We start from the raw sequence: 43,750 nt of genomic DNA, 5'->3' as shown, positions 1-43,750 counted from the left end.
CCGAGTGGCCAAAGGGATCAGACTGTAAATCTGACGGCTCAGCCTTCGAAGGTTCGAATCCTTCCCCCTCCACCACTTATTTTTACAGTTAGTCTGGGTAGCCTGAACCTAGGAAGCGAGTTTCGCGGGCATCGTATAATGGCTATTACCTCAGCCTTCCAAGCTGATGATGCGGGTTCGATTCCCGCTGCCCGCTCCAAATCAGTGCTGATATAGCTCAGTTGGTAGAGCGCACCCTTGGTAAGGGTGAGGTCGGCAGTTCAAATCTGCCTATCAGCACCACTCCTTTCGTTCATAAATCCCATACTTATTGTATACTTGGAAATTGCTTGGCCGATTTATGGTTAGGCGATTTTTTGTACTATAGAAAGGTGGAAAAAACCACCAACTTTAATCGGACCGAGGCAATACCATGTCTAAAGAAAAGTTTGAACGCTCCAAGCCGCACGTTAACGTTGGTACCATTGGCCACGTTGACCACGGTAAAACCACTCTAACTGCTGCTATCACCAACGTACTGGCTAAAGTATACGGTGGTGAGGCGAAAGACTTTGCAGCCATCGATAACGCTCCAGAAGAGCGTGAGCGTGGTATTACCATCTCAACTTCTCACGTAGAGTATGACACTCCAACTCGTCACTACGCTCACGTAGACTGCCCAGGTCACGCTGACTACGTTAAGAACATGATTACTGGTGCTGCTCAAATGGACGGCGCTATCTTGGTTGTAGCTTCAACTGATGGCCCAATGCCACAGACTCGTGAGCACATCCTACTTTCTCGTCAGGTTGGCGTACCTTACATCATCGTATTCATGAACAAGTGTGACATGGTTGATGATGAAGAGCTGCTTGAGCTGGTAGAAATGGAAGTTCGTGAACTTCTTTCTGAGTACGAATTCCCAGGTGACGACCTGCCAGTAATTCAGGGTTCAGCTCTGAAAGCATTGGAAGGCGAGAAAGAGTGGGAAGACAAGATTGTTGAGCTAGCGGAAGCTTTGGATACTTACATCCCAGAGCCAGAGCGTGACATCGACCGTGACTTCATCCTACCAATCGAAGACGTATTCTCAATCCAAGGCCGTGGTACTGTAGTAACCGGTCGTGTTGAGCGCGGTATCATCCGTGTAGGCGACGAAGTAGAAATCGTAGGTATCAAAGAGACCACTACTACTACTTGTACTGGTGTTGAGATGTTCCGTAAGCTTCTAGACGAAGGTCGCGCTGGTGAGAACTGTGGTGTTCTTCTGCGTGGTACTAAGCGTGAAGAAGTTCAGCGTGGTCAAGTACTGGCTAAGCCTGGTTCAATCACTCCTCACACCAAGTTCGAGTCAGAAGTCTACGTTCTGTCGAAAGACGAAGGTGGCCGTCACACTCCATTCTTCAAAGGTTACCGTCCACAGTTCTACTTCCGTACCACTGACGTAACCGGCACCATCGAGCTGCCAGAAGGCGTTGAAATGGTAATGCCTGGTGACAACATCAAGATGGTTGTAGAGCTGATTGCTCCAATCGCGATGGACGAAGGTCTGCGCTTCGCAATCCGTGAAGGTGGCCGTACAGTAGGCGCTGGTGTAGTAGCGACTATCGTAGAATAATTTAAACCTTCCGGTTTAAGTTAGAAAAGCCCGCTTAACGCGGGCTTTTTTGTGCCTGATTGTTAGCGACAGTGGTGCCAAGTCACAGTTTCATCAAACAACATTAGAAGGCTATGAAATTCTTGACGCCAGTCAAAATATTGACCGTTGAAAATGGGTAAAAAGGGCGTAAACTCCAAGATAAAAACAAGTAAAACAAAATCGACTTAGATGATTTGCGAGGGAATGGCTATGTCAGTTAGAGGAATGTGTTGCGCGCTTTTGGTGTCAGCCATGCCAATGACAAGTCTTGCGGCTATTTTTGGCCCAGATGCTCGAACCGAAGCGCTAGCTGGTGCCGGCGTTACTGCGACTCATGCGGCAGCGGCTTTCTACAATCCTGCACTCACTGCGATCAGCGACGACAGTGTGTCTTTGATGGTTCCAGCCATCGCATTATCCGCTCAAGACAAGAACAACTTTGTCGACAGCTTGGACAACTTCCAACGGCTCAATGACCAGTTGCAACAAGATCCGCTCAATCCGAACCTCATTTTAGAATGGCAAGCGGCTTTGCTTGGGCTCGACGGCAACCAGGTTTCGGCCGACGGCAATATCGGCGCTGCATTGTTGGTTCCCAACCAATACCTCAACGTCACCTTGAGCGCCGGAGTCAGTGCAGAAGCGCTGGCCATTGGCGAAGTCGACGAGCGCGATTTTGAAGGCATCCCAGATCCGAGCATGCTCAACTCCAACGCTCAAGGGCTAGGGGTAGCACTGACAGAAGTCGGTGTGTCATTGGCTCGCGAGGTGCGTTATGCCAATGGTGATCGCTTGCTGCTAGGAGTGACGCCTAAGTACCTGCGTATCGACACCTATGCCTACGCGGCGACTGTCGACAACTTCAACAGTGACGATTGGCGCGATTCCCGTTTTCGTACCAACAAAGGTGGGTTCAACCTGGATGCCGGAGTCGCTTATCAATGGCGTTCTGGTTTGCGCGTGGGTTTAAGCGGCCGCAATTTGCTGGACCAAAGCCTAAAAACCTCAGGTGAGGCCATCATGCCCCTGACCTATCAAAATTCAGGGCTTTGGGCTTTAGGCGCTCAATACGAAAACGATTGGATGACGCTGGCAGTAGAAAGTGAGCTCAACGCCACAAAACGATTCAAAGAGTTCAACGACAGTTCACAGTTTATCAAGGGAGCTTTCGCCGCCAAGCTTAGCGATTGGTTCGAATGGCGCTTAGGCTATAAACGCGACCTCAAAGACAGCGTTCGCGATCTATGGAGCACAGGCTTTGGTATCGATTTTGCCTCCTGCGTACTGCTCGACGTCTTTGCGGGTTACGGTGAAAACAAAAACTACGCACTTGGTGGAAACTTTAAGTTCCGCTTCTAACCAAACGATCGACTTCAAAAGGCGGTGTTTCGACACCGCTTTTTTGTACTTAACGGGCTTTTCGGGCTATTCGTGGCGGATTAACCCTTTATACTGTGTAAAGTGAGGTATTTGGGTAACAGCTTCGTGTTGCCTAAGTGGCTTTAAAAGCATACAATCTATGGCCAATTTTTTTGCCTTGGATCTGATCCGGGGTGTAGTAACTTAGTTTGCGGAATATTTGATGACAACGAACACCGAAAATCAGGGCGGCAATTCCCTGGATCTAGTGAAGTGGGGCCTAGTGGTAATCCTGCTGGCCGCAGCCGTAGTAGGAAACTCAATGTACCAAGACGTTTCTGTACTATATCGTGCGATCGGTATTGTTGTGGCGTTCGCGATAGCCGCGTTTGTAGCCCTACAGACTCAAAAAGGTCAAACCGCTTGGGCGTTTGCCAAAGAGTCTCGTCTAGAAATTCGTAAGGTAGTTTGGCCAACGCGCCAGGAAGCCTTAAATACTACCTTTATCGTACTGGCAGCTACTGGCGTTTTGGCGCTAATCCTTTGGGGCCTAGACGCGATTCTGGTACGTATTGTTAACTTCATTACTGGTGTATAGGACTGATCAATGAGCGAAACTGCTGAAGCGAAAAAACGTTGGTACGTGGTACAAGCCTTCTCAGGCTATGAAGCCCGTGTTGCCAAGTCGCTTAAAGAGCACATCAAGATGCACGAAATGGAAGACCATTTTGGTGAAGTTCTAGTACCTACCGAAGAAGTGGTAGAAATGCGCGGCGGCCAACGCCGCAAGAGTGAGCGCAAATTCTTCCCAGGCTATGTGTTGGTCCAAATGGACATGAACGACGCTAGCTGGCACTTGGTTCGCAACATCCCTCGCGTAATGGGCTTCATTGGCGGTACCTCTGACCGTCCAGCGCCAATTAGCGATCGCGAAGCCGATGCTATTTTGCAACGTCTACAAGACAATGTTGAGTCGCCAACGCCGCGCACTATGTTTGAGCCCGGTGAAGTGGTTCGCGTTACCGAAGGTCCGTTTGCCGACTTTAACGGTACCGTGGAAGAAGTGGATTACGAAAAGAACCGCGTAAAAGTGTCGGTTATGATTTTCGGCCGTTCGACTCCTGTAGACCTAGAGTTTGCGCAAATCGAAAAGAGCTAGTAAGTCTTTATCGAAGCGACAAAAAGCGGCTTAAGGGCCGCTTTTTTTGTGGCCGTTCGGTGGCAAAGGGTCGCTGATTAAAAAAGATTCAAAAATACTTTGGAATCGAACCTCAGATTCCGTATAATTCGCTGCCCTTACTTTTTGGTAAGGCTTTTTTGTTACCGGGGAGCCGTCGAATTGCTCAAGCAAATCACGGTGTTTGAACCCAAATGAGGAATTGAAAATGGCTAAGAAAGTCCAAGCTTATATCAAGCTTCAAGTAGCAGCTGGCGCTGCTAACCCGTCGCCACCAGTTGGTCCAGCTCTGGGTCAGCACGGTGTGAACATCATGGAATTCTGTAAAGCATTCAACGCTCGTACTGACAAGTTCGACAAAGGTATGCCGATTCCAGTTGTAATTACTGTTTACAACGACCGTTCTTTCACCTTCGAAACCAAAACTCCACCTGCGTCTTTCCTATTGTTGAAAGCTGCTGGTCTTAAGTCAGGTTCTGGCCGTCCTAACACTGAAAAGGTTGGTACTGTTAAATCTGCACAAGTACGCGAAATCGCTGAAACCAAAGCCCAAGACATGACTGGCGCTGACGTTGAAGCAATGATGAGTTCTATCGAAGGTACTGCCCGTTCTATGGGCCTGGTAGTAGAGGACTAAGACGATGGCAAAGCTTTCTAAGCGCATGCGCGTAATCCGCGAAAAAGTAGAAGTCACCAAAGAGTACGAAATTAACGAAGCTATCGCTCTGATCAAAGAGCTAGCCACCGCTAAGTTCGTTGAAAGTGTTGACGCGGCCGTAAACTTGGGCGTAGACCCACGTAAATCGGACCAAAACGTACGTGGCGCCACCGTACTGCCTCACGGCACCGGTCGTGACGTTCGTGTAGCTGTGTTCACCCAAGGCGCCAACGCTGACGCCGCCAAAGAAGCTGGTGCTGATTTGGTAGGTATGGAAGACCTGGCTGAGCAAGTTAAGAAAGGCGAAATGAACTTCGACGTAGTAGTTGCTTCTCCAGACGCTATGCGTGTGGTCGGTCAACTGGGTCAAATCTTGGGCCCACGCGGCCTGATGCCTAACCCTAAAACCGGTACTGTAACTCCAAACGTTGCCGAAGCCGTTAAGAACGCCAAAGCCGGTCAGGTTCGTTACCGCAACGACAAGAACGGTATCATTCACACTACCATTGGTAAGGTGAACTTTGAGCCACAGCAAATTCAAGAAAACTTGGAAGCTTTGTTGGTTGCACTTAAGAAGGCCAAGCCGTCTTCTGCTAAAGGTGTATACATCAAGAAAGTAAGCATCAGCACCACTATGGGCGCAGGTGTTTCGCTTGACCAAGCTAGCTTGAACACTACTGGCACAAACTAAATTTACAAGGTCAGTCGATTACTTTATAATCGGCCGCCTTTGTGGGTTGGAGTTGGCAGTTTAGGCTGACCAACTCCCGTCCAAGACCGTAGGTGTGGAGCGGATTTCCGCAAAACTTAATTTCCTACGTAGACGGTGTGAGACCCCCCTAGTATGAATTGAATTTTTGTACTGGACTCTTCACCGTAAATGGCCAAATCGCTTTTGATTTGGCGTGGTAAATTCCGGGGTTACCCCGGGTAGAATCCAGGAGATTATCCAATGGCATTAAACCTTCAAGACAAGAAAGCAATTGTTGCTGAAGTCAACGAAGCTGCCAAAGGTGCCCTGTCTGCAGTTGTAGCCGACTCACGCGGTGTAACTGTGGGTGACATGACTGGCCTACGTAAGCAAGCTCGTGAAGCTGGCGTTTACGTTCGCGTAGTTCGTAACACCCTGTTGCGTCGTGCTGTTGAAGGCACTGACTATGAGTGTCTGCTTGAGACATTCACTGGTCCAACTTTGATTGCATTCTCTAACGAGCACCCAGGTGCTGCTGCGCGTCTTTTCAAAGACTTCGCAAAGACCCAAGAGAACTTCGAAGTTAAAGCTGCAGCCTTTGAAGGCGCTGTCGCTGACGTAGAACTATTGGCGAAACTACCAACTTACGACGAAGCTATTGCACAGTTGATGATGACTATGAAAGAAGCTTCTGCCGGCAAGCTGGTACGTACTATCGCAGCTATTCGCGATGCCAAAGAAGCCGCTTAATTTCCGGCTGGCATTCGCAAATTAAACAGAATTTAGACTTTAGAGAGAATTGTTATGTCTATCACTAACGAGCAAATCCTAGACGCAGTTGCAGAAATGTCTGTAATGCAAGTTGTTGAACTGATCGAAGCTATGGAAGAGAAGTTCGGTGTTTCTGCTGCTGCTGCAGTAGTTGCCGGTGGCGCAGGCGAAGCTGCCGCTGCTGAAGAGAAAACCGAATTTGACGTGATCCTAGCTGCTGCTGGCGGTAACAAAGTTGCTGCTATTAAGGCCGTTCGTGGCGCTACCGGTCTTGGCTTGAAAGAAGCTAAAGGTATGGTAGAATCAGCTCCAGTTGCTGTTAAAGAAGGTATTTCTAAAGAAGAAGCCGAAGAGTTGAAGAAGACTCTAGAAGAAGCCGGCGCTTCTGTTGAAATCAAGTAATCTGTCTATCGACAGTTTACGCGCCTAAGCAATTAGGCAAGCCTGATGGTTTTTTAACCATCAGGCTTTTTGCGCTGTAAGCGTTGGCGATTTTTTGCACCGTATTCGCCAAACGCATCGCGGTCCCTCGCAGAGATTATTGGCTAGGGTCTTGCTCAAACGGTGACGGATAAGCAGGCTGTTCATGAAGAACAGTTTGGGTCAGTTATCAGCCAGCTAGAGGAAACCCATGGTTTACTCCTATTCTGAAAAGAAGCGTATTCGTAAGGACTTTGGTAAGCGTCCACAAGTATTGGATATCCCTTACCTACTGTCTATTCAGCTGGATTCATTCAGCAAATTTATCGACCAAGACCCCACTGGCGAGCGTGGCTTTGAAGCCGCTTTTCGCAGTGTATTCCCCATCAAGAGCTTTTCTGGAAACTCGGAGCTACAGTACGTTAGCTACCGTCTAGGCGAGCCGGTATTTGACGTTAAAGAATGTCAAATCCGTGGTGTGACTTATTCAAAACCGTTACGCGTGAAACTGCGCTTGGTGCTCTACGATAGAGACGCACCAGCGGGTACCGTAAAAGACGTAAAAGAACAAGAAGTCTACATGGGTGATATCCCATTGATGACTGAAAACGGTACTTTTGTAATCAATGGTACTGAGCGTGTGATCGTATCTCAGTTGCACCGTAGCCCTGGTGTATTCTTCGATCACGACCGTGGTAAAACTCACTCGTCAGGTAAAGTGTTGTACAACGCTCGAGTGATCCCTTACCGCGGCTCTTGGTTGGACTTCGAGTTCGACCCGAAAGATAGCCTATTTGTGCGTATTGACCGTCGCCGTAAACTACCAGCGACTATCATCCTGCGCGCCCTTGAGTACAGTACTCAAGAGATTCTGGACACCTTCTTCGAACGCACTAACTTCAAGATCAAGAAAGATAAGTTGGTGATGGAGCTGATTCCAGAGCGTTTGCGCGGTGAAACTGCCAGCTTTGACATCATCGACAAGAACGGTGATGTATTGGTTGAGACCGGTCGTCGCATTACTGCCCGTCACATTCGTACCCTAGATAAGCAAGGCATGACCGAGCTTGAAGTACCACTAGAGTACGTGACCGAAAAACGCGCTGCTGAAGACTACATCGACAAAGAGTCTGGTGAAGTTATCGTTGCGGCCAACTCTGAACTGACTTTGGAAAGCATTGCCGCTCTGTCGCAAGCCAAAATCAAAGCGTTCAGCACCCTGTTTATCAATGATCTAGACCACGGTGCCTATATTTCAGACACCCTGAATATCGATAGCACCACCAACCGCCTAGAAGCTCTGGTAGAAATCTACCGTATGATGCGTCCTGGTGAGCCGCCAACAAAAGATGCGGCTGAAGCCTTGTTCGACAACCTGTTCTTCTCTGACGAGCGTTACGACCTATCGACCGTTGGTCGCATGAAGTTCAACCGCCGTCTGGGCATGGGTGAAGACACTGGCGCTGGTACCCTGAGCAAAGAAGACATCGTTGCTGTGATGAAGAAAATCATCGACATTCGCAACGGTCTAGACGAAGTGGACGACATCGACCACTTGGGTAACCGCCGTATTCGTTCAGTTGGTGAAATGGCCGAGAACCAATTCCGCGTAGGTTTGGTTCGCGTAGAACGCGCTGTGCGCGAGCGTTTGAGCCTTGGTGATCTTGACGCGCTAATGCCGCAAGACCTAATCAACGCCAAGCCAATCTCAGCTGCGGTTAAAGAGTTCTTTGGTTCAAGCCAACTGTCTCAGTTCATGGACCAAAACAACCCACTATCAGAAGTGACTCACAAGCGTCGTATTTCGGCTCTTGGTCCTGGTGGTTTGACTCGTGAGCGCGCTGGCTTTGAGGTTCGTGACGTTCACCCAACTCACTACGGTCGTCTGTGTCCAATTGAGACCCCTGAAGGTCCAAACATTGGTCTGATCAACTCGTTATCAAGCTACTCTCGTACTAACGAGTTTGGTTTCCTAGAAACCCCTTATCGCCGCGTTAAAGACGGCGTGATTACCGACGAAGTTGATTACCTATCAGCTATCGAAGAAGGTAACCACATCGTTGCTAACGCCAACGCCAACGTTGATGCGAAAGGTCACCTAGTAGACGAACTGATTCCTTGTCGCCACAAAGGTGAATCTACCTTTATGTCTGCCGACAAGATCGATTATATGGACGTATCTCCACAGCAAATTATTTCTGTGGCGGCGTCTTTGATTCCGTTCCTAGAGCACGACGATGCTAACCGTGCATTGATGGGCTCGAACATGCAACGTCAGGCTGTTCCGACTCTGCGCGCTGACAAGCCGCTAGTTGGTACTGGTATCGAGCGTGCTGTAGCGGTTGACTCTGGTGTAACTGTGGTAGCTAAGCGTGGCGGTTCTATCGACTACGTTGATGCTGGCCGCATCGTGGTTAAGGTTAACGAAGAAGAGTTGGTTCCAGGCGAAGCCGGTATCGACATCTACAACCTGACCAAGTACACCCGCTCTAACCAGAACACCTGCATTAACCAACGTCCTTGCTGTAGCGTTGGCGACCCAGTGGTTCGCGGTGACGTACTGGCTGACGGTCCTTCGACCGATTTGGGTGATTTGGCGCTGGGTCAAAACATGCGCATCGCCTTCATGCCTTGGAACGGTTACAACTTTGAGGATTCGATCCTAATTTCTGAGCGCGTTGCGCAAGAAGATCGTTTCACCACCATTCACATCCAAGAGCTTTCTTGTATCGCTCGTGACACCAAGTTGGGTCCAGAGGAAATCTCTGCTGACATTCCAAACGTTGGTGAGTCTGCGCTTTCTAAGCTGGATGAGTCTGGCATCGTATACATCGGCGCTGAAGTAAAAGGCGGCGACATTCTGGTAGGTAAGGTAACTCCAAAAGGCGAAACCCAGCTGACTCCAGAAGAGAAGCTGTTGCGTGCCATCTTCGGTGAAAAAGCCTCTGACGTTAAAGACAGCTCGCTGCGCGTACCTAACTCTGTAACTGGTACCGTAATCGATGTTCAAGTATTTACCCGTGACGGTGTAGAAAAAGACAAGCGTGCTATCGAAATCGAAGAGATGCACCTGGCCGAAGCCAAGAAGGATTTGACCGAAGAATTCCAGATTCTGGAAGACGGCATCCTAAGCCGTGCTCGCTCGCTACTAGTAGCGTCAGGCATGGATGACGCGGCAATCGATGCGATTCCACGTCAGAAGTGGCTTGAGCAGAGCTTGAGCGATGAAGATCAGCAGTCGCAACTCGAGCAACTGGCTGAGCAGAACATCGAGCTGAAAGCTGAATTCGACAAGAAGTTCGACATCAAGCGTCGCAAGATCACTCAAGGCGACGACCTGAACCCAGGCGTACTGAAGATCGTTAAGGTTTACCTAGCGGTTAAGCGTCGTCTGCAACCTGGTGACAAGATGGCGGGTCGTCACGGTAACAAAGGTGTAATTTCTACCATTGTTCCTGTGGAAGACATGCCTTACGACGAGAAGGGTAACCCAGTTGACATCGTGCTCAACCCATTGGGTGTACCATCGCGTATGAACATCGGTCAGGTTCTTGAGGTTCACCTGGGTGCTGCTGCTAAGGGCATCGGTGACAAGATCAGCGCCATGCTAGAAGAGCAGCGCGAGTTGGCAGAATTGCGCAGCTACATCAAGCAGGTGTACGAGCTGGGTGATGACTGTCAGCAAGTGGTCGACATCGACACCTTCTCTGATGACGAGCTAATTCGTCTGGCCAAGAACTTGCGTGGCGGTATTCCAACTGCAACGCCTGCGTTCGATGGTGCCAAAGAGTCTGAGATCAAGGACATGCTTGCACTAGCCGACCTGCCGACTTCTGGTCAGCTGGTTCTGTGCGACGGTCGTACCGGTCGTGAGTTTGAGCGTCCTGTAACCGTGGGTTACATGTACATGCTGAAACTGAACCACTTGGTTGATGACAAGATGCACGCGCGTTCTACCGGTTCTTACAGCTTGGTTACTCAGCAGCCGCTGGGTGGTAAAGCACAGTTCGGTGGTCAGCGTTTCGGTGAGATGGAAGTATGGGCACTTGAAGCTTACGGTGCTGCTTACACCTTGCAAGAGATGTTGACTGTTAAGTCGGACGATGTGAACGGTCGTACTCAGATGTACAAGAACATCGTTGATGGCAACCACCAGATGCAACCTGGTATGCCAGAATCCTTCAATGTATTGCTGAAAGAAATTCGCTCGTTGGGTATCCACATCGAGCTGGATCAGGAATAAGCCGAAGGCATTCGTATCAGGTAGGGTAGCCCGGCGGGGTCGGGCTACCGTGTTTAACTCCTCTAGGAGAAAAACGTGAAAGACTTACTTAAGTTTTTAAAACAGCAAAACAAGACTGAAGAGTTTGAGGGAATCAAGATTGGTCTGGCGTCTCCAGATCTAATCCGCTCTTGGTCATTCGGTGAAGTTAAAAAGCCGGAAACCATTAACTACCGTACCTTTAAGCCAGAGCGCGACGGCCTTTTCTGTGCCCGTATCTTTGGCCCTGTAAAGGATTACGAGTGTTTGTGTGGTAAGTACAAGCGCCTTAAGCACCGCGGTGTAATCTGTGAGAAGTGTGGCGTTGAAGTGACTCAAACCAAAGTGCGTCGTGAGCGCATGGGTCACATTGAACTGGCAAGCCCAGTTGCCCACATCTGGTTCTTGAAGTCATTGCCATCTCGCATCGGTTTGATGCTAGACATGACTCTGCGCGACATCGAGCGCGTACTCTACTTCGAATCATTCGTTGTAATCGAGCCGGGCATGACCAGCCTAGAGCGCGGTCAAATGCTGACCGAAGAAATGTACTTGGATGCACTTGAAGAGTACGGCGACGAGTTCGAAGCCAAGATGGGTGCCGAAGCGGTTCTAGAATTGCTGCGCGGTATCGACTTGGAAAAAGAAGTTGAAATCATGCGCGAAGAGTTGCCAAGCATCAACTCGGAAACCAAGCGCAAGAAAGTGACCAAGCGTCTTAAGCTGATGGAATCTTTCTACCAGTCTGGCAACAAGCCAGAGTGGATGATCCTACAAGTATTGCCAGTATTGCCGCCGGATTTGCGTCCTTTGGTACCGCTGGACGGTGGTCGCTTCGCGACTTCAGATCTAAACGACCTTTACCGTCGTGTGATCAACCGTAACAACCGTTTGAAGCGTCTTCTAGACCTAGCGGCTCCAGACATCATCGTGCGCAACGAAAAGCGTATGTTGCAAGAGTCTGTTGATGCCCTGCTAGACAACGGTCGTCGTGGCCGTGCGATTACCGGTTCTAACAAGCGCCCTCTGAAATCTTTGGCCGATATGATCAAAGGTAAGCAAGGTCGTTTCCGTCAGAACTTGCTTGGTAAGCGTGTTGACTACTCAGGCCGTTCGGTAATTACCGTAGGTCCTACCCTGCGTCTGCACCAGTGTGGTCTTCCTAAGAAGATGGCACTTGAGCTATTCAAGCCATTCATCTACGGCAAGCTAGAAGGTCGTGGTCTTGCCACTACCATTAAAGCCGCCAAGAAGATGGTTGAGCGCGAAGTGGGTGAAGTATGGGACGTGCTAGACGAAGTAATTCGCGAGCACCCAGTACTACTTAACCGTGCACCGACTCTTCACCGTTTGGGTATCCAGGCATTTGAGCCAGTACTAATTGAAGGTAAAGCGATTCAACTGCACCCACTAGTGTGTGCGGCGTACAACGCTGACTTTGACGGTGACCAAATGGCTGTGCACGTTCCGCTGACGCTAGAAGCTCAGTTGGAAGCCCGTGCTCTGATGATGTCGACCAACAACATTCTGTCGCCAGCGAACGGTGAGCCAATCATCGTACCTTCTCAAGACGTTGTGTTGGGTCTGTACTACATCACTCGTGACCGCGTAAACGGTCGTGGTGAAGCTATGGTATTTGAGTCGGTTGCCGAAGCTGAAAAAGCCTACCGCACCGAAGTGGCCGAACTACACGCTCGCGTTAAAGTTCGTATCACTGAGTACCAAGTACTAGACAACGGCGAAAAAGAAGCGGTTACCCGCATCGTCGACACCACCATTGGTCGTGCCATCCTTTCGCAAATTATGCCTAAGGGTCTGTCGTTTGACTTGGTTAACCAAGCCATGGGTAAGAAGCAAATTTCTAAGCTTCTGAACACCTGTTACCGTCAATTGGGTCTTAAGCCGACTGTTATCTTCGCTGACCAACTGATGTACACAGGTTTCCACTACGCCACCATTTCTGGTGCGTCTGTGGGTATCAACGACATGGTTATCCCGGAAGAGAAGAAAGACATCATTGCTGACGCGGAAGCGGAAGTTAAAGAGATTTCTGATCAGTTCCAGTCAGGTCTTGTTACCGCCGGTGAGCGTTACAACAAGGTTATTGATATCTGGGCCAGCGCCAACGAAAAAGTGGCCAAGGCTATGATGGACAACTTGTCGACTGAAACCGTGGTTAACCGCGACGGTGAAGACGAAGATCAAGACTCGTTCAACAGCATCTTTATGATGGCGGACTCGGGCGCTCGTGGTAGTGCTGCACAGATTCGTCAGTTGGCCGGTATGCGTGGTCTGATGGCTAAGCCAGATGGCTCGATCATCGAAACCCCAATTGTGGCTAACTTCCGTGAAGGTTTGAACGTAAACCAGTACTTTATCTCGACTCACGGTGCTCGTAAGGGTCTAGCCGATACCGCATTGAAAACCGCGAACTCGGGTTACCTAACCCGTCGTTTGGTTGACGTTGCGCAAGATTTGGTCGTTATCGAAGAAGACTGTGGTACTCACAAAGGTCTAGTAATGAAGCCGCTGATTGAAGGTGGTGACGTTGTTGAGCCGTTGCGTGAGCGCGTATTGGGCCGTGTTGTTGCCGAAGACGTGTACCAGCCTGGTACTACCGACGTTCTGATTCCACGTAACACTCTTCTTGACGAAGCTTGGTGTGACCGCATCGACGAAAACTCAGTTGATGAAGTTATCGTTCGCTCGGTTATTAGCTGTGACACCGACTTTGGTGTTTGTGCCAAGTGTTACGGTCGTGACCTGGCTCGTGGCCACATTGCCAACATGGGTGAGTCCATTGGTGTTATCGCCGCTCAGTCGATTGGTGAGCCGGGTACCCAGCTGACCATGCGTACCTTCCACATTGGTGGTGCGGCATCTCGAGCGTCTGCGGAAAACAATGTTCAAGTTAAGAACACCGGTAGCCTGAAACTGCACAATGCTAAGCACGTGACCAACAGTGAAGGTAAGCTAGTTATCGTATCGCGCTCTTCTGAGCTGGCGATCATCGATGAGCTAGGCCGTGAGAAAGAGCGCTACAAAGTACCTTACGGTACCGTGCTTGAAGTACTAGAAGGCGGCGACGTTGACGCTGGCCAAATCATCGCGAACTGGGATCCGCACACGCACCCAATCGTGACTGAGGTAGCTGGTACCATTAAGTTCGTTGACCTGATTGAAGGTGTGACCATGACTCGTCAAACCGACGAGCTAACCGGTCTGTCTTCTATCGTGATCCTAGACCCATCACAGCGTCCAACCGCGGGTAAAGAAATGCGCCCAATGGTTAAGCTGATTGATGCTAAAGGTGAAGACGTAATGATCGCTGGTACCGAAGTACCTGCACAGTACTTCTTGCCTGGTAATGCGATTGTGACCATCGAAGATGGCGCCAGCATTAACGTTGGTGACGCTCTGGCACGTATTCCGCAAGAGTCTTCGAAGACTCGCGATATTACCGGTGGTCTGCCACGCGTAGCCGACTTGTTCGAAGCGCGTAAGCCAAAAGAGCCTGCGATTCTGGCCGAAGTGTCAGGTACTATCTCGTTTGGTAAAGAGACTAAAGGTAAGCGTCGTCTGGTTATCACCCCAGCCACTGACGAGGGCACAGGTAAGCCGTACGAGGAAATGATTCCTAAGTGGCGTAACCTAAACGTGTTCGAAGGTGAGCGCGTTGAGAAAGGTGAAGTTATCGCCGATGGTCCAGAGGCTCCGCACGACATTCTGCGTCTGCGCGGCATCCACCACGTGGCTAACTACATCGTTAACGAAGTGCAAGACGTTTATCGTCTGCAGGGTGTAAAGATTAACGACAAGCACATTGAAGTTATCATTCGTCAGATGCTGCGTAAATGCATCATCACTAAGGCCCACGACAGTGAGTTCTTGGAAGGCGAACAAGCGGAAGTGTCACGCGTTAAGATTGCTAACCGCAAGCGCGAAGCCGAAGGTAAGCCGCTTATCGAGTTCGAACGCGAACTGATGGGTATTACTAAAGCCTCGCTAGCGACCGAATCGTTCATCTCAGCGGCCTCGTTCCAGGAGACCACTCGCGTACTAACCGAAGCAGCGGTTGCTGGTAAGGTTGATAATCTGCGTGGTCTAAAAGAGAACGTTATCGTTGGTCGTCTGATTCCTGCCGGTACCGGTTTCGCCTATCATCAAAACCGCTCAAATGCGGAAGTGGTAGAAGAAGAAGTGGTAACTGGTGTGAGCGCATCAGAAGCTGAGCAGAACCTAGCGGACCTGCTAAACGCGACAAGCGACGTGATCAAAGGCGAATAAGCCTAGCGAATCACGACAAAGGGCGCCGATTGGCGCCCTTTTTGTTTTTATGTGGCGATCTTTGCCGATCCGAACTGGCTATTTCTTGACACCTTGACCAAGTGTCCCTAAAATTTCCGCTCCCCGTTTTAGGGGAAGATTTTTCACACCTTATATTTAATTAGTTTTTGACTAATTTGGAGCTGTTTAATGGCAACTGTAAACCAGTTGGTACGCAAAGCGCGTAAGCCAAAGGTCGACAAGACCAACGTGCCTGCGCTAGAAGCGTGCCCACAAAAGCGTGGCGTATGTACTCGTGTATACACCACCACCCCGAAAAAACCTAACTCTGCACTACGTAAAGTAGCGCGTGTTCGTCTAACCAACGGTTTCGAAGTTACTTCGTACATCGGTGGTGAAGGTCACAACCTTCAAGAGCACAGCGTGATTCTGATCCGTGGCGGTCGTGTAAAAGACTTGCCAGGTGTTCGCTATCACACTGTTCGCGGTGCTTTAGACTGTGCTGGCGTAAACGATCGTCGCCAGGGCCGTTCTAAGTACGGTGCTAAGAGACCTAAGTCTTAACGTTCTCCGTTAAGTAAGGCCAAACTTTTTATTTTGTGATTACCAAGGTTTTGGAAATCCCTGAAGATTAAACGGAGCATGTAATGCCAAGACGTCGCGTAGTAGGTCAACGTAAAATCCTACCAGATCCTAAGTTCAATAGTGAGTTGCTAGCCAAGTTCATCAACGTACTGATGCTTGACGGCAAGAAATCTGTTGCTGAAAAAATCGTATATGATGCGTTAGACGCTGCCACTGCCAAGAACGGCAATGAGCCAGTAAGCATCTTTGAAGCTGCCCTGGAAAACGTACGCCCACAGGTCGAGGTTAAGTCTCGTCGTGTTGGTGGTTCTACTTACCAGGTACCAGTAGAAGTTCGTCCAGTTCGTCGTAACACTCTAGCCATGCGTTGGTTAGTTGAAGCGGCTCGTAAGCGTGGTGAAAAATCTATGGCCTACCGTCTAGCAGGTGAAATGCTAGATGCGGCTGAAAACAAAGGTACAGCTGTTAAGAAACGTGAAGACGTTCACCGTATGGCTGAAGCAAACAAAGCGTTTGCTCATTACCGTTGGTAAAAAGGTTGGCGCGGACCTAGTCCGCGCCTTTCTTTGCTTTTACAAGTCTCATAGCCGCCCGGCAAGAGGATAACAATAGTGGCTCGTACAACTCCCCTTGAGCGTTACCGTAACATTGGTATTGTCGCTCACGTTGACGCCGGTAAGACAACTACTTCCGAGCGAGTCCTGTTTTACACTGGTCTATCTCATAAAATTGGTGAAGTGCACGATGGTGCCGCCACCATGGACTGGATGGAGCAGGAGCAAGAACGCGGCATTACCATTACGTCTGCTGCGACTACCACCTTCTGGCGTGGTATGGATGCTCAATTCGATGAGCACCGAATCAATATTATTGACACCCCCGGACACGTTGACTTCACCATCGAAGTAGAGCGCTCGTTGCGCGTACTTGACGGTGCAGTAGTGGTGTTCTGTGGTGCGTCTGGCGTTGAGCCTCAGTCTGAGACTGTTTGGCGTCAAGCGGACAAATACAGCGTTCCCCGCATGGTTTTCGTCAACAAGATGGACCGTGCCGGCGCTGACTTTTTGCGAGTGGTTGATCAAATCAACAACCGCCTGGGTGCCACCTGTGTGCCGATTCAGCTAAACATTGGTGCTGAAGACGAGTTCACCGGCGTTATCGATCTAATCAAGATGAAAGCCATCAATTGGAACGAAGCCGATAAAGGTACCACCTTTACCTACGAAGACATTCCTGCTGAGCTGCAAGAGTTGGCGGAAGAATGGCACATGAACCTAGTTGAATCAGCAGCGGAAGCTTCTGATGAACTGATGGAAAAGTACCTAGAAGAAGGCGAGCTCTCCGAGGCTGAAATCAAAGCCGCGCTGCGCCAACGCACCTTGAACAACGAAATTGTACTGGCCACCTGTGGCTCAGCATTCAAAAACAAGGGTGTGCAAGCGGTACTGGATGCAGTCGTTGACTACCTGCCTGCACCAAACCAGGTTCAAGCCATTAAGGGTGAAGACGAAGACGGTAACGAAGTCTCTCGTCCAGCTTCTGACGACGAGCCGTTTGCGGCATTGGCGTTCAAGATTGCTACCGACCCATTTGTAGGTACTCTGACCTTCATGCGAGTTTACTCAGGTGTTATCGAAACCGGTGCACACGTATACAACTCAGTGAAGCAGAAGAAAGAACGCTTTGGCCGTATGGTTCAGATGCACTCTAACGATCGCAAAGAGATCAAAGAAGTACGTGCTGGCGATATTGCCGCTGCCATTGGCCTTAAGGACGTCACCACTGGTGACACACTATGCGATATTGACCACAAAGTGGTTCTTGAGCGCATGGAGTTCCCAGAGCCAGTGATTCAAATCGCGGTTGAGCCGAGATCTAAGGCTGACCAAGAGAAAATGGGTATTGCGCTGAGTAAACTGGCTGCAGAAGACCCATCGTTCCGAGTGGAAACCGACGAAGAGTCAGGTCAAACCCTGATTTCTGGTATGGGTGAATTGCACTTGGACATCATTATCGACCGTATGCGTCGAGAATTCGCCGTTGAGTGTAACGTTGGTAAGCCTCAAGTGGCCTACCGCGAAACCATTCGTGGCAGCGTGGAAACCGAAGGCAAGTTCGTTCGTCAATCTGGCGGTCGCGGTCAGTACGGTCATGTATGGCTGAAGATCGAACCATTACCAGAAGATTCAGAAGAGAACTTTGTATTCGTGAATGAGATTGTTGGTGGTGTGGTTCCTCGTGAATACATTCCAGCGGTCGAAAAGGGTGTTGAAGAGCAAATGGATCAAGGTGTACTCGCCGGCTATCCGATGCTGAAGGTCAAAGTGACCTTATTCGACGGCTCGTTCCACGACGTAGATTCGAACGAAATGGCGTTTAAAATCGCTGGTTCGATGGGCTTTAGAAAGGGCGCGCTGGAAGCGAACCCTGTCTTGTTAGAGCCAATGATGAAGGTAGAAGTCACCACCCCAGAGGATTACATGGGCGACGTAGTGGGTGACCTAAACCGGCGCCGTGGACTGATTGACGGTATGGAAGATGGGGTTGCGGGGATTAAGATCGTGCGCGCTCAGGTTCCGCTGTCAGAGATGTTTGGCTATGCTACTGACTTGCGCAGCGCAACTCAGGGTCGTGCTTCATACTCAATGGAGTTCTTGAAGTACAACGAAGCACCGCAAAACGTTGCTCAGTCTATTATTGAAGCGTATTAGTTTTAAGTGAAAGCTTGCCCGTTGTCGAAGCACGGGCGTTACATTAAAAGGAAGACATCGTGTCTAAAGAAAAGTTTGAACGTTCCAAGCCGCACGTCAACGTTGGTACTATTGGCCACGTTGACCACGGTAAAACCACTCTAACTGCTGCTATCACCAACGTACTGGCTAAAGTATACGGTGGTGAGGCGAAAGACTTTGCAGCCATCGATAACGCTCCAGAAGAGCGTGAGCGTGGTATTACCATCTCAACTTCTCACGTAGAGTATGACACTCCAACTCGTCACTACGCTCACGTAGACTGCCCAGGTCACGCTGACTACGTTAAGAACATGATTACTGGTGCTGCTCAAATGGACGGCGCTATCTTGGTTGTAGCTTCAACTGATGGCCCAATGCCACAGACTCGTGAGCACATCCTACTTTCTCGTCAGGTTGGCGTACCTTACATCATCGTATTCATGAACAAGTGTGACATGGTTGATGATGAAGAGCTGCTTGAGCTGGTAGAAATGGAAGTTCGTGAACTTCTGTCTGAGTACGAATTCCCAGGTGACGACCTGCCAGTAATTCAGGGTTCAGCTCTGAAAGCTCTGGAAGGCGAGAAAGAGTGGGAAGACAAGATTGTTGAGCTAGCTGAAGCTTTGGATACTTACATCCCAGAGCCAGAGCGTGACATCGACCGTGACTTCATCCTACCAATCGAAGACGTATTCTCAATCCAAGGCCGTGGTACTGTAGTAACCGGTCGTGTTGAGCGCGGTATCATCCGTGTAGGCGACGAAGTAGAAATCGTAGGTATCAAAGAGACCACTACTACTACTTGTACTGGTGTTGAGATGTTCCGTAAGCTTCTAGACGAAGGTCGCGCTGGTGAGAACTGTGGTGTTCTTCTGCGTGGTACTAAGCGTGAAGAAGTTCAGCGTGGTCAAGTACTGGCTAAGCCTGGTTCAATCACTCCTCACACCAAGTTCGAGTCAGAAGTATACGTTCTGTCTAAAGACGAAGGTGGCCGTCACACTCCATTCTTCAAAGGTTACCGTCCACAGTTCTACTTCCGTACTACTGACGTAACCGGTACCATCGAGCTGCCAGAAGGCGTAGAAATGGTAATGCCTGGTGACAACATCAAGATGGTTGTAGAGCTAATTGCTCCAATCGCGATGGACGAAGGTCTGCGCTTCGCAATCCGTGAAGGTGGCCGTACTGTAGGCGCTGGTGTTGTAGCGACTATCGTAGAGTAATTCTGACTTAGGTTAGAATCTCAAAAAGCCCGCTTAACGCGGGCTTTTTTGTAAGCGCAGTGGGCTGGTCTCGACTAAACTTGCTGCGTTCCGATCGTTTTTCATTCAGTTGTTGCGCCGAAAGTTGAAAGGTGTATAATGCACGCCTCACTCGGATTATCCGAGTAAGAGATAACAAGCTAAAGGGTAGCTTTTCGTTACCAGTTAGCCGGTAGACAGCGATTCCGATTGGGAATCGAATGGTTAAAAGTAATCACTCTCTGACTCCAATTAAGGAAGTTTAGAGGGGTGGTTTTTTATGTGTCTAAATTTGGGAGCTCTGGTCTAATGCAGAACCAAAGAATCCGTATCCGCCTGAAGGCATTCGATCATCGTCTGATCGATCAGTCTACAGCGGAGATCGTTGAAACTGCTAAGCGCACTGGTGCTCAGGTACGTGGTCCTATTCCACTACCTACTCGTAAAGAGCGCTATACAGTATTGATCTCTCCACACGTAAACAAAGATGCTCGTGACCAGTACGAAATCCGTACTCACAAGCGCTTAGTTGACATTGTGGAGCCCACTGAAAAGACCGTTGACGCTTTGATGCGTTTGGATCTGGCTGCGGGCGTTGACGTCCAGATCAGCCTGGGTTAAGCAGAGATCTAAATCGAAAGAGGTTTGAGAGATGGCTATCGGTCTTATTGGTCGTAAAGTGGGTATGACTCGCGTCTTCACCGAAGATGGCGTATCTATCCCAGTCACAGTAGTAGAAGTAGAAGCGAACAAGGTTACCCAGATCCGCGATCTGGACACCGACGGTTACCGCGCTCTTCAAGTAACTACTGGCACCAAAAAAGCTAATCGCGTGAACAAAGCAGAAGCGGGTCACTTTGCTAAGGCTGGCGTTGAAGCCGGTCGTGGTTTGTGGGAATTCCGTCTAGGCGAAGGTGAAGGCGAAGGCATCGAAGTTGGTGCAGAAATTAAAGTAGATATCTTTGCAGACGTTGCAAAGGTAGACGTTACTGGTCGTTCTAAAGGTAAAGGTTTCCAAGGCGCTGTTAAGCGTTGGAACTTCAAAACCCAAGACGCGACTCACGGTAACTCTCTAGCGCACCGTGCGCCTGGTTCAATTGGTCAAAACCAAACCCCAGGTCGCGTGTTCAAAGGTAAAAAAATGGCTGGTCACATGGGCGACGAGCGCGTAACAGTTCAATCTTTGGACCTAGTACGTGTTGACGCTGAGCGTAACCTGCTATTAATCAAAGGCGCGGTACCAGGAGCCAACAACGGCACCCTGATTATCAAGCCTGCTGTTAAAGCGTAAGCCTAGGAGATAGTAATGGAATTGGTATTGAAAGACGCTCAAAGCGCTCTTGAAGTTTCCGAAACTACCTTCGGTCGCGATTTTAACGAAGCTCTGGTTCATCAAGTAGTAGTTGCTTTCGCAGCTAATGCTCGTCAAGGCACTCGCGCTCAGAAGACTCGTTCAGAAGTTTCTGGTGGCGGCAAGAAGCCATGGCGTCAAAAAGGTACTGGCCGCGCGCGTGCTGGTACTATCCGCAGCCCAATCTGGCGCGGTGGCGGTGTATCTTTTGCGGCTAAGCCACAAGATCACAGCCAAAAAGTAAACAAGAAGATGTACCGCGGTGCCATCAAAAGCATCCTATCTGAGCTGGTACGTCAAGAGCGTCTGATCGTTGTTGAGAAGTTTGCTGTTGAAGCTCCTAAAACTAAAGAGCTAGCAGCTAAGCTGAAAGAACTGGATCTGACTGACGTTCTTATCGTGACTCCGGAAGTAGATGAGAATCTATTCTTGGCAGCTCGCAACCTGTACAAGGTTGACGTTCGCGACGTAGCGGGCATCGACCCAGTTAGCCTAATCGCCTTTGATAAAGTGCTGATTACTGCTGACGCTATCAAGCAGATTGAGGAGATGCTGGCATGATCCGTGAAGAACGTTTACTGAAAGTTATCCTTGCTCCACACATCTCTGAAAAGAGCACTGTTGTAGCTGAGCAAAACAACACTGTCGTTTTCAAAGTTGCTAAGGACGCTACCAAGTCTGAAGTTAAAGCAGCTGTTGAAAAACTGTTCGAAGTTGAAGTGAAAGGTGTTCGCACCATGGTTACTAAAGGCAAAACCAAGCGCACTGGCGCTCGTTTCGGTCGTCGTATCGACTGGAAAAAAGCCTACGTAACTTTGGCTGACGGCCAAGATCTAGACTTCGTTGGCGGCGCTGAGTAATCCGAAGGAGTTTGAATTATGGCAATCGTTAAGTGTAAGCCTACCTCTCCGGGTCGTCGCCACGTTGTTAAAGTGGTTAACGCCGACCTGCACAAAGGTAAGCCTTTTGCAGCGCTTCTAGACAAGAAGTCAAAGTCTGGTGGTCGTAACAATGCTGGTCGTATCACTACTCGCCACATCGGCGGTGGTCACAAGCAGCACTACCGTATCATCGACTTCAAGCGTAACAAAGACGGTATCCCAGGTAAGGTTGAGCGTTTGGAGTATGATCCAAACCGTTCAGCGAACATCGCCTTGGTACTGTACGCTGATGGTGAGCGTCGTTACATCCTAGCCCCTAAAGGTGTTAAGGCTGGCGACCCAATCCGCAGCGGTGCTGACGCTGAAATCAAGGTAGGTAACGCCCTACCAATGCGCAACATCCCAGTGGGTTCTGTTGTTCATAACGTAGAATTAAAGCCTGGTAAGGGCGGCCAATTGGCTCGTTCTGCTGGTGCGTACATTCAGATTGTTGCTCGCGATGGTGCTTACGTTACCTTGCGTCTGCGTTCTGGTGAAATGCGTAAAGTTCTTTCCGAGTGTCGTGCGACCGTCGGTGAAGTAGGTAACGCTGAGCACATGCTTCGCCAACTTGGTAAAGCTGGTGCTAGCCGCTGGCGCGGTGTTCGTCCTACTGTCCGTGGTGTTGCTATGAACCCGGTTGACCACCCACACGGTGGTGGTGAAGGTCGTACCTCTGGTGGTCGTCATCCTGTGTCTCCATGGGGTATGCCAACCAAGGGTTACAAGACTCGTAAGAACAAGCGTACCGACAAGTACATCGTACGCCGTCGTAACAAGAAATAAGAGGATTCACCATGCCACGTTCTCTCAAGAAAGGTCCATTTATCGACCTGCACTTGCTGAAGAAGGTAGAGAAAGCGGTGGAGAACAACGAGAAGAAGCCTATCAAGACTTGGTCTCGTCGTTCCATGATCATTCCAGATATGATTGGTTTGACCATCGCTGTCCATAATGGTCGTCAACACGTTCCAGTATTCGTGTCAGACGAAATGATCGGCCACAAACTAGGCGAATTCGCGCCAACTCGCACTTATCGCGGCCACGCTGCTGATAAGAAAGCGAAGAAGCGTTAATAGGAGAGTATGATGGAAGTTTTATCTAAACACCGTTTTGCTCGTACGTCGCCTCAAAAGGCACGTCTAGTAGCCGACCAAATCCGTGGTCTACCTGTTGAAACTGCTCTAGAAGTTTTGGCATTCAGCCCTAAAAAAGCCGCTGTGCTTATGAAAAAGGTTTTGGATGCTGCAATTGCTAACGCAGAACATAACGACGGTCTGGACATCGATGAGCTTAAAGTAGCTAAGGTTTTCGTTGACGAAGGTCCTACTATGAAGCGCATCATGCCACGTGCCAAAGGTCGTGCGGATCGTATCATCAAGCGTACCAGCCACATCACTGTGGTTGTATCAGATCGCTAGGAGTGAGCAATGGGTCAAAAAGTACATCCTAATGGTATCCGCTTAGGGATCACCAAGCCTTGGATCTCGACTTGGTACGCTGACAAAGACTATGCAGACAACCTGCACAGTGATTGGGAAGTGCGTAAGTTTCTTGAAAAGAAACTAAAAAGCGCAAGCGTTTCCAAGATTGTTATCGAGCGTCCAGCTAAGAGCATTCGAGTCACCATTCACACCGCACGTCCAGGCGTGGTTATCGGTAAGAAAGGTGAAGACGTAGAAAAGTTGCGTCAAGAAATTGCTAAGTTCACTGGTACTTCTGCGCAAATCAACATTGCCGAAGTACGCAAGCCTGAACTGGAATCGAAACTGGTTGCAGAGAGCATCGCTTCTCAACTTGAGCGTCGTGTTATGTTCCGTCGTGCTATGAAGCGCGCTGTTCAGAACGCCATGCGTCTTGGTGCCAAAGGTATCAAAGTTGAAGTTAGCGGTCGTCTGGGTGGTGCCGAGATCGCACGTACCGAATGGTACCGTGAAGGTCGTGTGCCATTGCATACACTGCGTGCTGACATCGATTACTCAACTGCCGAAGCACACACCACTTACGGTGTAATTGGTATTAAAGTTTGGATCTTCAAAGGCGAAGTTCTAGGCGGTCTACCACTTCAGCAGCAAGAGCAACCGAAGCCGCAAAAGCGTAAGCCTCGCGGTAAATAGGAGAGCCAGTAATGCTGCAACCAAAACGAATGAAGTTCCGCAAAATGCACAAAGGTCGCAACCGCGGTCTTGCGAACGGAACTGATGTTAGCTTTGGCGAGTTCGGTTTGAAAGCTGTTGGCCGTGGCCGTATTACAGCTCGTCAAATCGAAGCCGCACGTCGTGCCATGACTCGTCACATTAAGCGTCAAGGTAAAATTTGGATTCGTGTCTTCCCAGACAAGCCAATTACCAACAAGCCGCTTGAAGTGCGTATGGGTAAAGGTAAAGGTAACGTTGAATACTGGGTTTGCCAGATTCAACCAGGCAAAGTCTTGTACGAAATGGAAGGTGTTCCAGCTGAGTTGGCTCGTGAAGCCTTCGAACTGGCAGCTGCCAAGCTTCCGATCAAGACCACCTTTGTTACTAAGCAGGTGATGTAATGAAAGCTAGCGAACTAACTCAAAAGAGCGTTGAAGAGCTGAACGCTGAACTTCTGAGCCTGTTGCGTGAGCAGTTCAACCTGCGCATGCAACACGCCACTGGTCAGTTGAATCAGACTAACGAGCTGAAGAAAGTACGCCGCAGCATTGCGCGCGTTAAGACCATCCTTAACCAGAAGGCAGGTGCGTAATGAGCGACAAAATTCGTACTTTGCAAGGTCGAGTGATCAGCGACAAGATGGATAAAACCTTCGTAGTTGCTATCGAGCGTAAAGTGAAGCACCCAATCTACGGGAAATTCATGAAGCGTACGACTAAGCTGCACGTACATGACGAGCAAAACCAAGCAAATACTGGCGACAAAGTTTCTATTAAAGAATGTCGTCCGTTGTCTAAGAACAAATCTTGGACCCTGGTTGAGATCGTAGAAAAGGCTTAATTCTGACGGATTAAGTAATAGTGAAGCGGCCCCTCTGGGGCCGTTTATTTTTTAACTACCTTTTTGCTCTTTTGGGTGTTATACTTCGGCGCCCTTTTAGGCAGTTGTGCCTAATTGGCGGGCCCAATAAAGGGTAAATTTGTGTAGTAACCGATAGCGGAGCACTTGAAATGATCCAAATGCAATCTACTCTGGATGTCGCCGACAACAGTGGCGCTCGCAGTGTACAGTGTATTAAGGTCTTGGGTGGCTCTCACCGTCGTTACGCCGGCATCGGCGACATCATCAAGGTTTCTGTAAAGGAATCTATTCCTCGCGGTAAAGTGAAGAAAGGTGATGTATACAACGCGGTGGTAGTCCGTACTAAGAAAGGCGTTCGTCGTCCAGATGGCTCTGTCATTCGCTTCGATCGTAATGCAGCAGTTCTTCTGAACGCTAACCTGCAGCCGATTGGTACACGTATCTTTGGACCTGTGACCCGTGAATTGCGCTCTGAGCAGTTCATGAAAATTGTGTCACTAGCCCCAGAAGTACTGTAAGGAGCTAATAATGGCAGCGAAAATCATTCGTGAAGACGAAGTAGTAATCCTGGCAGGCAAGGATAAAGGTAAGACTGGTAAAGTCACCTCTGTTCTACCTACCGGTAAAGTGATTGTTGAAGGCATCAATCTTGTTAAGAAGCACCAGAAACCTAACCCTCAGTTGGGCGTTCAAGGTGGCATCGTAGAGAAAGAAGCCCCAATTCACACATCAAACGTAGCGATCCGTAACCCAGAAACTGGTAAAGCGGACCGTGTAGGTTTCCGAATTGAAGACGGCAAAAAAGTTCGTTTCTTCAAGTCGAACAATGAACTCGTTAAGTAATTTTTGGAGTTAAACGATGGCGAAACTGCATGATACCTATAAAGAGACTGTTGTAGCGGCTCTAGTTAAAGAGTTTGGTTATAACAGTGTCATGCAAGTCCCTCGGATTGAGAAAATCACCCTTAACATGGGTGTTGGCGAAGCCGTTGCCGATAAGAAAGTTATGGAGCACGCTGTAAGCGACATGACTGCTATCGCCGGTCAAAAGCCAGTTGTTACCGTAGCCCGTAAGTCGGTTGCCGGTTTCAAAATCCGTGATGGCTACCCAATTGGCTGTAAAGTAACCCTGCGTGGCGAGCGCATGTGGGAATTCTTTGAGCGTCTAATCAGCATCGCAATCCCGCGTATTCGCGACTTCCGTGGCTTGAATCCTAAGTCTTTCGACGGTCGTGGCAACTACAGCATGGGCGTGCGTGAGCAAATCATCTTCCCAGAAATCGATTACGATAAAATCGATAAGATTCGCGGTATGGATATCACCATTACCACAACTGCGAAGTCTGACGAAGAAGGTCGCGCTCTGTTGAACGCTTTCAACTTCCCATTCCGTAAATAAGGGTTAGAGTAATGGCAAAGACTTCTATGAAAGCACGTGAAGCAAAACGTGCAAAACTCGTAGCCAAGTACGCTGAAAAGCGCCAGGCGCTTAAGGCGCTGATTGCAAATCCAGCGACTTCAGATGAAGAGCGTTGGGATGCAGTCCTTAAGCTGCAAACTCTGCCTCGTGATTCCAGCGCTTCGCGTCAGCGTAACCGTTGTAATCAAACTGGCCGCCCTCATGGTTTCTTACGCAAGTTCGGTTTAAGCCGTATCAAGTTGCGCGAAGCTGCCATGCGTGGTGAAGTTCCTGGTCTTAAAAAGGCCAGCTGGTAAGCACTTGTCACGGGAGTAAGCCAATTATGAGCATGCAAGATCCTATTGCGGATATGCTAACGCGTATTCGTAACGGCCAAGCTGCTAGCAAAGCAACTGTAACCATGCCTTCTGCCAAGCTAAAAGTTTCTTTAGCAAAGGTATTGAAAGAAGAAGGTTACATTACTGACTTTGCAGTAACCAGCGAAGCCAAGCCTGAACTGGAAATCGAACTTAAGTATTTCCAAGGCAAACCAGTGGTTGAAACTATCCAGCGCGTTTCGCGTCCTGGCCTGCGTATCTACAAAGGCAAAGATGAACTACCTAAAGTAATGGGTGGTCTGGGTGTTGCAATCGTATCTACTTCTAAAGGCGTGATGACTGACCGAGCTGCGCGTAGCGCTGGCCTTGGTGGTGAAGTTGTCTGCTACGTAGCGTAAGGAAGGAATAATGTCTCGTGTAGCTAAAGCACCAGTCTCTATTCCTGCCGGCGTAGAGGTAGCGGTAAACGGTCAAGAAGTTACCGTAAAAGGTAAAGCTTCATTGACTCGCGTATTTAACAGTGCTGTTGAAGTATCAGTAGCTGACGGTAAGGTTTCTTTCGCTCCTCGCGAAGGTCAGCCAAACGGTTGGGCGCAAGCTGGTACCGCACGTGCACTAGTTAACAACATGGTTAAAGGCGTATCTGACGGCTTTGAGAAGAAACTACAACTAATCGGTGTTGGTTATCGTTGTGCCGTTAAAGGCAAGAGCGTAAGCCTGACCCTAGGTTTCTCTCACCCAGTAGAATACGCGCTTCCTGAAGGCGTAACTGCAGAAGCACCAAGCCAAACTGAACTTGTCATCAAAGGCGCTGACAAGCAAGTAGTTGGTCAAGTTGCTGCTGACATTCGCGCATACCGTGCTCCTGAACCTTATAAAGGTAAGGGTGTTCGTTATGCTGACGAGCAAGTTCGTCGTAAAGAAGCCAAGAAGAAGTAGGTAACGCGATATGGATAAGAAATCATCTCGTTTGCGTCGCGCTACTCGCGCACGTGCGAAGATCCAAGAGCTGGGCGTTAACCGCCTGGTTATTCACCGCACTCCGCGTCACATCTACGCTCAGGTTATTAGCCCTGAAGCACAAGTGCTGGCTGCAGCTTCTACCGTTGAAAAAGCGGTTGCTGCTGAGCTGAAAGGCACTGGCAACGTAGATGCGGCTAAAGTGGTTGGTAAAACTATCGCAGAGCGTGCGATCGAGAAGGGCGTTAAGTCTGTTGCATTCGATCGTTCAGGCTTTAAGTATCACGGTCGCGTACAAGCGCTAGCTGACGCCGCTCGTGAAGCTGGCCTCCAGTTCTAAGGTTGGGAGTCAAAATGGCAAACATCGAAGCGAAAGGCGGTGATCTGCAAGAGAAGCTAATTGCAGTTAACCGTGTATCGAAAGTAGTTAAAGGTGGCCGTATCTTCAGCTTCACAGCATTGACTGTAGTTGGTGATGGTAACGGCAAAGTTGGCTTTGGTTACGGTAAAGCTCGCGAAGTTCCAGCAGCGATTCAAAAAGCTATGGAAAAAGCGCGCCGTAACATGCGTACTGTTGAGTTGAACGACGGAACTCTGTTCCACCCTGTTAAAGGTCGTCACTCTGGTTCGCGCGTTTACATGCAGCCAGCGTCTGAAGGTACCGGTATTATTGCCGGTGGTGCAATGCGTGCCGTACTAGAAGTTGTAGGCGTACACAATGTACTGTCGAAAGCATACGGTTCCACTAACCCTATCAACATCGTTCGCGCAACCATCGACGCGCTGGTGCACATGAAGTCACCTGCTCAAGTCGCTGCTAAGCGTGGTCTGAGTGTTGAAGACATTCAGGGGTAATGCACCATGGCTAAAAAGACTATCAAAGTAACTCAAACCAAATCAGGTATCGGCCGTCTGCCTAAGCACCGCGCCACCCTAGTTGGTCTGGGTCTACGTAAAATTGGCCACACTGTTGAACTAGAAGATACTCCTTCAGTTCGCGGTATGGTTAACAAAGTTTACTACATGGTATCGGTGGAGGAATAAGATGCGTTTAAACACTTTAACTCCAGCAGAAGGCTCTAAGTCTGATGCCAAGCGTGTAGGTCGTGGTATCGGTTCTGGTCTTGGTAAGACTGGTGGCCGTGGTCACAAAGGTCAGAAATCTCGTTCTGGTGGTATGCCACGCGTAGGTTTCGAAGGTGGTCAAATGCCTTTGAAACAGCGTCTACCTAAGTTCGGTTTCACTTCACGCAAGTCTTTGGTTCGCAGCGAAGTTCGTCTGAGCGAGCTGACCAAAGTGACCGGTGATGTTGTCGACCTAAACAGCTTAAAAGATGCGAATGTTATTTCTCGCAATATCCAGTTTGCGAAAATCGTTCTTTCAGGTACCATTGAGCGCCCAGTGACCGTTAAAGGTCTAAAAGCAACCAAAGGTGCCCGTGCAGCTATCGAAGCTGCCGGTGGAAAGATCGAGGAATAATACGTCGATGGCAAAACCAGGACTTGAAAAAAACAGCGCGAAGGGCGGTCTTTCTGAACTGAAAGCTCGACTTTTGTTCGTGATTGGCGCGATCATCGTTTTTAGAGCGGGATCCTTTGTTCCAATTCCTGGTATTGACGCGGCCGTATTGGCTGATGTCTTCGAGCAACAAAAAGGCACCATTCTTAACATGTTTAACATGTTCTCTGGTGGTGCTTTGGAGCGTGCCTCGATTCTTGCACTTGGTATCATGCCGTACATTTCGGCATCGATTATCATGCAGCTGATGACTGTGGTTCACCCACATTTCATGGAGCTGAAAAAGGACGGCGAAGCCGGCCGCAAGAAAATCAGTCAATACACTCGGTACATGACGCTTGTACTGGCCACAATGCAGTCGGTGGGTATTGCCACCGGCTTGCCAAACCTAGTTCCTGGCCTGGTGGTTAACGCCGGTATCGGGTTCTACTTTGTGGCGGTAGTGAGTTTGGTTACCGGAACCATGTTCTTGATGTGGTTGGGTGAGCAAATTACTGAGCGTGGCATTGGTAATGGTATTTCGATCCTGATTTTTGCAGGTATCGTGGCGGGTCTACCGCCAGCCATTGGTCAAACTGCCGAGCAGGCGCGTCAAGGCGACCTGAACGTACTAGTATTGCTGCTAATGGCAGTAATCGTATTTGCTGTTACTTACTTCGTGGTATTTGTGGAACGTGGTCAACGTCGAATCGTCGTTAACTACGCCAAGCGCCAGCAAGGCCGTAAGGTGTTTGCCGGTCAGAGCACCCACTTGCCGCTGAAGATTAATATGGCGGGTGTTATCCCACCTATTTTTGCATCGAGCATCATTTTGTTCCCAAGCACACTGGCTCAGTGGTTTGGTCAAAGTGAGAGCATGACTTGGCTAAGTGATATTTCACTGGCGTTATCGCCAGGCCAACCTGCTTATATTGTGTTGTATGCAGCAGCGATTGTGTTCTTCTGTTTCTTCTACACCGCGTTGGTCTTTAATCCACGCGAGACAGCAGATAACCTGAAGAAATCTGGTGCGTTCATCCCGGGTATACGCCCAGGCGAACAGACCTCGCGATACATCGATAAAGTGATGACTCGTTTGACCCTAGCGGGCGCGGTGTACATTACCTTTATCTGTTTAATTCCAGAGTTCATGCTAGTTACCTGGAATGTACCGTTCTACTTTGGCGGTACCTCCCTACTGATTATGGTAGTGGTAATCATGGACTTTATGGCACAGGTACAGACCCATATGATGTCCCATCAATATGAGTCTGTCATGAAGAAGGCTAACCTAGTGAACAAAGCGAATCTCGATCGCTATGGGCGCTAAGTTAAACGGAGTGATGAAATGAAAGTTCGTGCTTCCGTGAAGAAGATCTGCCGTAACTGCAAGATCATCAAGCGAAATGGCGTTGTTCGCGTGATTTGTGTTGAACCTAAACACAAACAGCGTCAAGGCTAAGAAAGACCGTTTGTCAGCCCACACTGGGCTGACAAATATTTTGTTTGCAAATCGTTCAACTGTTGAGTATCCTACCGGGCTTTTCGCAGTTGGACCTTTAACTATTTTAGGAGTGCATAGTGGCCCGTATTGCTGGCATTAACATTCCTGATCAGAAACACGCAGTTATCGCTTTAACTGCAATCTACGGCATTGGCCTAACCCGCGCACAAGCTATTTGTGCCGGCGCTGGCATCGCTGAAGATGTGAAGATCAAGGAACTAGACGAAGCTCAAATCGACCTGCTTCGTGAAGAAGTGGCCAAGTTCACTGTAGAGGGTGACCTCCGTCGTGAAGTATCCATGAACATCAAGCGTCTTATGGACCTTGGTTGCTATCGTGGACTACGCCACCGTCGTAGCCTTCCACTTCGTGGACAACGTACTAAGACCAATGCGCGTACGCGTAAAGGTCCTCGTAAACCAATTAAGAAGTAACGGGAAGGTTTTAAGTTATGGCTAAAGTTCCGTCACGTTCTCGTAAACGCGTTCGTAAGCAAGTTGCTGATGGCATGGCTCATATCCATGCATCTTTCAACAACACCATCGTAACCATCACCGATCGTCAAGGTAATGCTCTTTCTTGGGCAACCGCAGGTGGTTCTGGCTTCCGTGGCTCACGTAAGTCTACCCCATTTGCTGCTCAGGTTGCTGCTGAGCGCGCCGGTACTGCTGCGGCAGAATACGGTGTTAAAAACCTTGAAGTTTTTGTGAAGGGCCCAGGTCCAGGCCGTGAAAGTGCAATCCGCGCTTTGAACGCTGCTGGATATCGCATCACTAACATTACTGATGTGACCCCAATCCCTCACAATGGTTGTCGTCCTCCTAAGAAACGTCGCGTGTAAGCGTCCCTTAGGAATAGTTGGAGAAAGATCATGGCAAGATACTTGGGTCCTAAACTCAAGCTTAGCCGCCGCGAAGGAACTGACCTGTTCCTAAAAAGCGGTGTACGAGCGATTGATTCTAAGTGTAAATTAGAAGCTGCACCTGGTCAGCACGGCGCCCGTCGCGGTCGTCTGTCTGATTACGGCGTACAGTTACGTGAAAAACAAAAAGTTCGTCGTATGTACGGCGTACTTGAGAAGCAATTCCGCAACTACTACAAAGAAGCTGCGCGAATCAAAGGCAATACTGGTGAGAACCTACTGCAATTGCTAGAAACTCGTCTGGATAACGTTGTTTATCGCATGGGTTTCGGCGCTACTCGTGCAGAGTCTCGTCAGCTTGTTAGCCACAAAGCCGTTATGGTTAACGGTCGCGTTGTTAACATTCCATCATTCAAGGTTTCACCGAATGATGTTGTAAGCATCCGAGAAAAATCTCAAAAGCAAGCCCGTATTAAGGCTTCTTTGGAATTGGCTGGCCAACGCGAGCAAGCCACTTGGGTTGAAGTAGACAGCGCGAAAATGGAAGGCACTTACAAGCGCCTACCAGAACGCAGCGATTTGTCTGCTGAAATTAACGAACAGCTGATCGTCGAGCTTTACTCTAAGTAAAGCAACTTTTATAGAGAGGACAAAATGCAGGGTTCTGTTACAGAATTTCTTAAGCCACGTCTTGTTGATATTGAACAAGTTAGCCCAACTCGCGCCAAGGTGACTCTGGAACCGCTTGAGCGTGGTTTTGGACACACATTGGGTAATGCGCTTCGTCGCATTTTGCTGTCAAGTATGCCTGGTTGCGCCGTAACTCAAGTTGAGATTGACGGTGTACTGCACGAGTACAGCAGCAAGGAAGGCGTTCAAGAAGACATCCTAGAGATTCTGCTTAACCTAAAAGGTTTGGCAGTTAAGATCGAAGGTAAAGACGAGGCTGTGCTGACTCTAAACAAGTCGGGCACAGGCCCTGTAGTAGCTGGTGACATCACCCACGACGGTGACGTTACCATCATGAACCCGGATCACGTGATTTGTCACTTGACTGGTGATACTGACATCAACATGCGAATTAGCGTTGAACGCGGTCGCGGCTATGTACCGGCTTCTGCCCGTGCCCAAGCCGAAGACGACGAGCGTCCAATCGGTCGCCTGTTGGTAGATGCTTCTTTCTCACCTGTTGCGCGCATTGCTTACAATGTTGAAGCGGCTCGTGTAGAACAGCGCACTGACCTGGACAAGCTAGTCATCGATATGACTACCAATGGTACGCTTGACCCAGAAGAGGCCATCCGTCGCTCTGCGACTATCCTGGCCGAACAGCTAGAAGCCTTTGTTGAGCTTCGTGATGTGTCAGAGCCTGAAGAGAAAGAAGAGAAGCCAGAATTCGATCCGATTCTACTGCGTCCTGTCGACGATCTTGAGCTTACTGTACGTTCAGCCAACTGTTTGAAGGCTGAAGCGATTCACTACATCGGTGATCTGGTACAACGCACAGAGGTTGAGCTGCTGAAAACTCCTAACCTTGGTAAGAAGTCTCTTACTGAAATTAAGGACGTTTTGGCATCTCGTGGCCTGTCGTTGGGTATGCGTCTGGAAAACTGGCCACCTGCCAGCTTGCTAGACGACCTATAAGCCAGATTAGTACAGATACAGGTTATAAGGATTAGGTCATGCGCCATCGTAAGAGTGGTCGTCAACTAAACCGCAACAGCAGTCATCGTCAAGCTATGTTCCGTAACATGGCAGGTTCTTTGGTTCGTCACGAAGTGATCAAAACCACTGTAGCTAAAGCGAAAGAACTGCGTCGCGTAGTTGAACCTTTAATTACACTTGCTAAAAGTGACAGCGTTGCAAACCGTCGTTTGGCGTTTGCTCGCACCCGCGACCAAGAAGTCGTAGGTAAACTATTCAACGAATTGGGTCCACGCTACCAGGAACGCCCTGGCGGTTACACCCGTATTCTTAAGTGTGGCTACCGCACCGGTGACAATGCCCCTATGGCATTCATCGAGTTGGTTGACCGCCCAGTGGCTGAAGAAGTAGAAGCGGAAGCAGCTGCTGAGTAAGCCCACTGACATGAAAAAACCGAGCTTAGGCTCGGTTTTTTTATGCCTAAATTTCAGAGGCTAACGCTCACTCGTCGGCATTATCTTGGGGACTTCGCGTTTGAGCATCACCTCGTTGCCTTTGTTCGGCGTAGATTCAAAGCTCGGCGGTGGTGAATCGTCGGTGCCCTTGGTCAGATATACAACCCAGTATTGAATGTGGGGCGTGTCCCAGTCATAAAAGTAACCTACCCCCAACCTATCTTGCTCTCTGTAAAAATCGAGTGTGCCAAGCAGATGTTCCTTGTGGCCTGAGGTAGACTTTTTGAAGCCAGCCCACACCTCCTCTGCGCTCGGATAGCCTCCAGCAATGGCTTCAACCTGATTTCCACCCGGCGCGTAGTAGTAAGGCAAGTCAAAACCTGCCTCCTCCACAAACGTATTGGGACTAACACCTAAGTTATGCGCCACAAGGCCCGCAGACGCCATTTGCTGCGCTTTTTGAGCGGCGGCTGAAACTAGGCGAGGGTCGCAGATAATCGAGTCTCTCTGTTGCTGTGGGTCCTTGATGATGAACTCGGCAAGTGCCTTAGCTTGAGGAGAATTGCCACAGGCAACGGCTGTTGCACTGTAAGCCATTAGTATCGGCGCTAAAATCCATTTCATATCGCTCTCTTACTTCAACATCCTGACTGTCTAAGGTAGCAAGGGGCGAGATAGCGAACAATGGCAATGCTTCAAGCAAAAAAATACCGCGCTTTGTAAGCGCGGTATTAGTGAGTGGTCACTCTTTTGGGAGTTAGCCTTGATTGGCCTTCTGTCCGTCGGTGTACTCAAGCTGTTGGTGGCTTTGGCCCATGGCTTCAGCCACTTCTGGCGGCATGTAGTTCTCATCGTGTTTGGCTAGCACTTCTGAGGCAACCAATACATTGCCTTCACCTAGAACACCTTGAGCAACGATACCCTGGCCTTCGCGGAACAGATCTGGCAGCAGGTCATCATAGGTAACCATGATTTCACCACCGGCGGCGTCGTGAATTGCAAACTCTACGAACAAGCTGTTCGGGTCGCGTTGTAGAGTGCCGACAGTAACCATACCACCAACGCGAATGCGATCGCCCACGTCAGGACGCTTACCTGTGTCTTCCTTGCCGTTGACGATTTCTGTCGGCGTGTAGAACAGGTTGAGGTTTGAGTTAAGTGCATACAGCAACAGAGAAGCGATGGCTGCTACACCAACTACCAATGCGGTGGCGAAGACAAGGCGTTTTTTACGTCTTGGGTTCATGATTTATTACTCCGGTTCTGGCGCAGACGATCTTCACGTTGAATTTTCTGCCCAATTTCTTTTAACACTTTAGACTTCTTTTTCAAGCTGTGCGCGATCAGGATTGCTAAAGCAGTCGCGGTCACGCCATAAGCTAACCATACATAGAAAGCATAGCCGCCCATGTTGATGAAATCTGCAAAACTATCAAACTGCATTATTTGACTCCTTCGGCTTTAGCAAGTTCACGAACCCAAGGACGCATTGCGTTGCGGGCTAAAATTTCGGCGCGGAAGCGAACCAGAGTCAGCGCACCAAACATCAGGCCAAAGCCAAGTATGTTGATTAGCAGCGGGTAAAGCATATCTGAAGACATGCTGGATTCTTCGGTAACCTTAATGGTTGCAGGTTGGTGCAGCGAGCTCCACCACTCTACTGAGTATTTAATGATTGGAATATTAATTACGCCAACCACAGCCAAAATACCAGCAGCGCGGGCGGCCAGTACTTTGTCTTCGAACGAGGCGTATAGCGCAATCACACCCAAGTACAAGAATAGCAACACCAACTCAGCGGTCAGGCGAGCATCCCACACCCACCAAGTGCCCCACATAGGCTTGCCCCAAGTTGCACCGGTCACAAGCGCGATGAAGGTGAATACGGCACCAATTGGCGCCATCGAGGCGGCGGCCCAATCGCACTGCTTGTACTGCCACACCAGCCCGATAAATGCAGTGATGGCCATCGACATGTAAACCATCATCGACATGGATGCGGCAGGCACATGGATGTAGATGATGCGAAAGCTATCGCCCTGTTGATAATCCGCTGGGGCGAACATTAAGCCCCAAATGGTGCCAGTTGCAATAGCAGCAACCGCCGCAACGGCGAACCAGGGCAGAAACTTACCAGCGAGGCGGTAAGCGGCTTCTGGGTTAGCGTAAGGGTGTAACCATTTCCACATTTTAGTTTGTACTCACACGCAATGAGGCACCAATCGCGATAGGCGCCAGGGTTAACGAACCGGCCAACATAGCGCCAATAATGGCAAGGTGACCGTCATAAGGGTTGTTAAGCGAGGCAGCGTCCATTGCGCTGGTCGCGAAAATTAATACCGGAATATATAAAGGTAATACTAATAAACTCAATAGTACCCCACCTTTACGCAGTCCTACAGTCAATGCAACACCGATAGCGCCGATTAAGCTAAGTACTGGAGTGCCCAAGGCCAAGGTGGCGATAAGTGCTCCATAGCTATTTTCGTCCAAGTGCAGCAAAACAGCCAACAGCGGAGCAACTAGGATCACGGGTACACCGGTCAGTATCCAGTGGGCCAGCACTTTTGCTAAAGCCATTAGCGCCAGAGGCTGAGGGCTGAGCATCATTTGCTCAAGGCTGCCATCGGCGTGGTCGGCTTTGAACAGGCGCTCAAGGGATAACAGGGATGCGAGCAAGGCCGCTACCCAAATCACGCCGGGCGCGATTCGAGTAAGCGTATTGGCTTCTGGACCAATGCCAAGCGGGAATAGGGTAACCACTATGATGAAAAACAAAATAGGGTTAAAAATGTCGCCTTGGTGGCGAATGGCAATCTGAATATCGCGCTTGAGCACGGTATAGAAAGCTTTGCTGTAACTAATTCTTTTATTCATAGTGCGCCGGCCTTAAGTGTACTGGTACTCGAGGCGAATCTTCTTATACTGGCGATTTTCTTCCAGCGACAAATCTTGGTGAGTGGTAATGATCACGCATCCGCCTTGCGCTGCATGGTTGAGTAACATCTGCTCTAACTCGGCGACACCGCGCTTATCGATTGCGGTAAAAGGCTCGTCCAGAATCCAAATCCGACAATCCGAATTCCACAGACGGGCTAACGCAGTGCGTCGATGCTGACCGGCAGATAGATGACCGGCTGGCGCCTCTTCAAAACCAGTTAAGTTAACCTTACCCAGGATTTCTCGTGTGTTAAAACCGCTGTACCCAGAGATTTTTAAGTTGAAGTCTAGGTTCTCTTCGGCGGTTAGCTCGCTTTTAACACCTGGTAGGTGGCCAAAGTACAGCAAGTCGGCATTAAAGGCATCGCGGGCTTCGACAATGTTATCTTGCTGATAAAGTACATCGCCGGCATACGGACGTGACAGGCCTGCCAAAATACGCAGCAAGCTAGTCTTACCCGAACCGTTGGGGCCTTCGATCTGTACTATGTCGCCGGGTCCGATATCAAAGCTAAGCTCATCGAATAAGATGCGCTCTTCGCGAATACATGTCAGATGCCGGGCGCTAAGCAGTGGCGTCGCAGATGTTGGATTTGTCACTGTTTCCTCAAGGTTTAGCCCAATCTAATAGGAAGCAAATGCTACCATACTCAAGCGGTAGAGACGCTCTTCTCGGCGGTTTAACTTTCAGCAATTTGAACTAGTTCAGATTCTAACGATCTTTATGAAACTTTTTAAAGTAATGCTAATGAAAGGCTATGAAATTAGGTCTGAAAGCACCGCGCGAGGCGGATCACAAAAAGATGCGTTTTGAGACCTAATGTAGTAAGCTGGGCGAGCATTTAATAAGAGTGTTAACAAGCGCTGCGTAATGCATTGTTTATATTGGATTTTTGGAACAAACAGGAAATTTATCATGAAAAAGTTGGTTTACATGGCTGCAGCCGTAGCCTTGGGTCTGTCAGGCAACGCTCTGGCTCAAGACGCTGAAGCCGTATACGCCAAGGCTTGTGGAGTTTGTCACGACATGGGTGTTGCTGGCGCGCCGAAGAAAGGCGATGCAGCCGCTTGGGAACCCCGTCTGGCGAAAGGCATGGATACCCTGGTTCTGAGCGTAAAACAAGGTCTGAACGCTATGCCTCCTGGTGGCATGTGCACCGATTGCAGCGATGACGATCTGAAAGCCACGATTGAGTACATGTCGAAGGCTAAGTAAGCGCAAGCTGACGAACACTAAAAAGGCGACCTGAGGTCGCCTTTTTTGTGCTTGATGAAAAGTCACCCCTATGGGATGACCTTATCAATCACTAGAGTATAGGTAGCGTCGTCTTTCACTTCAGCGGTAGCAATTATGCCCTGCAGGTCGCCACTGTCGGCGCGGATGTCTCCATTGCGAGATACAGTGGCGATAATCTCAACCACGTCCGCCGAGCTGATAGTCGCCTGCGGGCTCATTGCCTTGCTGTCATCTAGCACCACTGTGGTTGGAAGTGCTGAGATACCAAGGCGAACTGCAGCCAGAGGCATACCGCCACCTTGATGGCGCGCGTAGATAAATACCATGTCGGTTGGGCGCAGTTGACCGCGCAGGGCTTCGGCGACACTAACTTCTACGCTGATGCTCTCGCCTGCAGCGTCGGAGTCGCTGGCCTGTTCCATGCTCGCACGGGCAGCAGCATGATCGGCATCGTTAGGCATTTCGCTCTTAACATTGGCATGATTGGCATCGTTCGGCATTTCGCTGTCTACACCAGCGTGATCAACGTCGCTAGGGATTTGGCTAGGGTCACCCGCTGACGTCAGACGCATCTTGGCGGTGTTGATAGCATCTAGGATTGCATTGCGATCGATGTCAGTACGTTCACCGTTGAGAATGGCGGTCCAAGCGTCAATCGCGTCTTGATATTCGGCTTTGAAGAAAGCATCCATCGCCACAAGTAGCAAAGTTGACGGGTCGGCGGCATCTAAGCTTAGCGACTCATCAATAATCGCTTGAACGTCAGGCGTAATTTTTTGGCCGTTCTGGTAGTACATGGCGGTGGCTTTAGGACCTAACAGTTCTGCGTGAACGCCAACCAGTTCCATCACCTTATCAAAGGCGGCAATCGATTGAGGGTACTGGCTCGCAGACATGTAAGCGTGGCCTAAACTAAACCAAGCTTGGCTGTTGTCCGGTGCTTGCTGAACTTGGGCTTCAAACATCTCAACCCGTTTTTGCATCAGCTGGTTTGGATCCATGCCGGCATGAGGGTCTTGCTCGCGCTGTACGGTTTCAGGCTGAGTCACCGATTGATGCTCACCAAGACTCGCGTACATGTAGCCAACAATGGCGAACAACGCCAAGCTCATAATGCCTGGCCACAATGCAGACTTACGCTGGCGTTCTTCGCTCAGTGATTCGTCTTCTTTATCTTTGATGTCCTGCAGCAAGCCGATTTCTAGCTCCTGCTTTAGTGCGTCGAATTCCGCTTGGTCGAGTTCACCATCGGCCAGTTCTTTTTCCATAATAGAAAGGCGTTCGTTGAACAGTTCAAGGTTGGTTGAGCGGCGCACACCGGCCTCTTCCTTGGCGTTCAGCTGCTGCTGACGAAAGTGCGGTACCCAGATTAGCGCAAGGCCAATCACCAGTACTAAAGCTAAAAAGATCCAGAATGTAGACATGGTTTATTTTCTTTAACGAGTTGAATTGATGGCCCAATTGGCCAATATAATGCTAATCGATTATACGCAAAGCTGCTTCATTAACCAGTGATTGACAATTGCGGGCACTGAGCAAAGGCAAGCTTTGAGTCCTGCCTCACAGTTCCACGCAATATCTCCAAACGGGCCGAAACTTTCTTGAAACCTTGCACTCTGAAGAGTAGTTTGCCTGCTCCTCAACCGTTTAATCAGGGGTTTTAGTTCGGGCGGTTATGCGACCCGACACCCAGAATTTAACGAAAAGGGCAGACATGGACACAGGCTGCCACTAAAATGTACAACATTAAATGCTAATTCATTGTTACTGGATTAGACGAGTTGGTCAGCCAACTCAATTAACCAACCAGCTTTTTTGCTGATTCGTAAGTTAAACCACTGAGGTAATCTCATGATCCCAGAGTTAGGACATTTTGCGCTGATTATTGGTTTGGCATTTGCCATCCTAGTTAGTGTTGTCCCGCTGATTGGTGTAGCGCGTAAAGACCAATACCTTGTTCGCTATGCTTGGCCGTTAAGCTACGGCATGTTTGCTTTTATAGCCTTCTCGGTTGTTGCGTTGGCCTATGCCTTTGCCACCGACGACTTCTCCGTGGCCTATGTGGCCAATCACTCCAACTCCCAACTACCAATCTTCTTTAAGATTTCTGCAGTTTGGGGTGGGCACGAAGGTTCATTGCTATTCTGGGTATTCTCCCTGTCCGTATGGTCTGCGGCTATCGCTACGTTCAGTAAAGGCTTAGAAGAAGTCTTCACTGCGCGCGTGTTGGCGGTACTGGGCATGATTACCGTAGGTTTCTGTCTGTTTATGCTACTGACTTCATCGCCGTTTGAGCGTTTGAACCCAGTGCCTCTGGAAGGCCGGGACCTTAACCCAATGCTTCAAGACGTGGGTCTTATCTTCCACCCACCAATGCTGTACTTGGGCTATGTTGGTTTCTCTGTGAGTTTTGCATTCGCAATTGCTGCTCTGATGAGTGGTCGTTTGGACTCAGCTTGGGCCCGTTGGAGCCGTCCTTGGACTTTGGCTGCTTGGGTATTCCTAACCGGTGGTATCGCTCTGGGCTCTTGGTGGGCTTACTACGAGCTAGGCTGGGGCGGCTGGTGGTTCTGGGATCCAGTTGAAAATGCCTCCTTTATGCCTTGGTTGATTGGTACTGCACTGCTGCACTCACTGATCGTGACCGAGAAGCGCGGGACTTTCCGTAACTGGACTGTTTTGCTAGCTATCTTCGCATTCTCTTTGAGCTTGCTCGGTACCTTTATCGTACGTTCTGGTGTTCTAACTTCAGTGCACTCGTTCGCAGCTGACCCAAGCCGCGGTATGTTCATTCTGGTACTACTTGGTTTGGCCATTGGTGGCTCGCTAACGCTGTTTGCGATGCGCGCTTCAGAAATGACCAGCCCTGCTAAGTTTGACCTTTGGTCGAAAGAGACCATGCTGCTGACCTGTAACGTACTACTGACCGTTTCTTGCGGTACCGTATTACTTGGTACTCTGTATCCGCTGCTAATCGATGCCTTGGGTATGGGTAAGATTTCTGTAGGTCCTCCGTACTTCAACTCGGTATTCGTACCTCTGGCTTTTGTACTCTTCTGCTTTATGGGTATCGGTCCGATCATCCGTTGGAAGCGTGCGAAGAAAGAAGAAATGAAGCGCCAGCTTCTGCCGTTGGCCGCGATTGCTGTGGCGACTGGTTTGGCGGTTCCGTTTATCGCCGGTGGTGAGTTCAACGCTTGGGTATTCTTCGGTATCGGTACTGCGACTTGGGTCACCTTGGCCACAATTCGCGAACTGATCAATCTGGCCAAAGATTCTGATGGTAAGTTCAGCACTCGTCGCATTGGCCGCAGCCAAGTTGGCATGTCACTGGCGCACATGGGTGTTGCCATGGCAGTTATCGGCGGCACCATGGTTTCTAACTACTCTGAAGAAATTAGCGTGCGCATGGGCCCAGGTAAGTCTGGCGAAGTGGCAGGCTACACCTTTAACTATTTAGAGACCAAGCGTGTACGCGGTCCTAACTATACCGCTGAGCAAGCGCAAATCAGCGTAACTCGCGACGGTAAAGAAGTGGCTTTCTTGAAGCCTGATCGTCGTCAGTACAATGTTCGTACCATGGACATGACTGAAGCGGGTATCGACTGGGGCTTCTTCCGCGACCTATACGTCACCATGGGTGACCCAATCGGTGCCGGTGACTATGCAGTTCGTTTGAACTACAAGCCGTTCGTACGTTGGTTGTGGATCGGTTCTCTGGTTATGATGATGGGTGGTTTCCTAGCGGCATCTGACAAACGTTACCGCGCCAAGAAAACCACCGAAGAAAAAGGTGAAAAATGGCAGGGGCAAGCAGCCTCAGCGGAGAAATAATCCATGAAAGGAATGAAGTTCTTACCTCTAGGTATCGCAATTGCGCTATTGGGCATGTTTGCGTTCGCTCTGATTCAGATTGATAAAGGCGAGTACAACCCAAAAGCGCTGGAATCGGCATTGATTGGAAAACCAGTGCCAGCGTTTAATCTGGAAGACGTTCACCAGCCAGGTCGCATGCTGACCAACGCAGACATCAAAGGCGAAGTGGCTTTGGTAAACGTTTGGGCGACTTGGTGTCCGTCGTGTAAATACGAGCATCAATTCCTTATGAACCTAGCTCGTCGCAATATCGTGTCTATTATTGGCGTGAACTATCGCGACGAGCGTGACTTGGCGATTAAAGAGCTGAAAATGACGGGTAATCCGTACACGCTAAACATCTATGACAAGGCTGGCCGTTTAGGTTTGGACTTGGGTGTTTACGGCGCGCCGGAAACTTACATCATTGATGAAAACGGTATTGTGCAATACCGCTACGCGGGTCCAATCGATGCGCGTATCTTTGAGAAAGAGCTATTGCCTGTTATTGAGCGCCTGAAGGCCAAGCAAGCCAAGGAAGACGTATCATGAAAAAGTTAGCCATCGCTTTTGTGAGTGCGCTATTGGTGTTGGGGCTTACCCTAACCACTGCCAATGCTACTCCGGTGGACACTTATCAATTTAAAACTGTGGAGCACCAAAAGCGTGCCTTGAAGCTGGCGGAAGAGCTGCGCTGTCCTCAGTGTCAAAACCAAAACTTGATCGATTCCAATTCGCCTGTGGCGCAAGATTTGCGCCTCGAGGTTTACCAAATGGTAGACGCGGGTAAAACCGATGCGGAAATCGTTGAGTTTATGACCAGCCGTTATGGTGACTTCGTGCTGTACAAGCCACGTTGGGAACCTAAGACCCTAGTCTTGTGGTTGGGACCTATTGGTTTGTTGTTATTTGGTGGAGCTATCGCGTTCACCTTCATTCGCCGCAGCCGCAACGCGCCGAAAGAAGAAGTCGCGATGACCGATGAACAACGCGCTGAGCTTGACGCTCTGCTTAACCGAGACAAGTAAGTGCGATTAGTTTTATTCGTTTTGATGACAATAGTAACGCTGGCTTCGGCCAGCGTTACTGCCTATCCGGGCATGCAAGCCCAAAAAGCTGAAAAGCCTCAACCTCAGTCGACCGTAGATCGCATCACTATTCTCAAAGAACCCTTTCCGCTGGAAAGCGTGACCTTTGAAAATGCCAAAGGGGAGCCAGTCACCCTAGAAGCCTTTGAGGGTAAAGTGGTAATGATCAACTTTTGGGCGACCTGGTGCCCACCTTGTATTCGTGAGATCCCAGCGTTGAAGCAATTGGATCAAGCGGTAGACAACCAAGACTTTGTGTTTTTGCCTATCTCGATTGATAAAGAAGGCAAGTCAAAGGTGGACGAGTTCTTGAAGCAGTATCAATTGGGTGAGTTCGACAGCTACTTTGATCCTAAGATGCAAACAGGGAATGTTTTTCCATTGGATATCATTCCCGCCAGCTTTATTTTGAACCGAAAGGGCGAGCTGGTGGCCTTTGCTAGAACCTTTATTGAGTGGGATGATCCTAAGGCACTAGAGCTAATTCAGGGATATTTGGCTGATAAGCCCTAAAATCGCTGCAAAACCCAACAGAATGAACAAAAGATCGCCTAGCGATCTTTTTTTTTGAAAAAGGGGTTGCGCCTAAATCTGAGCTCCCTATAATGCGCATCCACTGACACGGCGAGGCGGCATCACAACGGTGATTGCAGCGGGTTTTGAACCTCCGAGTTAGCGGCCAAAAAGCCCTTTGAAAAAACTTTTCAAAAAGCGCTTGACGGCCAAGGGGAAACGCGTAGAATACGCAGCCCTGACCAGACAAACGGTCAAATGTTCTTTAACAATTTATCAAGCAATCTGTGTGGGCACTCCGTTGATTGTAGTAAGTATCCAAAACGATATTTAACTCAATGTAACGAAGTGAACATATAGCTTATGTCAATACATAACGTATATTTA

Annotated in this window: 54 protein-coding genes and 2 tRNA genes; 49 read left to right on the top strand and 7 right to left on the bottom strand. The window is 49.4% G+C overall.

Annotated elements, in window-relative coordinates:
• The first annotated feature begins 124 nt into the window (after positions 1 to 124).
• The 44 genes from CLC93_RS17350 (at position 125) to rplQ (ending at position 33,709) form a co-directional block, all read left to right on the top strand.
• Positions 125 to 199 (top strand) — tRNA-Gly (locus CLC93_RS17350).
• Positions 200 to 206: 7 nt separating this feature from the next.
• A tRNA-Thr gene (locus tag CLC93_RS17345) sits at positions 207 to 282 on the top strand.
• Between the two features lie 130 nt (positions 283 to 412).
• A complete protein-coding gene (gene tuf, locus CLC93_RS17340; protein WP_095507243.1) occupies positions 413 to 1,597 on the top strand; it encodes an elongation factor Tu in 1,185 nt (394 codons plus the stop codon).
• A gap of 231 nt (positions 1,598 to 1,828) precedes the next feature.
• The gene (gene traF, locus CLC93_RS17335; protein ID WP_169903110.1) at positions 1,829 to 2,977 is read left to right on the top strand and encodes a conjugal transfer protein TraF; all 1,149 of its coding nucleotides are present in this window, start codon (positions 1,829 to 1,831) and stop codon (positions 2,975 to 2,977) included.
• 223 nt (positions 2,978 to 3,200) lie between these two features.
• Positions 3,201 to 3,575 (top strand): preprotein translocase subunit SecE, encoded by a 375-nt coding sequence (gene secE / locus CLC93_RS17330; protein WP_095507254.1) that lies wholly within the window; start codon positions 3,201 to 3,203, stop codon positions 3,573 to 3,575.
• 9 nt (positions 3,576 to 3,584) lie between these two features.
• Positions 3,585 to 4,136: a transcription termination/antitermination protein NusG gene (nusG, locus tag CLC93_RS17325; protein WP_095507253.1), complete on the top strand. Its 552-nt coding sequence runs from the start codon at positions 3,585 to 3,587 to the stop codon at positions 4,134 to 4,136.
• 226 nt (positions 4,137 to 4,362) lie between these two features.
• Positions 4,363 to 4,791, top strand: a complete 429-nt coding sequence (gene rplK, locus CLC93_RS17320) for a 50S ribosomal protein L11 (protein WP_095507252.1) — start codon at positions 4,363 to 4,365, stop codon at positions 4,789 to 4,791.
• A 4-nt stretch (positions 4,792 to 4,795) separates the two neighbouring features.
• Positions 4,796 to 5,503: a 50S ribosomal protein L1 gene (gene rplA / locus CLC93_RS17315; RefSeq protein ID WP_095507251.1), complete on the top strand. Its 708-nt coding sequence runs from the start codon at positions 4,796 to 4,798 to the stop codon at positions 5,501 to 5,503.
• Between the two features lie 261 nt (positions 5,504 to 5,764).
• Entirely contained in the window at positions 5,765 to 6,253 is a 489-nt protein-coding gene (gene rplJ, locus CLC93_RS17310; RefSeq protein WP_095507250.1) for a 50S ribosomal protein L10, read from the top strand.
• Positions 6,254 to 6,307: 54 nt separating this feature from the next.
• The gene (rplL, locus tag CLC93_RS17305) at positions 6,308 to 6,676 is read left to right on the top strand and encodes a 50S ribosomal protein L7/L12 (protein WP_095507249.1); all 369 of its coding nucleotides are present in this window, start codon (positions 6,308 to 6,310) and stop codon (positions 6,674 to 6,676) included.
• A gap of 229 nt (positions 6,677 to 6,905) precedes the next feature.
• Positions 6,906 to 10,937 carry a DNA-directed RNA polymerase subunit beta gene (rpoB, locus tag CLC93_RS17300; protein WP_095507248.1) on the top strand — a complete coding sequence of 1,344 codons (4,032 nt, stop codon included), beginning with the start codon at positions 6,906 to 6,908 and terminating at the stop codon, positions 10,935 to 10,937.
• Between the two features lie 75 nt (positions 10,938 to 11,012).
• Positions 11,013 to 15,242, top strand: a complete 4,230-nt coding sequence (rpoC, locus tag CLC93_RS17295) for a DNA-directed RNA polymerase subunit beta' (RefSeq protein ID WP_095507247.1) — start codon at positions 11,013 to 11,015, stop codon at positions 15,240 to 15,242.
• Between the two features lie 189 nt (positions 15,243 to 15,431).
• Positions 15,432 to 15,806, top strand: a complete 375-nt coding sequence (gene rpsL / locus CLC93_RS17290; RefSeq protein ID WP_095507246.1) for a 30S ribosomal protein S12 — start codon at positions 15,432 to 15,434, stop codon at positions 15,804 to 15,806.
• A gap of 83 nt (positions 15,807 to 15,889) precedes the next feature.
• Entirely contained in the window at positions 15,890 to 16,360 is a 471-nt protein-coding gene (gene rpsG / locus CLC93_RS17285) for a 30S ribosomal protein S7 (protein WP_095507245.1), read from the top strand.
• A 78-nt stretch (positions 16,361 to 16,438) separates the two neighbouring features.
• Complete coding sequence (fusA, locus tag CLC93_RS17280) at positions 16,439 to 18,538, top strand: elongation factor G (protein WP_095507244.1); 2,100 nt, start codon at positions 16,439 to 16,441, stop codon at positions 18,536 to 18,538.
• 59 nt (positions 18,539 to 18,597) lie between these two features.
• Positions 18,598 to 19,782: an elongation factor Tu gene (gene tuf / locus CLC93_RS17275; protein ID WP_095507243.1), complete on the top strand. Its 1,185-nt coding sequence runs from the start codon at positions 18,598 to 18,600 to the stop codon at positions 19,780 to 19,782.
• Between the two features lie 327 nt (positions 19,783 to 20,109).
• Entirely contained in the window at positions 20,110 to 20,421 is a 312-nt protein-coding gene (gene rpsJ / locus CLC93_RS17270) for a 30S ribosomal protein S10 (RefSeq protein ID WP_095499721.1), read from the top strand.
• A 31-nt stretch (positions 20,422 to 20,452) separates the two neighbouring features.
• On the top strand, positions 20,453 to 21,091 hold the full coding sequence (rplC, locus tag CLC93_RS17265) for a 50S ribosomal protein L3 (protein ID WP_095507242.1): 639 nt from the start codon (positions 20,453 to 20,455) through the stop codon (positions 21,089 to 21,091).
• Between the two features lie 15 nt (positions 21,092 to 21,106).
• Entirely contained in the window at positions 21,107 to 21,712 is a 606-nt protein-coding gene (rplD, locus tag CLC93_RS17260) for a 50S ribosomal protein L4 (RefSeq protein WP_095507241.1), read from the top strand.
• Positions 21,709 to 22,011, top strand: coding sequence for a 50S ribosomal protein L23 (gene rplW / locus CLC93_RS17255; RefSeq protein ID WP_095507240.1), 303 nt, complete (start codon positions 21,709 to 21,711; stop codon positions 22,009 to 22,011). Before rplD ends, rplW begins: the two co-directional genes overlap by 4 nt.
• 18 nt (positions 22,012 to 22,029) lie before the next feature.
• Positions 22,030 to 22,857 (top strand): 50S ribosomal protein L2, encoded by an 828-nt coding sequence (gene rplB, locus CLC93_RS17250; RefSeq protein ID WP_095507239.1) that lies wholly within the window; start codon positions 22,030 to 22,032, stop codon positions 22,855 to 22,857.
• Between the two features lie 11 nt (positions 22,858 to 22,868).
• Positions 22,869 to 23,147, top strand: coding sequence for a 30S ribosomal protein S19 (rpsS, locus tag CLC93_RS17245; RefSeq protein ID WP_095499696.1), 279 nt, complete (start codon positions 22,869 to 22,871; stop codon positions 23,145 to 23,147).
• A gap of 12 nt (positions 23,148 to 23,159) precedes the next feature.
• Entirely contained in the window at positions 23,160 to 23,492 is a 333-nt protein-coding gene (gene rplV, locus CLC93_RS17240) for a 50S ribosomal protein L22 (RefSeq protein ID WP_095507238.1), read from the top strand.
• 9 nt (positions 23,493 to 23,501) lie between these two features.
• Positions 23,502 to 24,188 carry a 30S ribosomal protein S3 gene (gene rpsC / locus CLC93_RS17235; RefSeq protein ID WP_095507237.1) on the top strand — a complete coding sequence of 229 codons (687 nt, stop codon included), beginning with the start codon at positions 23,502 to 23,504 and terminating at the stop codon, positions 24,186 to 24,188.
• Positions 24,189 to 24,199: 11 nt separating this feature from the next.
• Positions 24,200 to 24,610: a 50S ribosomal protein L16 gene (rplP, locus tag CLC93_RS17230; protein WP_095499693.1), complete on the top strand. Its 411-nt coding sequence runs from the start codon at positions 24,200 to 24,202 to the stop codon at positions 24,608 to 24,610.
• Positions 24,610 to 24,801, top strand: coding sequence for a 50S ribosomal protein L29 (gene rpmC, locus CLC93_RS17225; RefSeq protein WP_095499692.1), 192 nt, complete (start codon positions 24,610 to 24,612; stop codon positions 24,799 to 24,801). Before rplP ends, rpmC begins: the two co-directional genes overlap by 1 nt.
• Positions 24,801 to 25,049 carry a 30S ribosomal protein S17 gene (gene rpsQ, locus CLC93_RS17220; protein ID WP_095507236.1) on the top strand — a complete coding sequence of 83 codons (249 nt, stop codon included), beginning with the start codon at positions 24,801 to 24,803 and terminating at the stop codon, positions 25,047 to 25,049. The genes rpmC and rpsQ overlap by 1 nt, the downstream gene beginning before the upstream one ends.
• A 170-nt stretch (positions 25,050 to 25,219) precedes the next feature.
• Complete coding sequence (gene rplN, locus CLC93_RS17215; RefSeq protein ID WP_095507235.1) at positions 25,220 to 25,588, top strand: 50S ribosomal protein L14; 369 nt, start codon at positions 25,220 to 25,222, stop codon at positions 25,586 to 25,588.
• Positions 25,589 to 25,598: 10 nt separating this feature from the next.
• A complete protein-coding gene (gene rplX / locus CLC93_RS17210; protein WP_095507234.1) occupies positions 25,599 to 25,913 on the top strand; it encodes a 50S ribosomal protein L24 in 315 nt (104 codons plus the stop codon).
• 16 nt (positions 25,914 to 25,929) lie between these two features.
• Positions 25,930 to 26,469 carry a 50S ribosomal protein L5 gene (gene rplE / locus CLC93_RS17205; protein ID WP_095507233.1) on the top strand — a complete coding sequence of 180 codons (540 nt, stop codon included), beginning with the start codon at positions 25,930 to 25,932 and terminating at the stop codon, positions 26,467 to 26,469.
• 11 nt (positions 26,470 to 26,480) lie between these two features.
• A complete protein-coding gene (gene rpsN / locus CLC93_RS17200; RefSeq protein WP_095507232.1) occupies positions 26,481 to 26,786 on the top strand; it encodes a 30S ribosomal protein S14 in 306 nt (101 codons plus the stop codon).
• 26 nt (positions 26,787 to 26,812) lie between these two features.
• Entirely contained in the window at positions 26,813 to 27,205 is a 393-nt protein-coding gene (rpsH, locus tag CLC93_RS17195; protein ID WP_095507231.1) for a 30S ribosomal protein S8, read from the top strand.
• A gap of 10 nt (positions 27,206 to 27,215) precedes the next feature.
• Positions 27,216 to 27,746 carry a 50S ribosomal protein L6 gene (gene rplF / locus CLC93_RS17190; protein ID WP_095507230.1) on the top strand — a complete coding sequence of 177 codons (531 nt, stop codon included), beginning with the start codon at positions 27,216 to 27,218 and terminating at the stop codon, positions 27,744 to 27,746.
• Between the two features lie 10 nt (positions 27,747 to 27,756).
• Complete coding sequence (rplR, locus tag CLC93_RS17185; protein WP_095507229.1) at positions 27,757 to 28,107, top strand: 50S ribosomal protein L18; 351 nt, start codon at positions 27,757 to 27,759, stop codon at positions 28,105 to 28,107.
• A 14-nt stretch (positions 28,108 to 28,121) separates the two neighbouring features.
• Positions 28,122 to 28,622, top strand: coding sequence for a 30S ribosomal protein S5 (rpsE, locus tag CLC93_RS17180; RefSeq protein WP_095507228.1), 501 nt, complete (start codon positions 28,122 to 28,124; stop codon positions 28,620 to 28,622).
• A gap of 6 nt (positions 28,623 to 28,628) precedes the next feature.
• Positions 28,629 to 28,811, top strand: a complete 183-nt coding sequence (gene rpmD / locus CLC93_RS17175; RefSeq protein WP_095507227.1) for a 50S ribosomal protein L30 — start codon at positions 28,629 to 28,631, stop codon at positions 28,809 to 28,811.
• Between the two features lies 1 nt (position 28,812).
• Positions 28,813 to 29,247 carry a 50S ribosomal protein L15 gene (gene rplO, locus CLC93_RS17170; RefSeq protein WP_095507226.1) on the top strand — a complete coding sequence of 145 codons (435 nt, stop codon included), beginning with the start codon at positions 28,813 to 28,815 and terminating at the stop codon, positions 29,245 to 29,247.
• 7 nt (positions 29,248 to 29,254) lie between these two features.
• Positions 29,255 to 30,595 (top strand): preprotein translocase subunit SecY, encoded by a 1,341-nt coding sequence (gene secY, locus CLC93_RS17165; protein ID WP_095507225.1) that lies wholly within the window; start codon positions 29,255 to 29,257, stop codon positions 30,593 to 30,595.
• Between the two features lie 18 nt (positions 30,596 to 30,613).
• On the top strand, positions 30,614 to 30,727 hold the full coding sequence (gene rpmJ, locus CLC93_RS17160; protein WP_075607266.1) for a 50S ribosomal protein L36: 114 nt from the start codon (positions 30,614 to 30,616) through the stop codon (positions 30,725 to 30,727).
• Between the two features lie 119 nt (positions 30,728 to 30,846).
• Positions 30,847 to 31,203, top strand: coding sequence for a 30S ribosomal protein S13 (gene rpsM / locus CLC93_RS17155; RefSeq protein WP_095507224.1), 357 nt, complete (start codon positions 30,847 to 30,849; stop codon positions 31,201 to 31,203).
• 17 nt (positions 31,204 to 31,220) lie between these two features.
• Positions 31,221 to 31,610: a 30S ribosomal protein S11 gene (gene rpsK, locus CLC93_RS17150; RefSeq protein WP_095499678.1), complete on the top strand. Its 390-nt coding sequence runs from the start codon at positions 31,221 to 31,223 to the stop codon at positions 31,608 to 31,610.
• 30 nt (positions 31,611 to 31,640) lie between these two features.
• Positions 31,641 to 32,261, top strand: coding sequence for a 30S ribosomal protein S4 (rpsD, locus tag CLC93_RS17145; protein ID WP_095507223.1), 621 nt, complete (start codon positions 31,641 to 31,643; stop codon positions 32,259 to 32,261).
• A gap of 24 nt (positions 32,262 to 32,285) precedes the next feature.
• Positions 32,286 to 33,275: a DNA-directed RNA polymerase subunit alpha gene (locus CLC93_RS17140; RefSeq protein WP_095507222.1), complete on the top strand. Its 990-nt coding sequence runs from the start codon at positions 32,286 to 32,288 to the stop codon at positions 33,273 to 33,275.
• Positions 33,276 to 33,313: 38 nt separating this feature from the next.
• Positions 33,314 to 33,709: a 50S ribosomal protein L17 gene (gene rplQ / locus CLC93_RS17135; RefSeq protein WP_095507221.1), complete on the top strand. Its 396-nt coding sequence runs from the start codon at positions 33,314 to 33,316 to the stop codon at positions 33,707 to 33,709.
• 60 nt (positions 33,710 to 33,769) lie between these two features.
• Here the strand turns inward: rplQ and CLC93_RS17130 are convergent, their stop codons facing one another.
• The 6 genes from CLC93_RS17130 to ccmA all read right to left on the bottom strand — a co-directional run bounded on the left by CLC93_RS17130 (position 33,770) and on the right by ccmA (position 37,270).
• Positions 33,770 to 34,354 (bottom strand): spore germination YkwD domain-containing protein, encoded by a 585-nt coding sequence (locus CLC93_RS17130; RefSeq protein ID WP_095507220.1) that lies wholly within the window; start codon positions 34,352 to 34,354, stop codon positions 33,770 to 33,772.
• A 133-nt stretch (positions 34,355 to 34,487) separates the two neighbouring features.
• Positions 34,488 to 34,976 carry a cytochrome c maturation protein CcmE gene (ccmE, locus tag CLC93_RS17125; RefSeq protein ID WP_095507219.1) on the bottom strand — a complete coding sequence of 163 codons (489 nt, stop codon included), beginning with the start codon at positions 34,974 to 34,976 and terminating at the stop codon, positions 34,488 to 34,490.
• On the bottom strand, positions 34,973 to 35,173 hold the full coding sequence (gene ccmD, locus CLC93_RS17120; protein WP_095507218.1) for a heme exporter protein CcmD: 201 nt from the start codon (positions 35,171 to 35,173) through the stop codon (positions 34,973 to 34,975). The genes ccmE and ccmD overlap by 4 nt, the downstream gene beginning before the upstream one ends.
• On the bottom strand, positions 35,173 to 35,919 hold the full coding sequence (locus CLC93_RS17115) for a heme ABC transporter permease (RefSeq protein ID WP_095507217.1): 747 nt from the start codon (positions 35,917 to 35,919) through the stop codon (positions 35,173 to 35,175). The genes ccmD and CLC93_RS17115 overlap by 1 nt, the downstream gene beginning before the upstream one ends.
• A 1-nt stretch (position 35,920) precedes the next feature.
• Positions 35,921 to 36,607, bottom strand: coding sequence for a heme exporter protein CcmB (gene ccmB, locus CLC93_RS17110; protein WP_095507216.1), 687 nt, complete (start codon positions 36,605 to 36,607; stop codon positions 35,921 to 35,923).
• A 12-nt stretch (positions 36,608 to 36,619) separates the two neighbouring features.
• Positions 36,620 to 37,270, bottom strand: a complete 651-nt coding sequence (ccmA, locus tag CLC93_RS17105) for a cytochrome c biogenesis heme-transporting ATPase CcmA (RefSeq protein ID WP_095507215.1) — start codon at positions 37,268 to 37,270, stop codon at positions 36,620 to 36,622.
• A 316-nt stretch (positions 37,271 to 37,586) separates the two neighbouring features.
• Between ccmA and CLC93_RS17100 the strand changes: the two genes are divergently transcribed.
• A complete protein-coding gene (locus CLC93_RS17100; RefSeq protein ID WP_095507214.1) occupies positions 37,587 to 37,886 on the top strand; it encodes a c-type cytochrome in 300 nt (99 codons plus the stop codon).
• A gap of 68 nt (positions 37,887 to 37,954) precedes the next feature.
• On the opposite strand, the gene ccmI is transcribed toward CLC93_RS17100, so the two are convergent.
• Positions 37,955 to 39,331, bottom strand: a complete 1,377-nt coding sequence (ccmI, locus tag CLC93_RS17095) for a c-type cytochrome biogenesis protein CcmI (protein WP_095507213.1) — start codon at positions 39,329 to 39,331, stop codon at positions 37,955 to 37,957.
• Positions 39,332 to 39,758: 427 nt separating this feature from the next.
• Between ccmI and CLC93_RS17090 the strand changes: the two genes are divergently transcribed.
• The 4 genes from CLC93_RS17090 to CLC93_RS17075 are packed head-to-tail and all read left to right on the top strand — an operon-like array spanning position 39,759 to position 43,363.
• Positions 39,759 to 41,741: a heme lyase CcmF/NrfE family subunit gene (locus CLC93_RS17090; protein WP_095507212.1), complete on the top strand. Its 1,983-nt coding sequence runs from the start codon at positions 39,759 to 39,761 to the stop codon at positions 41,739 to 41,741.
• Positions 41,742 to 41,744: 3 nt separating this feature from the next.
• Positions 41,745 to 42,314 carry a DsbE family thiol:disulfide interchange protein gene (locus CLC93_RS17085; RefSeq protein ID WP_095507211.1) on the top strand — a complete coding sequence of 190 codons (570 nt, stop codon included), beginning with the start codon at positions 41,745 to 41,747 and terminating at the stop codon, positions 42,312 to 42,314.
• The gene (nrfF, locus tag CLC93_RS17080; RefSeq protein ID WP_095507210.1) at positions 42,311 to 42,790 is read left to right on the top strand and encodes a heme lyase NrfEFG subunit NrfF; all 480 of its coding nucleotides are present in this window, start codon (positions 42,311 to 42,313) and stop codon (positions 42,788 to 42,790) included. The genes CLC93_RS17085 and nrfF overlap by 4 nt, the downstream gene beginning before the upstream one ends.
• The gene (locus CLC93_RS17075) at positions 42,791 to 43,363 is read left to right on the top strand and encodes a TlpA family protein disulfide reductase (RefSeq protein ID WP_245837187.1); all 573 of its coding nucleotides are present in this window, start codon (positions 42,791 to 42,793) and stop codon (positions 43,361 to 43,363) included.
• The last annotated feature ends 387 nt before the right edge of the window (positions 43,364 to 43,750 follow it).

The organism is Paraferrimonas sedimenticola, assembly GCF_002282855.1.
GTDB classification, from domain to species: Bacteria; Pseudomonadota; Gammaproteobacteria; order Enterobacterales; family Shewanellaceae; genus Paraferrimonas; species Paraferrimonas sedimenticola.
The sequence above is the reverse complement of the archived record's forward strand: the minus strand, read 5'-3'. Positions and strand labels throughout refer to the sequence as shown.

What these genes read in the sequence shown, in the direction of transcription:
- tuf (WP_095507243.1), top strand. Translation starts at nt 413, where the DNA reads ATGTCTAAAGAAAAGTTTGAACGCTCCAAGCCGCACGTTAACGTTGGT.
- traF (WP_169903110.1), top strand. Translation starts at nt 1,829, where the DNA reads ATGTCAGTTAGAGGAATGTGTTGCGCGCTTTTGGTGTCAGCCATGCCA.
- secE (WP_095507254.1), top strand. Translation starts at nt 3,201, where the DNA reads ATGACAACGAACACCGAAAATCAGGGCGGCAATTCCCTGGATCTAGTG.
- nusG (WP_095507253.1), top strand. Translation starts at nt 3,585, where the DNA reads ATGAGCGAAACTGCTGAAGCGAAAAAACGTTGGTACGTGGTACAAGCC.
- rplK (WP_095507252.1), top strand. Translation starts at nt 4,363, where the DNA reads ATGGCTAAGAAAGTCCAAGCTTATATCAAGCTTCAAGTAGCAGCTGGC.
- rplA (WP_095507251.1), top strand. Translation starts at nt 4,796, where the DNA reads ATGGCAAAGCTTTCTAAGCGCATGCGCGTAATCCGCGAAAAAGTAGAA.
- rplJ (WP_095507250.1), top strand. Translation starts at nt 5,765, where the DNA reads ATGGCATTAAACCTTCAAGACAAGAAAGCAATTGTTGCTGAAGTCAAC.
- rplL (WP_095507249.1), top strand. Translation starts at nt 6,308, where the DNA reads ATGTCTATCACTAACGAGCAAATCCTAGACGCAGTTGCAGAAATGTCT.
- rpoB (WP_095507248.1), top strand. Translation starts at nt 6,906, where the DNA reads ATGGTTTACTCCTATTCTGAAAAGAAGCGTATTCGTAAGGACTTTGGT.
- rpsL (WP_095507246.1), top strand. Translation starts at nt 15,432, where the DNA reads ATGGCAACTGTAAACCAGTTGGTACGCAAAGCGCGTAAGCCAAAGGTC.
- rpsG (WP_095507245.1), top strand. Translation starts at nt 15,890, where the DNA reads ATGCCAAGACGTCGCGTAGTAGGTCAACGTAAAATCCTACCAGATCCT.
- rpsJ (WP_095499721.1), top strand. Translation starts at nt 20,110, where the DNA reads ATGCAGAACCAAAGAATCCGTATCCGCCTGAAGGCATTCGATCATCGT.
- rplC (WP_095507242.1), top strand. Translation starts at nt 20,453, where the DNA reads ATGGCTATCGGTCTTATTGGTCGTAAAGTGGGTATGACTCGCGTCTTC.
- rplD (WP_095507241.1), top strand. Translation starts at nt 21,107, where the DNA reads ATGGAATTGGTATTGAAAGACGCTCAAAGCGCTCTTGAAGTTTCCGAA.
- rplW (WP_095507240.1), top strand. Translation starts at nt 21,709, where the DNA reads ATGATCCGTGAAGAACGTTTACTGAAAGTTATCCTTGCTCCACACATC.
- rplB (WP_095507239.1), top strand. Translation starts at nt 22,030, where the DNA reads ATGGCAATCGTTAAGTGTAAGCCTACCTCTCCGGGTCGTCGCCACGTT.
- rpsS (WP_095499696.1), top strand. Translation starts at nt 22,869, where the DNA reads ATGCCACGTTCTCTCAAGAAAGGTCCATTTATCGACCTGCACTTGCTG.
- rplV (WP_095507238.1), top strand. Translation starts at nt 23,160, where the DNA reads ATGGAAGTTTTATCTAAACACCGTTTTGCTCGTACGTCGCCTCAAAAG.
- rpsC (WP_095507237.1), top strand. Translation starts at nt 23,502, where the DNA reads ATGGGTCAAAAAGTACATCCTAATGGTATCCGCTTAGGGATCACCAAG.
- rplP (WP_095499693.1), top strand. Translation starts at nt 24,200, where the DNA reads ATGCTGCAACCAAAACGAATGAAGTTCCGCAAAATGCACAAAGGTCGC.
- rpmC (WP_095499692.1), top strand. Translation starts at nt 24,610, where the DNA reads ATGAAAGCTAGCGAACTAACTCAAAAGAGCGTTGAAGAGCTGAACGCT.
- rpsQ (WP_095507236.1), top strand. Translation starts at nt 24,801, where the DNA reads ATGAGCGACAAAATTCGTACTTTGCAAGGTCGAGTGATCAGCGACAAG.
- rplN (WP_095507235.1), top strand. Translation starts at nt 25,220, where the DNA reads ATGATCCAAATGCAATCTACTCTGGATGTCGCCGACAACAGTGGCGCT.
- rplX (WP_095507234.1), top strand. Translation starts at nt 25,599, where the DNA reads ATGGCAGCGAAAATCATTCGTGAAGACGAAGTAGTAATCCTGGCAGGC.
- rplE (WP_095507233.1), top strand. Translation starts at nt 25,930, where the DNA reads ATGGCGAAACTGCATGATACCTATAAAGAGACTGTTGTAGCGGCTCTA.
- rpsN (WP_095507232.1), top strand. Translation starts at nt 26,481, where the DNA reads ATGGCAAAGACTTCTATGAAAGCACGTGAAGCAAAACGTGCAAAACTC.
- rpsH (WP_095507231.1), top strand. Translation starts at nt 26,813, where the DNA reads ATGAGCATGCAAGATCCTATTGCGGATATGCTAACGCGTATTCGTAAC.
- rplF (WP_095507230.1), top strand. Translation starts at nt 27,216, where the DNA reads ATGTCTCGTGTAGCTAAAGCACCAGTCTCTATTCCTGCCGGCGTAGAG.
- rplR (WP_095507229.1), top strand. Translation starts at nt 27,757, where the DNA reads ATGGATAAGAAATCATCTCGTTTGCGTCGCGCTACTCGCGCACGTGCG.
- rpsE (WP_095507228.1), top strand. Translation starts at nt 28,122, where the DNA reads ATGGCAAACATCGAAGCGAAAGGCGGTGATCTGCAAGAGAAGCTAATT.
- rpmD (WP_095507227.1), top strand. Translation starts at nt 28,629, where the DNA reads ATGGCTAAAAAGACTATCAAAGTAACTCAAACCAAATCAGGTATCGGC.
- rplO (WP_095507226.1), top strand. Translation starts at nt 28,813, where the DNA reads ATGCGTTTAAACACTTTAACTCCAGCAGAAGGCTCTAAGTCTGATGCC.
- secY (WP_095507225.1), top strand. Translation starts at nt 29,255, where the DNA reads ATGGCAAAACCAGGACTTGAAAAAAACAGCGCGAAGGGCGGTCTTTCT.
- rpmJ (WP_075607266.1), top strand. Translation starts at nt 30,614, where the DNA reads ATGAAAGTTCGTGCTTCCGTGAAGAAGATCTGCCGTAACTGCAAGATC.
- rpsK (WP_095499678.1), top strand. Translation starts at nt 31,221, where the DNA reads ATGGCTAAAGTTCCGTCACGTTCTCGTAAACGCGTTCGTAAGCAAGTT.
- rpsD (WP_095507223.1), top strand. Translation starts at nt 31,641, where the DNA reads ATGGCAAGATACTTGGGTCCTAAACTCAAGCTTAGCCGCCGCGAAGGA.
- CLC93_RS17140 (WP_095507222.1), top strand. Translation starts at nt 32,286, where the DNA reads ATGCAGGGTTCTGTTACAGAATTTCTTAAGCCACGTCTTGTTGATATT.
- rplQ (WP_095507221.1), top strand. Translation starts at nt 33,314, where the DNA reads ATGCGCCATCGTAAGAGTGGTCGTCAACTAAACCGCAACAGCAGTCAT.
- CLC93_RS17130 (WP_095507220.1), bottom strand. Translation starts at nt 34,354, where the DNA reads ATGAAATGGATTTTAGCGCCGATACTAATGGCTTACAGTGCAACAGCC.
- ccmE (WP_095507219.1), bottom strand. Translation starts at nt 34,976, where the DNA reads ATGAACCCAAGACGTAAAAAACGCCTTGTCTTCGCCACCGCATTGGTA.
- ccmD (WP_095507218.1), bottom strand. Translation starts at nt 35,173, where the DNA reads ATGCAGTTTGATAGTTTTGCAGATTTCATCAACATGGGCGGCTATGCT.
- CLC93_RS17115 (WP_095507217.1), bottom strand. Translation starts at nt 35,919, where the DNA reads ATGTGGAAATGGTTACACCCTTACGCTAACCCAGAAGCCGCTTACCGC.
- ccmB (WP_095507216.1), bottom strand. Translation starts at nt 36,607, where the DNA reads ATGAATAAAAGAATTAGTTACAGCAAAGCTTTCTATACCGTGCTCAAG.
- CLC93_RS17100 (WP_095507214.1), top strand. Translation starts at nt 37,587, where the DNA reads ATGAAAAAGTTGGTTTACATGGCTGCAGCCGTAGCCTTGGGTCTGTCA.
- ccmI (WP_095507213.1), bottom strand. Translation starts at nt 39,331, where the DNA reads ATGTCTACATTCTGGATCTTTTTAGCTTTAGTACTGGTGATTGGCCTT.
- CLC93_RS17090 (WP_095507212.1), top strand. Translation starts at nt 39,759, where the DNA reads ATGATCCCAGAGTTAGGACATTTTGCGCTGATTATTGGTTTGGCATTT.
- CLC93_RS17085 (WP_095507211.1), top strand. Translation starts at nt 41,745, where the DNA reads ATGAAAGGAATGAAGTTCTTACCTCTAGGTATCGCAATTGCGCTATTG.
- nrfF (WP_095507210.1), top strand. Translation starts at nt 42,311, where the DNA reads ATGAAAAAGTTAGCCATCGCTTTTGTGAGTGCGCTATTGGTGTTGGGG.